Below are 55,225 nucleotides of genomic sequence, written 5' to 3'. Positions count from 1 at the left end.
AGCGCCGGCGCGGATCGGCTTTACGGGCAGGGCGGGAACGACAGCATCCTGGGCGGCGCGGGCAACGACACGATGTGGGGTGGCGCGAGCAGCGACGTCTTCGTCTTCGCGCCCGGCAGTGGCAACGACGTCGTGGTGGATTTCGACTGGACGACGGATGTCGTCTCGTTCGGCGCCTTCGGGTCCGTCACCGGCGCCGAGGTCGCCGCCGGCTACCTGTTCACCTTCGACGGCGGCGACAGCGTGCTGCTGCGCGGCGCCGGCCCGCCGCCGCTGAACATCCCGCTAGCTGACGGCAGGATTTCGCTTGGCAGCGTCCACGAGCCTCTGCCGCACCCAGGGCCGGACGGCGGCGTCCGGCTGGTCAGCGAACGGGACATCCTGCTGTCTGGCGGCACGATCAGCATCGGTGGCGGTACGCTGTTGCTCACGAGGGTCGGCACCCTGCCGGGCATCACCCTGACCGGCGACACCGTGCTGTAGCGACCGGTGTGCGCCTGCGGGCGGCGGCGGCCAAAGGCGCGGTCACATCCGGCGCTGGCGTGTCTCCACGCTGCGCCCGCGGATTGAACGCCCGTCTCGCATCTGCGAGGGTGCGGCTTCCGCGCCCGGGACACATTGCACATGAGCACAGGCCTCCTCGCCCTGCTGGATGACGTTGCCGCCATCGCCAAGGTGGCCGCGGCCTCGCTCGACGATGTCGCGCTGCAGGCCGGCAAGGCCGGCGCGAAGGCCGCCGGCGTCGTGATTGACGATGCCGCGGTCACGCCGCGCTACGTGGTCGGCTTCGACGCCAAGCGCGAATTGCCGATCATCGGCCGTATCGCGATGGGGTCGCTACGCAACAAGTTCCTGGTGCTGCTACCGGCCGCGCTGCTGCTGTCGGCCTTCGCGCCCTGGCTGATCACGCCGCTGCTGGTGCTGGGCGGCATCTACCTGTGCTTCGAAGGCAGCGAGAAGGTGGCGGAATGGATCCGCCCACATGCGCCCGAAGCGGCTGCCGACGCACCGCCCGTCGATGCCCTGCATCTCGAGAACGAGCGTGTCGCCGGCGCCATCAAGACCGACTTCATCCTGTCGGCCGAGATCATGGCGATCGCGCTCGCCACCATGCCGCAGTCGAACATCTGGACGCAGGCGGCGGTGCTGGCGCTGGTCGCGCTGGTCATCACCGTCGGCGTCTATGGCGTGGTCGCCATCATCGTGAAGGCTGACGACGTGGGCGCGGCGATGGTCCGGCGCGGCATTTCGGCCGGCGCGCTGCTGGTGCGCGGCATGCCGGTGGTGCTGAAGGTGCTGTCGGTCGTGGGCACCGCGGCCATGATCTGGGTCGGCGGCGGCATCATCCTGCACGGGCTCGAGGAATTCGGCCTGGGCGCGCTGCCGCACTGGGCGCATGGCGTCGCCGCCGCGGCGGGCCGTGCGGTGGGCGGCGGCGTGGTGGAATGGGTGGTGAACGCGGCGATCGCCGGCGTGGTGGGCCTGGCGGTCGGCTTCGCGGCGATGCCCGTGCTGGGGCGCCTGCTGCACAAGTAGCGTCAGGGGCGGCGGAGCACCGCGCGAACCACCTCCGCCAGGCCCTGGTGGCGCGGGCCTTCGTCCAGCGCCATCGTGCCCTCCAGTAGTTCCAGCACCTCGAGCCCCGCGAAATGTCGTTCGACCAGCGCGCGGGACCACAACAGCGACGTATCCTTCGGCCCACCGCTGCGGCGGCCTTCCTGCGCCGGCGTGAAGGCCTCCAGCAGCAGCAGCCCGCCAGGTGCGAGCGCGCGCATCGCCCCGTCGCAGGCCAGCGTGCGGTCTTCCGGCGGCAGGTGCACGAAGATCCAGGCAATCACGTCGAAGCCCGCCACGGGCCAGTCCCAGCGCGTGAGGTCGGCAGTGACGGTCTGCAGCGCAACCCCTCGGCGCGCGGCGAGCGCCCGCGCCTTCCCCAGGCCAACGTCCGACCAATCCACGCTGGTCGCTTCCAACCCCTGTTCGGCCAGCCAGACGCCATTGCGTCCCTCGCCATCGCCGACCGCCAGCGCGCGTATCCCCGGCTTCAGCCGATGCGCCTGCGACAGCAGAAACAGGTTCGGCGCCTCGCCGAACTGGAAGCCGCCGCCGGCATAGCGTTCATCCCAGGCGAGCGACGTGCTCATGCGCCCAGCACCACCGGCTGCGGATCCAGCCAAACCTGGTACCACGACAGGGAGAAATGCAGGTGCGGCCCGGTCACGCGCCCCGTCGCACCGGACAGCGCGATGCGTTCGCCCTTGGCCACCATCTGCCCCTCCCGAACATCGATGCGCGAGAGATGGGCATAGAGCGTGTTCACGCCATGCCCGTGGTCGATCACCACCAGATCGCCGAAGAAGTGGAAGCTGTCCGCCAGTGTCACACGACCCGCCGCGGCCGCGAGCATCGGCGTGCCGGTCGGCACCGCGAAATCCAGCCCGTAATGCGGCTGCCGCGGCTGGCCATTGAGCACGCGCCGGCTGCCGAAGACACCCGAGATGCGCCCCGTCGCCGGCGCGATGAAGCCCTGCGCGAAGCCGGTCAGCGCCGAGTCCGTCGCACGCGCGGCGCCAAGCCGCTCTCGCTCGCGCAGGATGCGCTGCAGCGTCTCCTCGTCCGGCGTCACCTGCGCCGGCGGCAGGCCGCTGATGCGCTGCTCCTGCCACTGCCGCCGCGCGATCGACAGGCGCCGCTCCTCCGCCCGCTGCCCCGGCTGCGTGACGGCGAGCACGGACGTCGTCCCATGATCGCGCCCGAAACCGAAGGCGAAGGCGCCATCCGCGGCCACGCGCACGGCACGCCCATCCAGCGCAAGCCGCGTGCCCGGCGCCGCCTGGCCGACCACGAACCCACCCTGCGTGAGGCCACGGTCGGGGAAGGTCACGGCGGCAGCGGGGCGGGCCAGCAGCAGGGCGGGGAGCGCGAGCAATGCGCGGCGGTGGAGCACGGAGGGGCTCTGCCCCTCCGGACCACCCCGCCAAGGGCCGAAAGGCCCTTCGATCCCGTCACTTTCATCGGGGATGTCGGGGAGGGGGCTCGCGGGCCCGCCAGCCGCCGCACGCGCAACCGCCCCCTCCCCGACATCCCGGATCAAATCCTGGTGTCCAGAGGCCCCTAGGCCTTTGGTGGGGAGGGGTCCGGGGAGGGGCAAAGCCCCGCCCCGCGCAACATCACCGTTCACAGCAAGCTTCCCTGCCCTTGCGCCGGCCCCTTCCGTCGCGGTGCCGCGCCGTCCGCCGTCGCGCGCGTCTCGCCGTCCGCGAAGCCCAGGCGCAAGGCTTGGCCTGGCGTGATGCTGCCGGCCGCCGTGATGGCGTGACCCTCGGCGTCGCGCACCAGGGCGAAGCCGCGCGCCAGGACGGATTGGTAGGAGGCGCTTTCGAGGCGTCCCGACAATCCCTCGAGCACGGCGCGTTTCTGGCGCAGCAGCGCCTGCACCGGCGCGGGGGAAAGCCTCGCGATGGCCGGTGCGCGGGCACGCGCGTCGCGCTGGCGCGCCCAGGCCGCGGACAGGCGCAGCGTCAGCCCCTGCACGGCGGCGCGGCGTGCCAGGATGCCCTCGCGCGGATGCGGCACGCGCAGCACCGCGATGGACTGGCGGCGCGCGCTCAGCAGCCCGGCCAGCGCGCGCGGCAGCCGGTCGCCGATGTCGTCCAAGCGCTGGCGCGATCGCGCGAGGCGTTCCGGCACGTCCGGCAGTCCGCGATCCGCGCGCAGCAGCCGCAGCCGCGCGCCGTTGAGCAGCCCGGCCGCCGCCTGCACCAGCCGTGCGCCGGTCTGCGACAGCGCGCCCTGCAATTCCACGCGCGCCGGCACGGCGAGTTCCGCCGCCGCCGTCGGCGTCGGCGCGCGGCGGTCGGAGGCGTAGTCGATCAGCGTCGTGTCGGTCTCGTGCCCCACCGCGCTGATCAGCGGGATGGAGCACATCGCCGCAGCGCGGATGACGATCTCCTCGTTGAAGGCCATCAGGTCTTCCAGCGACCCGCCGCCGCGCGCGACGATGATCACGTCGGGCCGAGGCACGCGCCCGCCCGGCATGATGGCATCGAAGCCGCGGATGGCGGCGGCGATCTGCTCCGCCGCGCCCTGGCCCTGCACCGGTACCGGCCACAGCAGGATATGGCGCGGGAAGCGCCGAGCGATCGTGGTGCGGATGTCCTGGATGACCGCACCCTTCTCCGACGTCACCACGCCGATCACCGCCGGTAGGCGCGGGATGGGCTGCTTGCGCGTGTCGTCGAACAGGCCCTCGGCGATCATGCGCTTGCGGAGTGCTTCGATGCGCGCGAGCAGCGCGCCCTCGCCGGCATATTCCAGGCGTTCGATGACCAGCTGGTACTTCGACCGGTCTGCATAGGTGGAGATGCGCCCGGTCGCGATCATCTCCACGCCGTTCTCGGGCATGGTGCCGATGTTGCGGATCGCGGTCTTCCAGATCACCGCCTCGATCTTCGCGTCCTGGTCCTTCAGCGAAAGATACACATGGCCGGACGGATAGCGCTTCATCTCGGTGATCTCGCCGCGCACGCGCACGCGGCCGAAGGCGCCTTCCAGCGTGCGGCGAATCGCGCCCGCCAGGTCCGAGACGCTGTAGTCGGGAATGTTGGTCGCGGGCGTGTCCATGACGCCACCCTATGCTAAGGCGCCCCCGTTGCGGAACGGGGTGGTCACATGCGGTGCGGAACGGGGGCTCCATGAAGGTCCTGGTGGTCGGCGGCGGCGGGCGGGAACACGCGCTGTGCTGGGCGATCGCGGCATCCCCGCTGCTCACGCGGCTGTGGTGCGCGCCGGGCAACGCCGGCATCGCCGAGGTCGCGGAGTGCGTGCCGATCGGGGCAGAGGACATTCCCGCCATCGTCGCCTTCGCGGTGGCGCAGCAGATCGACCTGGTCGTGGCGGGGCCGGAGGCGCCGCTCACGCTCGGCCTGGCGGATGCCTGCGCGGCGGCCGGCCTCAAGTGCTTCGGGCCATCCGCCGCAGCCGCGCAGCTCGAAGGCAGCAAGGCCTTCACGCGCGAGGTCGCGGACGCCGCCGGCGCGCCAGGCGCGCGCTGGCAACGCTTCACCGATCCCGGCGCTGCGCGCGCCTATATCCGTGCGCAGGGCGCGCCCATCGTGGTGAAGGCTGATGGGCTCGCGGCCGGCAAGGGCGTGGTCGTCGCCGCCACCGTGGACGAAGCGGAAGCCGCCATCGCCGATATCATGGAATCGCGCATCCACGGGACCGCCGGTGCGACCGTGCTCATCGAGGAATGCCTGGTCGGCCAGGAAGTCTCGTTCTTCGCGTTGTGCGACGGCACGGACGCCATCCCGCTCGGCGCCGCGCAGGACCACAAGCGCGTGGGCGATGGCGACACCGGCCCGAACACCGGCGGCATGGGCGCCTATTCCCCGCCGCCCGTCTTCACCGACGGCCTGCGCGACGACGTGATGGCGCGCATCGTGAAGCCCGTCCTGGCCGAGATGGCCCGCCGCGGCGCCCCCTTCCGCGGCGTTCTGTTTGCCGGGCTCATGATCACGCAGGACGGCCCGCGCCTGATCGAATTCAACGTCCGCTTCGGCGACCCCGAATGCCAGGCACTGATGGTGCGCCTGCGCAGCGATCTGCTTCCCGCGTTGCTCGCCGCCTGCGACGGCGAACTCGCCTCCTTCGACCTGCGCTGGGAACCGCTGCATTCGCTGGTCGTGGTCATGGCCGCACGCGGCTACCCGGGCAGCTACGACAAGGGCAGCGAAATCCGCGGCATCGAACGCGCCGCGCAGATCCCAGGCGTGCAGGTCTTCCACGCCGGCACCGCACGCCGCGAGGACGGTGCCCTGGTCGCCACCGGCGGCCGCGTGCTGGGTATCACGGCGACCGGCACGACGCTGGCGGAGGCCCAGGCCGCGGCCTACGTGGCCGTCGACACCATCGACTGGCCCGGCGGGTTCTGCCGGAGGGATATCGGCTGGCGGGCGCTGTGATGGGTGGGGCGCTCGGCGGGGAGGGCTTTGCCCTCCCCGGACCCCACCCACCAAGGGCTTAAGGCCCTTGGAACCCTCGACTTGATCGGGGAAATTGGGGAGGGGTATCGTCGGTGCCGCCGACGAGGCGGGTGCGCCATGCCCCTCCCCAATTCCCCCGATTGAAGACCCGCGGTCCAGGGGGCCGTAGCCCCCTGGTGGGGGGAGGTCCGGAGGGGGGCAAAGCCCCTCTCCGGTCGCGCCGCCCAACCCTCACGCCACCAGCCCGTCGATCCCCTTCGCCAGCCCCACGTCGCGTGCGCTGAGTCCGCCGGCGTCGTGGGTGCTCAGCGTAATCTCCACGCGGTTCCAGACGTTGAACCATTCGGGGTGGTGGTCGTGCTTCTCCGCCAGCAGGGCGACGCGGGCCATGAAGCCCCAGGCCTCGTTGAAGTCGGCGAAGCGGAAGCTGCGCGTGATGGCGTCGCGGCCTTCCAGCAACGTCCAGTGCGGCAGGTCGGTGGCCAGGCTTGCGCGGGCGGTGGCGTCCAGTGTCTCGACCATCGGCGGGTTCCCTTTGCTTGACGGCGGGCGGTCCTGCCGCGCATGACGCGCCATGCGTTTCTCGACCCCGCCCGGCCTCGATGACCTTGTGGAGATGGCCGAGCATGCGCTCGCGGCAATCCCTGCGCCGCTTCGCGACCTGGTGCGCGGCACCGCCATCCTGGTCGAGGACGTGCCGGATGACGAGACTCTGCGCGACATGGGCATCGAGAGCCCGTGGGAGCTCACCGGCTTGTACCAGGGTGTCCCGCTGACCGAGAAGTCGGTCGGCGACATCCCGCGCGAACCCGACCGCATCCTGTTGTACCGCGAGCCGATCCTGCTCGAATGGATCGAGACCGGGGAGGACCTGTTCCGCCTCGTCCGCAACGTGCTGATCCATGAGATCGGGCATCATTTCGGGTTGTCGGACGACGACATCGCGCGGCTCGAGGAAGGTGACTGACCGCGCCGGTCAGCCGCCCCGGCCCAGCACCTCCGCGTCGTGTTCGCCCAGTGCCGGCGCGCCGCGCGCTGGGCGTGGGCGCACCCCGTCGAAGCTGATCGGCAGGCCCACCACGCGCGGCCCACCGCCGGGCAGGGGCTGCACCATGTCCATGGCGGCGAATTGTTCGCTCGCCACCACCTCGCCGATATCGTTGACCGGCGAGCACGGCACGCCCGCGGCTTCCAGCGCGGCGATCCAGGCATCGCGCGGGCGCGTCAGCAGGACCTGCGCGATCATCGGGATCAGCTCTGCCTTGTTGCGCACGCGCGCGGGGCCTTTCGCGAAGCGTTCGTCCGCCGCCCATTCGGCATGGCCCAGGACCTGCGCGCAGCGTGCCCACAGCCTGTCGTTGCCAGCCGCGAGGCACAGCGGGCGGTCGGCGGTGTCGAACACCTGGTAGGGCACGATCACCGCGCCGCCGGTGCCGTGGCGCTTCGGCACGTCGCCTGTGGCCAGGTGGTTGTTCACCTGCCCTTCCACCCAATGCACCGCGGTCTCGAACAACGACGTATCCACCACGCCGCCGCGGCCCGTGACCTCGCGCCGACGCAGCAGCCCGAGCGCGCCGATCACGGTGAACATCCCGGTCGCCTTGTCGTTGATCGACGCACCGGCGAAGGTAGGCGGGTCCTGGGGCCGCCCGGTCACGCTCATCATGCCGCCATAGGCCTGCAGCAGCGGGTCGAAGCCCGGGCGCATGCGCATCGGCCCGGCGTTGCCGAAGGCCCAGATCGAGCAATAGACCAGACGCGGATGCCGCGCCGTCATGGCGGCGGGGCCGATGCCAATCTCCTCGACCACGCCGGCGCGCAGGTTCTGCACCAGGATGTCGGCGGACTCGCACAGGCGGTGCAATGCCTCGACATCCTCGGCACGCTTCAGGTCCAGCCGGATCGACCGCTTGTTGCGGTTCTGCCCGTGGAAATACAGCGAAGTCACGCCATCCGGGCCGAAGGGCGGTCCCCAGCCGCGTGCGTCGTCGCCGCCATCGGGCTTCTCCACCTTGATCACGTCGGCCCCCATGTCGGCCATGATCGCCCCGGCCAGCGGCCCGGCCAGCGCCTGGCCGACCTCGATCACCCGTATCCCCGCCAATGGCAGCATCGCCGCGTCCTCCTCGTAATTGCGCCCAGCATAGGCACGGCAGGCGTCGCGGCCAGGGGTGCGCGGCACGGCCGGCTCTGGTATCGGTCGCGCATGGCGACCCTTCCTCCGCCGCAGGCCGGCGGGCGCAAGCTCGTGTTCCTGCACCTGCCCAAGACCGGCGGCACCACGCTGCACCACCATTTCTCGGCCCATTTCGCGCCGGAGGAGATCTGCCCCGAGCGGTTCTCGAACCTGCATGACCTGCCGCGCGAACAGCTTGACCGCTACCGGTACTTCTGCGGCCACTTCAACTTCGACCAGGTGCGCCTGATCCCCGGCCCGCTGTTTCTCGTGACCGTGCTGCGCGACCCGGTCGAGCGCCTGATGTCGAGCTACCTGTACTGGAAGCGCCACACCGCCGAGGCGGTGGCGCGCCCGGGCATGGAGGGTCCGGCGCTGGCCCGCAGCGCGCCGCTCGCGGAATTCCTGCGCAACCCGCACCATCAGGTCCAGGATTCCGTGAACAACACCATGACCCGCTACCTGGCCGGGCAAGTGACGGTGAACGGCGACCTGACCTATCGCTACTTCGCCGGCGGCGCGGCCCTGCCGGTCACCGAGCTCGAGGTGCTGCACCGCGCGCTGGGCAATCTGCTCGCGATCGACGTGGTGGGCCTCACGTCCAACCTGCACGAGGTCTACGCCAGGGTGGCGCTGGCCTATGGCATGCCGCGCCTGCCGGCGCTGGCGCGGCTGAATGCGCGCACCGATGCCGCCCCCGGCCTCGGGCCCGTGGTCGAGGAACCCCCGGACGCGCAGGCGCGCGCCGAGATCGAACGATCGGTCTGGCTGGACCGCGTGGTGTTCCGCCTGGCGCGCGCGCATCTGCGCCAGTCGGCGCGCCCGCCCATGGCCGCGCCGGCCGCTTGACCCCGCCCCCGGCCTGCCGCAAGGACGCCTGATGCCGGTCAGCCGCGACGACATCCTGCACGCCCACCGCGCGCTGCTGGGCCGCGCACCGCGCGACGAGGCGGTGGTGACCGCACAGGAGAAGTCGCGCCACATCGGCGTCGTGATCGCCGAGATCCTGGCCTCGGAGGAATGGCGCAGCCTGCGCCGCCGCCACGCGGGCGACACACCGCCCTGGCTGGTGACGAACGAGGAAGTCGCCGCGATCTGGGGCATGCTGCTGGGTCGCGCGCCCGAGAACGACGCCCTGCCCAACCGCTTCCGCGCCGCGGGCATGAGCGCGGTCGACGTCATGGTCTTCGTGATGCGCAGCGGTGAATTCCGCAAGCGTGCCGGCGCGCGCTTCAGCCGCGCCTACGTCCCCGATGCCGAACCCGACGCGCCCGCGCCGGCCGGCCACGGCGCCATGCGCGCGCCCTTCGGCATCGAACCCCGGTTGCTGCCGCTGTACCACTTCCTGCACATCCCCAAGACCGCGGGCACCTCGGTCAGCCGCGTCTTCGACCGGATGTTCCGCTCCCTGGTGCTCTATGCCGGCGGGATCGACCTGGCGGCGGCGGTGCGCACGGACCCCGCCTTTTTCCACAACTACCTGCTGGTCACCGGCCATATCGACGTGAACAACCCGGCCGCGAAGGCCGAGGTGCGCGAGAACGTGTTCCTGTCGGTGTTCCGCGACCCTGCGCCCCGCGCCGCATCGCTGTATGACTACATCCGAGGCACGCCCAAGCACCCGCTGCATGCGCAACTGCAGGGCCTGACGCTGGCCGAGGCCTTCCGCAGCTTCGCCCCGTTCCGCCAGCAGGTGGTGAACGCGCAGCTGCGCATCGTGTTCGGCGCCACGAACCTGCAGCAGGTGCGCCACGCCCTGCAGACGCGCAGCTACGTGCTCGGGCGGTCCGATGCGCTGAACGACTTCCTGGATGCGGTCGCGCACTACACCGGCTTCCCGCGCCCGCCGGCGATTCCGCGGCTGAACGCCTCCGACCGGCGGGAGGGCGGCCCCGAGCCCGCCAGCGCCCAGCCCGGCCATGCCGAGGTGATGGCGGAAATCGCCGAGGCCTCGAAGATCGAATCCTCCTTCATCGAGCAATGGCTGTCGCTGCCGCTGTCCACCGTGGGCCGCCCGCGCGAGCCCGCGCGGCCCGAGACCTGAAGATCCATTCGCGCATGCCGGCACCGGCCCACGGCGCTGGCCGGCCACCCGGCGCACAACAGGCGCGCCACGCGCGCGACGACAACTTCGTGGATGGGTGGCCGGGTGGCGACTTGGGCGGGGGCGGCACTCCAGGATGCGCCGCACCGCGCCGTCTCGATCGGTGTCAGGCAGCGTGGCGGCGGCGTCGATGATCCGCGGCGCGCCGAACCGCTGGGCCGAACTCGCCATCCTCGCCGCCTCGCGCGCCGCGATGGGCGCGCAGTTCCAGGTGGTGGGCGCGCTGGGCCCGCTGCTGATCGGCACGCTGGCGGCCGACTGGACCGAACTGGGCACACTGATCGGCGCCTATTCGCTGGCCGGCATCCTGGTCGCGCTGCCGGCCGGCTGGGTGATGGCGCGCCTGGGCGACCGCGGCGTGCTGCTGGCGGGGGTCGCACTGATGGCGCTGGGCGGCATGGTGCTCGCGCTGGCCGGCGGCTTCGGCGTGGCGATGGCGGGGCGGCTGGTCTCGGGCATGGGCGGCGCGCTGCTCGCGATCGCCTGTGCGAAGATGGTGCTGGACCGCTTCTCGGGCGCCGCGCTGGCGCCGGCGCTGGGCCTGATGCTGATGGCATGGCCCTGTGGGATCGGCATCGCGCTGGTCGTCCTGCCGCTGCTGGGCACCGATTGGCGGGCGGGACTGTGGCTGTCGGCAGCCATCTGCGCGGCCTCCTTCCTGCCGCTGTGGTTCGCACTGCCGCGCGGGCAGGGGGCCGGCGCGGCGCCGGCGCGCGCGGGCGGACTGCTGCGCGGGGAATGGGCGCCGCTCCTCTCGGCGGCGAGCATCTGGGCCTTCTACAACGCCGCCTTCGTGGTCGCGCTCGGCTTTGCGCCGGCCTTCCTGGTGGCGCGCGGCTGGGGCGCGGACCAGGCGGGCGCGGCCACCTCGCTGGTCGGCTTCGCCATCCTTCCGCTGCTGCCGATGGGCGGCGCGGTGGCGGAACGGCTCGGCCGTCCGGTCGCGACGGTGGTGGCGTGCATGCTGGGCATGGCCGCCTGCCTGGCGGCGGTGGTGGCGGGGCTGAACGCCTGGCTGTTCCTCGGCCTGTTCGGGCTGCTGGCGGGCCCGCCCGCGAGCCTGGTCATGGCCATGGTCGGGCGGGCGCTGTCGCCGCCCTCGCGCGCCTTCGGCATGGGCGTGCACTACACCATCTTCTACGGTGCGCTGGCGCTGCTGCCGCCGCTGGCGGGCCTGGCGCGCGACATCACCGGCGTGCCGGCGGCACCGCTGCTGGCGGGGGTCGTTTTCCTGGCCGTCGCGCTGGCGATCCTGCCGCTGTATCTGCGCCTGGTGCCCCGGAGCCCCGCATGAGCACACCGCCCAGTCCCGACACGCTGTATCCGATCGCGGGCACCACGCGCACCGCTTTCCTGCGCCCGCTCCTCGCTCTCAGCCCGCAGGTCACGAACGTCACCGCGGGCGACTATTCCTACTACCACGACCACGAGGACCCCCGGCGGTTCCTCGAACTCTGCGTGCGCTACAATTTCGGCATCGGGCAGCTCACGATCGGGCGCTACTGCGCCATCGCGCATCGCGCCACCTTCCTGATGCCGGCGGCCAACCACGCCATGGCGGGGCCATCCACATATCCCTTCGCGATCATGGGCGGCGCCTTCGCCGATGCACTTCCGCTGACCGACTACCCCTGGCGCGGCGGCGGCGACATCACGGTGGGGCACGATGTCTGGCTGGGCACGGAATGCCTGGTGCTGCCGGGTGTCACCATCGGCCACGGCGCCGTGGTGGGCGCGCGCGCGGTGGTGACCGACGATGTGCCGCCCTATGGCGTGGTGGCCGGCAATCCGGCGCGGCTGGCGCATCGGCGTTTCGATGCCGGGACGGTGGAACGCCTGCTCGAGATCGCGTGGTGGGACTGGCCGGCCGATCGCGTGGCGCGCGCCATCCCGGCGCTGGTGCGCGGGGACGTCGCGGCGATCAGCCGCGCCTGAATCGATGCGCGGCGATCAGCCGCGCCTGATTCGAGTCGCGGCGGTCAGCGGCGCCCGAATCGAAACGCGGCGCTCAGCCGCGCGGGAAACGATGCGCAGCGTCCAGAAGCGCCTGACATGTCGCGCGGCGCCTACTCGCGCCGGAGCACGCCATCCACCAGCCGGTCGGCCCAGGGGGTGCTCCTGAACGACGCCCGCAGCGCGTCTTCCGAGTAATCCTCCCGCACCCAATCCAGGAAGGGCTTGCCGCCTTGCCGCTTCGTGAAGGCGGCATAGGACCGGAAGAACGCATCGAGGATGCCGGTGCGCGCCGCCGCCACATGCCCGAAGCGCAGCGAGAGCTGATCCAGCGCCTGGTCCACCGTGCCGCCGCGCGTCAGCAGCCAGATCCCGGCCGCAAGCCCCGTGCGGTCCGCGCCCGACTTGCAGTGGATCAGCGCGGGTCCGTTCATACGCGCAAAGATGCCGGCCAGGCGCAGCACGCGGTCCTTGTGCGGCGCGCCGCGCGATTCCAGCGGTGCGTCGATATGCTCAAGCCCCAGCGCCGCCGCCGCCTGGCGGCCCAGCGCATCCGACCCGCAGGCCTCGCGATGGCCGCGCAGGTTGATCACGGTGCGGATGCCGTACCGGCGCACCGCCTGTTCCAGCTGCCAGGGCGTGGGGTGGTTCGACCGGTACAGGTGGCCGCTTTCAACCACGCCCCAGTTGCGCCAACCCAGGCGCAGCAGCGCATGGTCGACGAACAGGGAATTCAGCCAGGCCGAGCGGCGGGCACCGGGCACTGAAAGGTCGCGGGCAAGCATCGGGGCTATATGGCGCGCAAAGGAAGGTTGGGGGAGAGAACTCCCCCAAACCCCCTCCTTTTTCTGTCCGTTGGCGTCGAGCTCAATCGGGCAGAAGGCGGGCGGGGGTTCGGGGGAGGTGTCGTCCCCCGCACGTCTATTCGACCCGCGCGCCGGAAATCCGCACCGCTTCCTGCCACATCGCGGCCTCGGAAGCAGCGCGCGCCACCATCTCCTCGGGCGAGGACCACACCGCCAGCGCGCCGACGCGCAGGAACCGGTCCTTCAGCGACTGTTCCGCCACGATGCTGCGCAGCGCGCCATTCACCCGCTGGATCACCGCCGGCGGCGTACCGGTCGGGAACACGAAGCCCTGCCAGGAGGACACCACGAAATTCGGCACGCCGGCCTCCGCCATGGTGGGCAGGTCCGGCAGGGTCGGCCAGCGTTCGGCGGAGGTCACCGCCAGCGCGCGCATCCGCCCCTCGGTGATGACCGGCACGTAGGACGCCAGGTTGTCGAGCGCGAAGTCGAGGTCGCCCGACAGCATCGCCGGGATGATCTGCGCCGCGCCGCGGAAGGGCACGTGCGTGCCCTCGGCGCCGATGCGCCCGGCGAACAGCCCACCCGAAAGATGCCCCGTGGTGCCCACGCCGGGCGAGCCATAGGTGAAGCCGCCGCGCTTCGCCTTCGCCCAGGCCACGAAATCCGCCAGCGTGCGCGACGGGTTGTGCTGCGAGGACACCACCGCGACGTTGGGCAGGTCCCACGCCACACCCACCGGCATCAGGTCGCGCGTCGGGTCATAGGGCAGGCGGGCATACAGGAAGCGGTTGATCACCAGGTGACCGACCGACGCGATGCCCATGGTGTAGCCGTCCGGCGCGGCTTTGGCGGTGGCGTCGATGCCGATGTTGCCGCCGGCGCCGGCACGGTTTTCGACCACGAAGGTCTGGCCCAGCGCCCCCTGCAACAGCTCGCAATAGATGCGCACCAGCACGTCGGTCGACCCGCCGGGCGGCCAGGGGACGATCACCCGCACGGTGCGGTTCGGCCATTCGCCCTGGGCCTGGACGGCGGGCGCGGCGAGCAGGCCGGCAGTGGCGGCAAGGATGGTGCGGCGGGTGGTCATGGACGGTGGCTCCCGGATTGGTGTTCCCACCGGGATATCGCGCCCTGTGCGCGAAGGCCAGCGGCAGCGCGGTGGGTCCGCGTAGCCCCGCGATAGCCACCGCCGGGCTACCGACCGATCGAAGATGACGGCACCGGCGAGCGCCACATCCGGCCAGCTATCCCCGGATACGGACGAGGATGGCCGGATGGAGGGACGGACCGGTGCCGCGCGTCAGGATGCGCCGGACGGCGCGTGCGCGGCCGGTCGGTCAGCCGTCGCGGCGCGCCTGCGCGTTCTTCCCGGCCTGGGAGATGCTGCCGATGTTGCGGGGGTCCATGCGCGTACGCCGCTTGCCGCTGGCCTTGGCGCGCATGCCCGCTGCGGCGGAGGCGCCGGCACCCGGGTGGTGGCGCCGCGCCGCCTGCTTGCGGGCCAGGGCCTCCTTCAGGGCGGCGGCATGGAAGGCGCGCCGCGCCTCGCCGTGCAGGGCCTCGATCCGGGCATTCACGCGCTTCAGCGCGGCGGCGAACACCTGCTTGCGGCGCAGCAGCGCCGGGTCGTGGCTCGCGGCCGCGCGCGGTTCGCCCTTGCCGCGGCGCGCGCGGCGGTTGCTGTGCACCATGCCGCGCAGGCGGTCGCGCTGTTCGCGCAGCAGGCGTGCAAGGGCCACCGCGTCCTCCGCCGACAGCGCCGCGAGGGCCGGATGATGGCTATTCGCGATCAGGGCGAAGTCGTCGCCAAGCAGGCGGCGCTCGGCGGCAATGCTGGTGGCCATGGTGTCTCCCGTAATGTTCTTTGCGCCAGGCGCGGTCGTGGCTTGTAGCCGCCAGCGCCCCGGCGACGAAAGGGGTATCGCTGTCCGCCGCGTCCCGCGACGGGTGTGAATCGTGCCACGGCGCGGCGGCCAGGCCGTGCCAGCCCCGCCGGCCGGTGCGATGATGCCCCGTGACCCGCCGCGCCCCCGACATCGATACCGCCCTGCTGCGCGCCTTCGTGCTGCTGGCCGAAACCCGGTCCTTCACGCGCACCGCGGAACGGCTCGGCCGCACGCAGCCGGCCGTCACGTTGCAGCTGCGCCGGCTCGAGGATGCCTTCGGTGCGCGGCTGCTGGCGCGCGACCGCCGCCGCGTGGCGCTCACGCCCGAGGGCGAGGCGCTGCTGCCGATGGCGCGCGAGATCCTGGGCCTGGTCGGCCAGGCGGCGGAACGCCTCTCCGGGCTCGATGCCGCCGGCGAGGTCCGCTTCGGCAGCCCCGAGGACTTCGCCACCGCCTTCCTGCCCGGCATCCTGGCCCGCTTCGTGGAAACCCACCCGGCGGTACACCTTTCGACCGCCTGCGAATTGACGCGCCGGCTGATCGAGGGGGTCGAGGCGGCGGCCTACGACCTGGCCGTCATCAAGCAGGCGCCGGGCCGGCTGCACCCGGGCGCACGGCCGGTCTGGCGGGAGGCGCTGGTCTGGGTGGCCGCGGAAGGCGCCCGCCCGCCGGCGCGCGACGCGCCGCTGCGGCTGGTGCTCAGCCCCGCCCCCTGCGTGTACCGCGAACGCGCGACCGAGGCACTGGCGGCCGCCGGGCGCGGCTTCGACGTGGTCTATACCAGCCCCAGCCTGGCCGGCGCGGCGGCGGCGGTGCGCGCGGGGCTCGGCATCACGGTGCTGCCGCGCACGCTGGTGCCGCCGGGCCTCGCGACCCTGCCTGTCCGTGCCGGGTTGCCGGCGCTGGAGGAGACGGTGATCTGCCTGCTGCTGCGCCCCGGCGCGCCGCCCGCGGCCGAGGCGCTGGCGCGCGCGGTCGAACAGGGAATCGCGCGCGCGACCGGTCTTTCATAGCTATTTCTTATAAGAACCGGCACGAAAACTCATTTCTCCTCATGTTTGCGCTTCGGCAGAACCGCCCCGACACGCAACGGGACCGATCGCGCCATGCCGGGCTTCGACCTTCTGCTCACCAACCTGCTCTCGCCCATCGTGCTGGCCTTCGCGCTCGGTGCCGTGGCGGGGTTCATCCGATCCGAACTGGAACTCCCGGACCCAGTCCTGAAGCTGATCTCGATCTACCTGCTGTTCTCGATCGGGCTGACAGGTGGGCGGGAACTGGCGCAGGTTTCGGTCGCTGAGGTCGCGCCGCTGTTCGGCCTGGCGGCGGCGCTGACCGTCGCCATCCCGGTCGCGACCTTCCTGGTGCTGCGGCGCCTGGCGGGGTTCGACGCGCAGAACGCGGCGGCCGTCGCGGCGCATTATGGGTCCGTCTCCTCGGTCACCTTCTTCGCCGCGATCGCCTTCGCCCGCGCCATGGACAAGCCGGCCGAGGGATACATGACCGCCGTCGTCGCCCTGATGGAATGGGGCGTCATCGTCTCCCTGCTCCTCGCGCGCGTCTCGATGGGCCGGGCGAAGGGGGGAATGTCGCTCGGGCAATTGGCGACGGACACGCTGCGCGGGCGGGGCATCCTGCTGCTGTCGGGCGGGATGCTGATCGGCGCGGTGTCCACCGATGCGCAGTGGCACCAGATCAGCCCGGTCTACGAGGGCCTGTTTCGCGGTGTGCTGATGATCTTCCTGCTCGAGATGGGCATGACCGCGGCACGCCAGGTACGGGACTTCGCGACGGTCGGACGGTTTCTCACGGTCTTCGCCATCGCCTCGCCCATCGTCTGGGGCGTGGTGGGCGTGGTCGCGGGGCACGCGATCGGACTGAGCCAGGGCGGCGCCTTCGTGCTCGGGGCGATCTGCGCCAGCGCGTCCTATATCGACGCGCCGGCCGCCTGCCGCGCGGCGCTGCCGGAGGCGAGCCCGGGCATCTACCTGACGGCGTCGCTCGGGGTGACCTTCCCGTTCAACCTGCTGCTGGGGCTGCCGCTGTATTGGCAGGTGGGGGCGTGGCTCTACGGCTGATCGCGCAGCACCGACGCCAGCGTCACCAGCATCGAGGCGGTCGCCCCCCAGATATAGTGGCGGTCATGCGGCCAGACCCAGAACTCGCGCAGGCGCCCGCGGAACTCCTGCGCGCGGCGTTCCGGCGCCGCGGGGTCGAGCAGCTGAGCCAGGGGATATTCGAAGGCTTCCTCCACCTCGCCCGGATCGTGCCGCAGGTCCAAAGGCGGGCGCAGCAGCGCAACCACCGGCGTCACGCAATACCCGGTGCCGGTCAGCAGCGTCGGCAACCGGCCGAGTAGTTGCGGCAGTCCCGGGTCGAGCCCGACCTCCTCCTGCGCCTCGCGCAGCGCGGTCTGTTCGGGCGTCTCGCCCGGTTCCATCCGCCCGCCGGGAAACGAGACCTGGCCGGCATGGGATTTGAGCCGCGCCGAGCGCAGCGTCAGCAGGATGGTGGGTTCCGGATGCAGCACCAGCGGCACCAGCACTGCCGCGGCGACCACCTGGCCGCCGGCGCGCGCGGCGCGGGCGAAATCATCCTCGGGCGACGGGCGGTCGCGCGGCAGGCGGTCCGGGTCCGCCAGGCGCGCGCGGAGCCAGGCTGCGTCGAGTCGCAGCGCCGCCGCGCTCACTCCGCCGCCAGGTCCAGCGCCGGGGCCTCGTCGATCGGGAAGAACACGCCCTCGCTCCAGACGCCCAGCACCTCGCGCCCCTCCACCGTCTCGGGCTGCGCCAGCGCCACCAGTTCGTAGAAGACCGCGCGGCTGATGCGCGCCTCGAGCCCCGGACGCACCAGGATATACGGCCGCGGTTCGCGCGAACGCGGATCGAGGTGCACGCGAATCGGGTGGTTGGGCCCGGCCGTGACCATCTCATCGAGGTTGGTGCGGAAGGTCAGGCACTGCTGCGGTTTTGCGCAGCCGCAGTCACAATCGCGCCAGAACAACTCGACCGCCATGAAGGGCGCGTCCTCGACCTCGATCCGCCCGCGCTCGGCCGGCGTCTCGAGCCAATAGTCGCCATCCTCCCCGCGCTTGAGCACCGAGGCGAACAGGCAGACCAGCGGCTTCCGGTTGATCGGGCTGCCCTTGTAGAGCCAGGTCCCGTCGCGGGCGATGCGGATCGCGTAGTTTCCGCACTCCATCCTGGCACGCGCCAACAGCGCTCCGGCCGGCGGCCCGCCGCAGCCCGGTTTTTGCATCGCCTGGGGCGTCTGCGTGTCCTGCAGCATCATTGCATTCCGTCGCCCTTGCACTCAGCGTGGCCGATGCGAGCTAATTCCACCAGGGGGTGCACCGGCCGGTGCGCCTCCGCTACCGTCATATAGGGAGCCGGACCCGCATGAGTGAAGTGGCCGACGCACAGGATCCCGCCGCCTTGGTCGCCGAGGTCGAGGCGCTAGGCACCCGCCTGGCCCGGGTGCGGGAAGCCGTCGGCCGCGTCATCTTCGGCCAGGACCTGGTGGTGGAACGCGTGCTCATCACGCTGCTCTCGGGCGGGCACGTGCTGCTGGTGGGCGTGCCGGGGCTGGGCAAGACCAAGCTGGTGGACACGCTCGGCACCGTGCTGGGGCTCGACCCGCGCCGCGTGCAGTTCACGCCGGACCTGATGCCCGCCGATATCCTGGGCTCCGAGGTGCTGGAGGAGGACGCGCACGGAAAACGCGCCTTCCGCTTCATCAAGGGCCCGATCTTCTGCCAGCTGCTGATGGCGGACGAGATCAACCGCGCCTCGCCGCGCACCCAATCCGCGCTGCTGCAGGCCATGCAGGAACATCGCGTGGCGATCGGCGGCGAGATCCACGCCCTGCCCACGCCCTTCCACGTGCTCGCCACCCAGAACCCGATCGAACAGGAAGGGACCTACCCGCTGCCCGAGGCGCAGCTCGACCGCTTCCTGCTGGAAATCGAGGTCGGCTACCCCGACGAAGCCGCAGAGCGCGCCATGCTGCTGGCCACCACCGGTGCCAAGGAAGCGCGGCCCGTCCAGGCCATGACCGGCGCGGAACTGATCGCCGCCCAGGCGCTGATCCGCCGCATCCCGGTCGGCGAACAGGTGCTCGACGCCATCCTGAAACTGGTCCGCGGCGCCCGCCCCGAAACCACCACGCTGGACAGCGTGCGCCAACACCTCGCCTGGGGCCCCGGCCCACGCGCGGCACAAGCCCTGATGCTCGCCACCCGCGCCCGCGCCCTGCTCGACGGGCGCCTGGCCCCAAGCGTGGACGACGTGCTGGCGCTGGCCGAACCGGTGCTGCGCCACCGCATGGCCCTGACCTTCGCGGCCCGCGCGGACGGCATCCACCTGCGCGAGGTCATCGACGCACTCAAGGAGAGCGTGGCGTAAGTGCGCATGTGTGGCGCCTTGGAGAGGGGCTCTGCCCCTCTCCAAACCTCTCCCCGCCAGGGGGCTACGGCCCCCTGGACCGTGGGGTTTGAATCGGGGGATCTGGGGAGGGGCATCGTCGGTGATGCCCAGCGCGCGGGGCGTGCCATGCCCCTCCCCAAATCCCCCGATCAAATCGAGGGTTCCAAGGGCCTTAAGCCCTTGGCGGGTGGGGTCTGGGGAGGGCAGAGCCCTCCCCAGGCGACCGCACCATGAGCACCTCCGTCACCGTCCCCTGGGCCGAGGCCCTCGGCGCGGCGCTGCCGCCGCTGGTCGTGCAGGCCGAGCGTGTCGCCGCCACCGTCATGCAGGGTGTGCACGGGCGTCGGCGGCCCGGGCAGGGCGATGCCTTCTGGCAGTTCCGGCCGTACACGCCTGGCGACGCCGCGGCGCGGGTCGATTGGCGTCAGTCCGCCAAGTCCGATCGGTTGTTCGTGCGCGAGACGGAGTGGGAGGCCGCGCAGACGGTCGCGGTCTGGTGCCAGGGTGGTGCCGGCATGGACTGGCGCAGCCACAAGGATTTGCCGGCCAAGCGGGTGCGGGCCGAGTTGCTGCTGCTGGCGCTGGCGGCGCTGCTGTTCCGGGGTGGGGAACGGGTGCGCCTGTTCGGCCTGCCGCGCGCCTTCAGCGGGCGCGGGGCGTTGAACGCGCTGGCGCAGAACCTGCCGCGCCAGGCGGAACACGCCGATGATGGCCGCATTCCGCGCCATGCGCGCGTGGTGCTGTTCAGTGATTTCCTGGCGCCGTTGGACCAGACGCGCAATCGCGTGGCCGCGCTGGCATCGCGGTCCATCCGGGGCCATCTGGTGCAGGTGCTCGACCCTGCGGAGGAAACCCTGCCCTTCACCGGCCGTGTCCGTTTCGAAGGCCCCGGCAATGCGGAGCACGCTCTGGTGCCGCGGGTCGAGGGCGTGCGCGCCCTGTACGAGGAACGGCTCGCACGGCACCGGGATGGGTTGCAGGCGCTGGCCGCGGCGTCTGGCTGGTCCTTCGCGACGCATCGCACGGACCAGCCGCCGGAAGCGGCGTTGCTGGCGCTGCATCGCCGGCTGGCGCCCGGCTGATGTGGCAGGTCGGTCCCCTCGCCTTCGCGGCGCCGTGGCTGTTGCTGGCGCTGCCGGCTTTGCCGGTGCTGTGGTGGCTGCTGCGCGTGAGCCCGCCGGCGCCGAAGACGCAGACCTTCCCGGCGCTGCGCCTGCTGCAGGACCTGCCGCCGACCGAGGAGACGCCGCATCGCACGCCGTGGTGGCTTCTGCTGCTGCGCCTGGTGGCGGCGGCGCTGCTCATCATCGGGCTGGCGCGGCCGGTCTGGCAGCCGCAGGCGGGCGGTGGCGGGACGGGTCCGCTGCTGGTCGCGATCGATGATGGCTGGGCGGCCGCGCCGGATTGGCCGGCGCGCGCCGCATCGGCCGTGGCGGCGCTGGAGGCCGCGGGGCGCGAGGGCCGGCGCGTGGCGCTGCTCTCGACCGCGCCGCCAGCGAGTGGTGAGCCGATCGCCGCCACAGCGCTGATGCCGGCCGAAGAAGCCCGCGCGCGGATCGCCGCGCTGCGGCCGCGGCCCTGGCCGTCAGACCACGCGGCCGCGCTGGCCGCCTTCGTGGCCTTCCGCGCGGCAAATCCGGGGGGCATCGCGACGCTCTGGATCGCCGACGGCGTGGAACACGCCCCGCAGGGCGACGCCGCCGGCGCCTTCGGGGCTGCGCTGGCCGAGGCCGGGCCGCTCACCCTGGCCCGTGCCGAGGGCCGCCCCGCACGCATCCTGCCCCCGCCGCGTGCCGAGGCCGACCGCCTGGTGGTGCGTGCGCTGCAGACTCCCGCCGCCGGGCCGACCGAGGCCACGGTGCTGGCGCGCACCAGCGATGGGCGCGCCATCGCTTCCGCCGTGCTGGCCTTCCCGGCTGGCGCGACCAGTGCGGACGCGTCGCTCGACCTGCCGATCGAAATCCGCAACCAGGTGGTGCGGCTCGACCTCGAGCCCGAGGCCGGGGCGGCCGGCACCGTGCTCCTGGACGAACGCTTCCGCCGCCGCCCGGTGGGGCTCTCCGCCGCCATCGAGACCAGCGCGGATGCGCCGTTGACCGGCGACCTGTTCTACCTGGAGCGCGCGCTGGCGCCTTACGCCGAGATCCGGCGCGGCACGCCCGAAGCGCTGCTGGGCCGCCGCCTCGCGGTCATGGTGCTGGCCGACCGCGAGGTGCCCGAGGGCCGCGAGCGCGCCGCGCTCACCCGCTGGGTCGAGGAAGGCGGGCTGCTGGTGCGCTTCGCCGGGCCGCGCCTGGCCGAACGCCCGGACCCGCTGCTGCCGGTGGCGCTGCGTGCCGGTGAACGGCAATTGGGCGGCGCGCTGTCCTGGGACCGGCCGCAGTCGCTCGCTCCCTTCCCGGAGGGATCGCCCTTCGCCGGCCTGGTGCCCCCGGCCGAGGTCACGGTGGAACGCCAGGTCCTGGCGGAACCCTCGCCGCGCCTGACCGAACGCTCCTGGGCGCGGCTGTCCGATGGCACGCCGCTGGTGACCAGCGTCGCGCGCGGGCGCGGGCGGATCGTGCTGTTCCATGTCACGGCCAATGCCGAATGGTCGAACCTGCCGCTGTCCGGCCTGTTCGTGGACATGCTGCGGCGGATGGTCGCGCTGTCCGCCGGCGTGCAGGGGGCAGAGGGCGAGGCGCCGCTGGCCCCGTTGGAAATCCTGGACGGCTTCGGCCGGCTGGGTCCGGCGCCGCCGGCGGCCGCGCCCATTCCGGCGAACCGAGTGGAGGAGACAGTGGCCTCGCCACGCCATCCGCCAGGCTGGTACGGCACGCCGGGGCAGGCGGAGGACGCCGCCTGGCGCCGCGCCCTGAACCTCTCGGCGCACCTGCCGCCGCCGCGCGCCGCTGCCGCGCCGCCGCCCGGTGCGCGCGCCGACACGATCGGCGGCGTGCCCGGCGAACGCGACCTCGGGCCCTGGCTGCTGGCGCTGGCGCTGCTGCTGCTGGCGGCGGACCTGGTGATCTCCCTGGTGCAGCGCGGGCTGGTCGGGCCGCAATGGTCGCGTCGCACGGGCATGGCGGCACTGCTGCTGGCGGCGGCCCTCGCGCTGCCCGCCCATGCCCAGGCGCCCGAACCCGAGGGCGCAGCCGCCACCGCGACGCGCCTCGCCTACATCGTCACCGGCGATACGCAGGTCGACGAGATCTCGCGCCTCGGCCTGGCGGGCCTGTCGGATTTCGTGAACCGCCGCACCGCGGCCGCGCTGGCCGAACCGCATGCCGTCGTGCCGGGGCGCGACGACCTGTCATTGTATCCGCTGATCTACTGGCCGGTGCTGGCGGAAGCGGCGCAGCCCGACGCCGCCGCGGCGGCCGCGCTCAACACCTTCATGCGCAATGGCGGGATCATCCTGCTAGACACGCGCGATGAAGGCTCGGGCGAGGGCATGAACCCCGGCGGGCGTGCCGCGCTGCGGCGCGTGACGCGGGACCTCGCGGTGCCGCCGCTGGCACCGGTGGCCGAGGACCACGTGCTGAAGCGCGCCTTCTATTTGCTGCAGGACCTGCCCGGGCGCTTCGCCGGCGGGCAGGTCTGGGTGGCGCGCGACCAGGACCGCGCGAATGACAGCGTGAGCCCTGTGATCATCGGCGGGCACGACTGGGCGGCAGCCTGGGCCATGGATGCGCGCGGTCAGAACCCCTACGCCACCATCCCCGGCGGCGCGCGGCAGCGCATCCTGGCCTACCGGTTCGGCGTGAACCTGGTCATGTACGCGCTGACCGGCAACTACAAGGGCGACCAGGTGCATGTGCCGGCCATCCTCGAACGCCTGGGGAACTGAGATGTTCGTTCGTCCCTCAGACGGCGGGCGGGCCGCGTCCATGTTCCCGTTCGCGTTGCGCAGCAACGCGACATGGGGCCCGTGCGCGGCCCTTGTCTTCGCGCCCCGGGCTGTCGTCCGCGGGGCAAACGATGGTGTGGGCGCGGTCGCGCTTCGCGCTCGCGGCCTGATGCAGGCATCGGGCCGAAGGCATGATGCCGTCGAGGTATGCCCATGACCCAAACCATCGCCGGCATCGACTTCGCGCCCGTGCTGCCGCTCTGGCTGCTGGGGATCGCCGCCGCGCTGGCCGTCCTGGCATTGGTGCCGGCCGTGCTGCGGCGCGCGCGCGGCATCGTCTGGCGCGGCGTGTCCTTCGCGCTGATCCTGCTGGCGCTGGCCAATCCCCGCCTGGTCGAGGAAACCCGCGAGACCCGCCCCGACATCGCGCTGCTGGTGGTCGACCAGACCGATTCCACCACGATCGCGACGCGCACCGCGCAGATCGACGCCGCGCGGCGAGAGGTCGAGGCCCGCGCAGCCCGCCTGCCCGAACTGGAACTGCGCACCATCGAGGTGCCGGAAGGCGGCAACCAGGGCACCCGCCTGTTCGCCGCGATCGAGCGTGCGCTGGCCGAGATCCCGCGTGCGCGCCTCGCCGGCGTGATCGCACTCACCGACGGCCAGGCGCACGACATCCCCGCCGCCGCGCCCTTCGACGCCCCCTTCCACGCCCTACTGCCCGGCCGCGCGGGGCAGACAGACCGTCGCCTGCGTATCATCGAGGCGCCCGGCTTCGGCATCGTCGGCCGCACGGTCGAGATCCGCGTCGCGGTCGACGACCTCGGCGTGCCCAATGCGCAGGGTGCCGCGCGCCTGACCATCCGCCGCGACGGCGAGGCCGCGCGCAGCGAGAGCGTGCCGGTCGGGCGCGACCACCGCATCACCGTGCCGATCCAGCGCGGCGGCCCCACCGTGGTCGAGATCGAGGCCGAGCCCCGTCCCGGCGAGGTGGCGCTACGCAACAACCGCCAGGTGGTGACCATCAACGGCGTGCGCGACCGGCTGCGCGTGCTGCTGGTGAGTGGTGAACCGCATGCCGGCGAACGCACCTGGCGCCGCCTGCTCAAGGCCGACCCGAATGTGGACCTGGTCCACTTCACGATTCTCCGCCCGCCGGAGAAGGACGACCTGACGCCACTGAACGAACTCGCGCTGATCGCCTTCCCGGTGCGCGAGCTGTTCCAGGTGAAGCTGCGCGAATTCGACCTGATCGTGTTCGACCGCTTCTCCAACCGCGGCATCCTGCCGGTGGCCTACCTGCGCAACATCGCCGATTACGTGCGCGGCGGCGGCGCGCTGCTGATGTCGACCGGGCCGGAGTATTCCGGGCCGGTCTCGCTGGCGCTGACGCCGCTCGGCCAGGTGCTGCCCGCGCGCCCGGCGGGGCGGCAGAACGCGGTGGCGGAACAGGCCTTCCGCCCGCGCGTCTCGGCGCTGGGCTTCCGCCACCCGGTCACCGAGGGTCTTGTCGGCGCCAATACCGAGCAGGCCGAGGCGCAATGGGGCCGCTGGTACCGCTGGCTGCGCACCGAGGCGCGGTCCGGCAGCACCGTCATGGAAGGCCCCGACGGCGCGCCGCTGCTGGTGCTGGACCGCGTCGGCGAGGGCCGCGTCGCGCTGCTGCTGTCCGACCACATCTGGTTGTGGTCGCGCGGGCATGATGGCGGCGGCCCGCAGCAGGAGGTGCTGCGCCGCGTCGCGCATTGGCTGATGCGCGAGACCGAATTGGAAGAAGAAGACCTGACCGCGCGCATCGAAGCCGGCCGCCTGACCGTCACGCGCCGCAGCCTCGATGCCGGCCCGCCACCCGAATTCAGCATCACGGCACCGGACGGCACCATCACCCGCGCGCGGCCCGAGGAAGCCGGCGGCGGCCGCGCGACGCTGAGCGTGCCCGCGACACAGCCCGGGGTGTGGCAGGCTGGCGACGGGCGGCGCACCGCTTTCGCGGCCTCGGCGGCGGCGAACCCGCTCGAGATCGCGGACCTGCGCGCCGACCCCGAACGCCTGCGCCCGCTGCTGGCAAGCACCGGCGGCGCGGCGCGTTTCATGGGCGATGCGGCGGCGCCGGCGATCCCGGAACTCCGCCGCGTGGCGGCCGGGCGCGATGCGGCGGGCGCGGGCTGGATCGGCCTGCGCCGCAACGGGGACCACACGGTTACCGGCATCAGCGCGCTGCCGTTGCTGCCCGCCTGGCTGGCGCTCGCGCTGGTACTGGGGGCCGCGGTGATGGCCTGGCGGCGTGAGGGACGGTAGCGCCCGCGCCCTGCGCCGGCTCGCGCGGCCGTTATTCCCGGCTGTCCTGCAGGTAGGCGTTGTTGACCGGCTCGAAGTTCGGGGGCGCGGACCCTTGGCCCTGCTGGACCGTGTGGGTCAGTTCATGCGCAAGCAACCCGCGGCCCAGCAACGTCTGGGTGTTGCTGCCGAAATGAACATCGACCCCGGTCGTGAAGGCATTGGCCGACAGGATATCGCCATGCTGCAGGGCCATGCCGGGCTCCGCCGGAACGCTGTTCAGCCGCCCGGTTTCGCCGTCGGGGCGATAGACACGGACCACGGACCCCAGCTCCGTATCGCGGGGCTGCGCACCGGCAAGGTGCGCATTGCCGAGCACCGGAGGAGACGATGACGAACCGGACATGGGCGTTCTCCTGAGCACATGCTGCGTCACAGTGAACGCTCAGACGATCCACTGACGCAAGAAATGCGCGAAGCGGCCCCCGGCAATCCAGTGTTTCCGCCTGGGGGCGAAGGGGGGTAGAAGGCGGCATGAGACGAATCCTTGCCCTGCTGCCCCTGCTCGGCGTGGTGCCGCTGCCGGGGCTTCCTTTCGGCCCCGCGCCGGCGCAGGCGCAGTTCACCGGCCCGCCGCCGGCCGCCCCCGCGGCGCGGCGCGCGCCGCCACCCGCCCTGCCGGGGCTCGCGGCACGCCGCGCACCGGAGCCCATCCCGGGCGACCCGAACGCCAACCTGGCGCCGACCGCCGCGCTGTTCGACGCGATCAACCGCGGCGACCTGGCCGCGGCGCGGGACGCCGTCACGCGCGGCGCGAGCCTCGAGGAACGCAACGTGCTCGGCCTGACCGCGGTGGATGCCGCGGTCGACCAGGGGCGCAACGACATCCTGTTCTTCCTGCTCGCCGCCCGGTCGACGGCGCGCGGCCCGGCCCCGCCGGCTGAGGCATCCCTCACCGCCGCGCAGCGCGCCGCGCGCGACCGTGCCCTGCAGGCCGAGGCGGCACGGGCTGCACAGGCAGCGGCGCGCGCGCAGGGTGCGGTGGGCGGGCGCGCGGCGCCGGCGCCATCGATGCGCCCGCGCCTGTTCGCCAATGATGGCGGCACGCCGCGGCCGGAGGCGGGGTTCCTTGGCTTCGATATCGGGCGCGGCGTGGCGGCGCCGCGCGCGGCGCGACGGGGCTGACCGCAGCGACCGGGCGGGTCGCGGCCGGCCATTCCTTCGATACGTCGCCTCGGTGAGGGCAGTCGTGCCGGCGTGCGCCGGGCAGGCTATTCGGCGGCGAGTGCCTGCGGGACCGCATCCGGGTTGCGCAGCTGCACCAGCGTGAAGATACCCGCCGGCGGGCAGGCTTCCATGCGCTCGACCGTCGTCACCTCGGGGTCGAGCAGGTCGCGCAGCGCGAAATCAGGGTGCCAGCCGAGCCGGCGCGACAGCGGCGCCATGGCACGCTCGATCCACCAGCGTGGGCCGCCCTCGGCGGCGAAGTGGTTCACGAACAACAGGTGGCCGCCCGGGCGCACCACGCGCGACATTTCGATGAACAGCTTCTTGGCGTCCGGCACGACGGAGGCGGTGAACATCGCCACTGCGATGTCGAAGGACCCGTCGGCGAAGGCCATGTGCTCGGCGTCCATCTCGAGCAGGCCGCGGACATTGGCCAGCTGCTCGGCCTCGACGCGCTGCTTGGCCTTCTCGAGCATCTCGCGCGAGAGGTCGATGCCGACCACCTGCAGGTCGCGCCGGTACAGCGGCAGCGCGAGGCCGGTGCCGACGCCCACTTCCAGAACGCGCGGACCCGCCAGGCGGTTCACCGCGGCGACGGCGCGGCGCCGCCCGAAGCCGGACACGCCGCCGAAGACGGTGTCGTACACGCCGGCCCAGCGCCGATATGCCTCACGCACGCTGTCGGCATCGAGCGCTGCGCGCGCGTGCCCGCGTTCCTCGGCCCCCTTGGCCATCCCGATGTCAGCCATCGAACCCCTCATGCGCGGCGCCGAATGGGCGGCCGCGAGGACGGCGCGCCCGGTCACGGGCCCGCAAGCCGCCTCGCTAGACCAGCGGCGCCCGCGGCGCAAGCGCCGGGACTGCGCGCAGCCATTTGCCTTCAGGGCGTGGCCTTGCGGGCGCGGTCGGGCAGCGCGACCAGCAGCCCGCCCACCGCAATGACGACCATGCCCAGCAGCGTGACCAGATCGGGGTAGTCGGCAAAGACCAGCATGCCGGCCAGCACCGCCCAGATCATCTGGGTATAGGACATGGGGGCGAGCAGGCTGACCGGCGCGCGGGCGAAGGCCAGCACCATCAGCCCATGCCCCACGCCGCCCAGCACGCCGAGCAGCACCAGCACGCCCCAGCCGCCGGCCGAGGGCCAGGACCAGGCACCGGGCAGGATCGCGGAGGTGACGATGGCTGCCGCCAGGCTGGTGTGCAGGATGGTGGTGCGCGGGTCGTCGATGGAGGCCAGTTTCCGCGTCAGGATCTGGTAGACGGCGAACAGCGCGGCGGTGCCGAGCGGCAGCAGCATGGCCCAGTGCACCGGTTCGCCCGCGAACAGGAAAGGCGGGCGCAGCAGCACCAGCACGCCGAGCAGCCCGACCACCACGCCGGTCCATCGCCGCCAGCCCACGCGTTCCTTCAGCCAGACGGCGGCCAGCGCCACCGTAAGCAGCGGGGAGGCGAAGCCCACTGCCGTCGCGTCGGCGAGCGGGATGTGCACCAGCGCCACGGTGAACAGGTAGTTGCAGGCGGCCAGGATCAGGCTGCGCAACGTCTGCAGCCCCGGCGCGCGCGACCGCCAGGGTACATGGCCCGTGGCAATGCGCAGCGCGATCGTCACGGTCAGGAAGCCGAACAGGAAGCGCGCCCACATCACCTGCGGCACGGCGAAATGCGCCGTCAGCAGCTTGATGATGGTGTCCATGACGACGAAGGTCGCCAGCGCCGCGAGTTGCAGCGCGACCCCGGCGAGGCGCGATTGCATGATGGGCGCAGCATCGCTGGGTTTCGCCGCGCGCGGAAGCCGTGATGTTCCTTGCACGGTCAGGTGCTGCGTGCGGAACCTCTACGCTCTTTTTTCCAACGCCGGCACGCGTCTCCGGGTGCTTGGCTTGCCGCCGCGTGCTGTCGCACCAAGCGCATCAGCGCAGGCGGCGACGGCAAGGGCCGCGGGTCGGGGCACTGCCCCGACGCCCACCCGACGTCTGAGGGCCGAAAAAACTACGCCGCGTCTTCGCGACGATCCCGCGGCTTCACATAGGCCAGCGCCGCGTGTTCCGTGCAATACGGCTTGCCGGCCATCGGGTCGGCACCGCAGAAGCGGAAGCCCTGGGTGCCCGGCTCACCGATCGGCCAGCAGCAAGACCGCGCGCCGATGCGCGGGCGCGCGCTCGGGAAGCTACGCACCACCGGCGCGGCGCTCGCTTGCGGCGGCGGGGCGGGCGGCGGCGCCTGGCGGATCGCCGTCGGCTGCACCAGGCGCTGCATCGGCACGGGTGCGGGCCGCGGTGCGCGGGGCGCGGGGGCCGGGCGTGGCATTGCGTCGCGGCGGATCGGGCTCGGCCGGGCCGACAGGTTCAGCCGGTGCGCCTTGCCGACCACGGCATTCTTCGAAATGCCCATGCGGCGCCCGATCTCGGCCGTCGAATGGCCCTCGGCCCAGAGCGCCTTCAGGCGCTCGATCGCCTCCGTCGTCCAGTCCATGGCTTGGTCCCCCTTCTGTCCCCCGACACAACATACGGTAGGCCAAACCGCGTCGCGGACACAAGTTCTGCGATGCCCCGCGCGTGCAGTTTCCTGTGGACAAGCCGGGGGCGAAGTTTGCTTGCATTGTGCAAGCTTCCGGCGCCTGATGCCGCGGCCCGCTCCAGGATCCCCATGCCCCGTATCGACTTCGCCCGCATGCGCTGCCCCGTCGCCCGTGCCATGGCTATCCTTGGCGAGCGCTGGACCATCCTGCTGCTGCGCGAGGCCTTCGCCGGCACCACCCGCTTCGATGCCTTCGAACGCAACCTCGGCATCGCGCCCAACATCCTGTCGGCGCGGCTGGCCGCGCTGGTGCGGCACGGGTTGCTGGAACGCCGGCCGGAGGGCGGGCGCCATGCTTACCACCTGACCGATCGCGGGCGGGATGCCTTCCCGCTGTATCTCGCGATCCGCGACTGGGGGGCGCGACATTTGTCGGGGCCCGAGGGCCCGCCGACCATCATGGTGGACCTCGCGACCGGCGCGCCGGTGCCCGCGCCGGCGCCGCGGCGCGCGGATGGGTCCGCGATCCGGCCCGAGGATGTGCGCATCCTGCCCGGCCCCGGTGCGAACGAGGCGATCCGCCGCCGCTTCGGGGAGGACGCCGCACATGGCTGAGACCATCGCCGCCGCTGCGCCGCCGCCCGGGCGCGTGCGGCGCATCCTGGCGCTGGCCGCGCCCACCACGCTGCTGGCGGCGACACAGGTCGCGGCCCTGCTGATCGAACCCTGGCTGGCGGCGGGGCAGGGCACGCTGGCCCTGGCCGGCTGGGCCGTCGTGCTGCCCTTCGCGCTGCTGCTGGGGCAGATGTCGGCCGGGGCGATGGGCGGCGGCGTGGTGTCCGCCATCGCGCGCGCGCTGGGTGCGGGCAAGCGGGACGAAGCGGCCGCGCTGGCCACCCATGCGCTGGTGATCGCCTGCGCCGGGGCGGCACTGTTCGCCATCCCGCTCGCGGTGTTTCCGCGCAGCATCCTGGGGCTGATCGGGGGCGCGGAGGCGGCCGGGGCGGCCGCGGCCTATTCCGCCTGGCTGTTCGGCGCGGGGGCATTGCCGGCCTGGCTGACCAATACCCTGGCGTCGATCCTGCGCGGCGGCGGGCGGCATGCGCTGGCGGCGCGGGGCGTGATCGGCGCCTGGCTGGCCTTCCCGCCGCTGGCGTGGGTGCTGATGGAACCGCTGGGCATGGGCCTGGCCGGGGCGGGGCTGGCCTTCGCCCTGACCATGACCGGGTCGGCCGCGGTGATGGCGGCCGTCGTGATGGCGGGCGGCGCGGGCTTCACGCCGAACCTGCGCACGCCGCTGCGGGCTGCGCTGTTCCATCGCATCCTGTCGGTCGGGCTGGTCGCCTGCGCCATGGCCACCATCGCGAACCTCGCGACCATTCTGGTGACGGCGCGCATCGCGCATCATGGGGCGGCGGCGGTGGCGGGGTACGGGATTTCGGCGCGGATCGAGTTCCTGATGATCCCGCTGGCCTTCGGCGTAGGGTCGGCGCTGACCGCGCTGGTCGGGCGCGCGGTGGGGGCGGGGGATTGGGCCGAGGCGCGGCGGATCGCCTGGACCGGCGGCGCGCTGGCGTTCGGCGTGACGTCCGCGATCGCCATCCCGGTAGCGATCTTTCCCGCCGCCACCGCGGCCGCCTTCACCGACGACCCCGCGGTGCGCGCCATCGCGACGCAGGCGCTGTCCATCATCGCCTGGGCCATGCCGGGCTTCGGGATCGGCATGGCGCTGTATTTCGCGGCCATGGGAGCGGGGCGGATGGCCTGGCCGGTGGCGGCGGGGCTGTCGCGCATCGCGCTCGCGGTCGGCGGCGGCTGGGTACTGGGGGATTGGATGGGCTTCGGGCTGACCGGGCAGTTCGTGGCGGTGGCGCTCGGCATCACCGCCTATGGCGGGGTGTGCGCGGCGGCGGTGCGGCCCGGGGTCTGGCCGGGCGGTGCGGCAGCCCGGGCGCCCGCGGTCCCCGGACGGCACCCCCAGAACGGGTGATGTCACGGCACCCCGGACTGGTCTAAGCCCGGCTGACGCTGTCCGAGGCCCATCATGCGCGCCCGCCTTGCCTGCCTGCTGCTCCTGCTGCTGGTGACCGCGCTGCCGGCGGCGGCGCAGGTCCGTCTGTTGCCTGCGCTCGACACCTCGAGCCCCTACGCGACGATCCAATCCTTCACCACAGAGACGCAGCGGCTGGCGGCGTTGTTCGCGGCCTATCGCGCCAACCCGAACCACGCGACCGGGCTCGTGCTGCGTGACGCGGTGCATCGCGCCTCCGACCAGTTGCTCGACCTGACAGACGTGCCGGCCGCGACACACCGCAAGGTGGGTGCGCGGGCCCTGGCGGAGCTGGCGGACATCCTCCTGCGCCTGCCCGAGATCGCGCCGGACAGCATCCCCGGCGCGCCCGGACAGCCCCGGGGCCCGCTGCCCACGCGCTGGACCCTGCCGGGGACCGAGATCCGCATCGAACGCGTCGGCGGCGCCGACGCCCCGCCGGACTACCGCTTCTCGCGCGCATCCATCGCGCGGCTGGCCGAATTCCACGCCCAGGTGATGGACCAGCCGCCGCTGCGTCCTGCCGCCATGACGAACTGGCGCGAGGCGCAGATCCAGATGGCCGGACCGCTGTTCTCGCCCGACCTGATCGCCGGGTTGCCGGCGCCGCTGCGGCGCACGGTGCTCGAGACCCCGGTGTGGAAGATCCTGGCCTCGGCCGCGCTGATCGCCACCTCGCTGCTGGTGCCGCTGGCCTGGGGCGGGCTGGTGCGGCGTTGGGCACGCCATGCCGCGCCGCTGCGCCGCGTGCTGCGCTGGCTCAGCGTGCCGCTGGTCCTGGCGCTGTCGGTGGCGCTCGCGCATGTGATCATCGATGGCGAGGTCAACCTCAGCGGCCCGCTGTCCGATGCCGAGACGCTGAGCGCCACCTTCCTGCTGCACATCGCCGGTGCCTGGGCGGCGATCCTGGCCTGCCGCCTGGTGGCGGAGGCCATCATCGCCTCGCCGCGCGTGCCGGACGACAACTACGACGCGCATCTGCTGCGGCTGCTGGCGCGCATCGGCGGGCTGATCGCGGCGGCGACCGTGTTGGTCTATGGCGCCAATGCCATCGGCATCCCGGCGCTGGGGCTGGTGGCGGGGCTGGGTGTCGGTGGCATCGCGGTCGCGCTGGCGTCCCAGTCCACCGTCGAGAACCTGTTCGGCGGCGTGTCGATCTTCGCCGACCGGCCATTCCGCGTGGGCGACACCATCCGCTTCCAGGCCGCCAACGGGCGCGTCGAATCCATCGGGCCGCGGTCGACGCGCATCCGCGGGCCCGACGGCACGCTGACCACGGTGCCGAATGCGGACATCGCCAAGGCCCATGTCACGAACCTGTCGGTACGCAGCCGCTTCCTGTTCGACCACCGTGTGACGCTGCCGCCATCGCTCAGCGAGGCAGAGGTCGCGCGCGTCCTCGCGGCGCTGCACGCATTGCTCATGGACCACCCGATGGTCGTGAAGGACGATCGCATCCCGCGCGTTCGACTGGTGGCGTTGACGCCCGAGACGATCGAGATCCAGGTCTATGCGCATGTCGATGCCGCCGACCAGGACCGCTTCCTGGAGGTGCAGGAAGCGCTGCTGCTGCGCATCATCGAGCGGAGGCGCACCGCACAGGCGCCGGGCACTGCCGCCGCGGGCGCGGGCACGGCGATCGCGGCCGGGTAAGTCGCGCGGACCACCGGCCCGGCATTGCCGCCTTCCGTGCGCACCGCCCCCCGCGCTATAGGGGCGCGTGAGCCCCGCCCCGCCCTTCTGGCGCGCCAAGACGCTCGACGCCATGACCCGCGCCGAATGGGAGAGCCTGTGCGATGGCTGCGGGCGCTGCTGCCTGCACAAGCTGCGCGACGACGAAACCGACCGGCTGGCCTTCACCAATGTCGCGTGCCGGCTGCTGGATGCGGAGTCCTGCCGCTGCAAGGACTACGCGAACCGCAAGCGCCGCGTGCCCGACTGCGTGAAGCTGACGCCCACGCGCATCGCGGGCATCGACTGGCTGCCGCCGACCTGCGCGTACCGCCTGGTGCGCGACGGGCAGGACCTGCCCTGGTGGCACCCGCTGGTCTCCGGCCGCGCCGAGACGGTGCACGAGGCCGGTGTCTCGGTGCGCGGTCGCGTGGTGGCCGAGCGCGCGGCCGGCGATTTCGAGGATCATGTCGTGACCTGGCCTGGCCGCTGGCCGGCAGGAGCACGTCCACAGGCGAAGACAAGGAAAGCAGGATGAAGAACGCGATCTATGGCGGCGTGAACGCCGCGGTGCTGAGCGCGATGGGCCCGGACCTCGCGCCGGACCTCGACCGCATGGCGGCCCATGCGCGCTGGCTGCTCGCCAATGGCTGCAACGGCCTCGGCGTGCTGGGGACGACGGGGGAGGCGAATTCCTTCGGCCTGCACGAACGCAAGCAGATCCTGGAAGGGCTGATTTCGCGCGGCATTCCGGCGGCGAAGATGATGCCCGGGACGGGCTGCGCCTCGCTGACCGATTCCGTGGAACTGACGAAGCATGCACGCGATGCCGGCTGCCCCGGCGTGCTGATGCTGCCGCCCTTCTACTACAAGGGCCCGTCCGATGACGGGCTGTTCGCCTGGTTCAGCGAGGTTGTGCAGCGCGTGGGCGGCGGCGTCGCGATCTACTTGTACCATTTCCCGCAGCAATCGGCGGTGCCCTTCAGCCTCGACCTGATCGGGCGGCTGCTGAAGGCATTTCCGGGCGTGATCAAGGGCGTGAAGGATTCCTCGGGCGACTACGCCAACATGGCCGCGATGGTGCGCGAATTCGCTGCCGAGGGGTTCGAGGTCTATTCGGGCAGCGACGAGTTCCTGCAGCAGATCCTGGCCGAGGGTGGCGCGGGCTGCATCACCGCGGCGTCCAACGCGAACAGCCATTGGGGCGGGATCGTCTATGCGCAGCGCACCGGGCCGGAGGCGGATGCCGCGCAGGCGACGCTGACGGCCACGCGCCGCGCGGCGACCTCGGTGCCGCTCATTCCCGGCCTGCGCGAGATCATCGCGCGCAGCACCGGCGATGCCGGCTGGCGCGTGATCCGCCCGCCGCACCTGCCGCTGACGGCCGAGCAGGCGGACAAGGTCTGGGCCGCGTGGTCGGCCGCGGGCGCGATCCCGCTGCCGGGCATGGCGGCTGCGAAGGCGGCGGCGGAATGACGGCGCCCGACAACCGCAGCGCCGAAGCGCTGGATCGGCCGCCGCAGGCCGGCAAACCGCTGCGCTGCCGCGAACCTGCCATCGCCACGGTCCAGGTGGACGACGACAACGTGCGCGTGACCCGGTGGGATTTCCCGCCGGGCTCCGAGACCGGCTGGCATCGCCACGGCATGGCCTATGTCGTCGTGCCCGTGAATGACGGCGAGATGCTGCTGGAACTGCCCGGCGGCCAGACGGCGTCGGCGCAGATCAAGGCAGGCGTCGCCTATGCGCGCGCCGCCGGCGTCGAGCACAACGTGGTGAACGCGGGCGCCACGGCCTTCTCCTTCGTGGAGACGGAGCTCAAGCACCTGATCGGGTGATGCGTCGCGCGGGCAGCGTCACCAGCGCCAGCCCCGCGAAGACCAGCGCCGCCGCCGGGATGGTCAGCCATCCCGGCCTCTCGCCGAACAGCGCCCAGCCCCAGACCAGACCCGTGAGCGTGACCACGTAGCCGGTCTGCGACGTGACCACGCCGCCATGCGCGGCGAGCGACCGGAAATAGATCATGAAGGCCAGCGCCGTCGCTGCGCCCTGCAGCGCGCTGACCGCCAGGCCATCCATCGGCGGCAGGCGCAGCTGACCCATCAGCGCGGCGAAGACCGCCGCCTGCACCGTGCCCGCGGCCAGCGTACCGGTGGCGAGTGCCAGCGGCGGCGCGCCACGCGGTGCCAGCTTCACTGCCAGCAGGTTCGATGCCGCGTAGCAGACCGGCGTGAGCGCGGCGAGCACTGCCCAGGGCAGCACGCGCGGATCGGGCAGCGCAGCACCGGGGCTCATGGCGAGCAGCACGCCCGACAGGCCGAGCGCGGTGCCGACCACGCGCCGGCGCGTCATCCCCTCCAGCCCCAGCAGCGCCGCGCCCAGCACGGTCAGCATCGGCGAGAGCGGCACCAGCAGCGAGAAGAACCCCGCCGGCACGTATTGCAGCGCCGTGAACCCGACCAGGTTCGCGAGCGCCAGGCCGAACAACCCCGACACCGCATAGTGCAACAGGTGTGCGCCCGTATGCGGTACGGCGATACCGCGCGCGCGACACACCGCGAACAGGATGATCGCGCTGATGCCGCCGGCGCAGGTCGCGATCAGCAGCGGCGGCCAGCCCGCACCGGCCAGGTGCTTCACGAAGGCGGGCGTGGCGCCCCAGATCGTGCCGAGCAGCAGCAGCGGCGGCAGCGGTCGCAGCGCAGGATGCATTCAGTCACACGTCATCGCGCGCGAGCCGCTGTCAAGCGGTTGAACGCTTCATCATCGCTGCGCCATGGTGTGCGCATGGAGCCTGTCGATTCGGAAACTGTCGTGCTGCGCCCGGGTGTGTTGGGATCGGAGGTGGATTGCCCGGTGCGCTGGTGCCGGTCCTCACGCGCGCGGCGCGTCAGCCTACGCATCGATGCACGCGCCGGCGCGGTGGTGGTCACGCTGCCGATGCGCACGGCGCGGCGCGCGGGCATGTCGCTGCTGGCAACGCACGCCGCCTGGGTGATGCAGCGCCTGGCGGCGCTGGCGCCGCCGCTGCCCTTCGCGCCGGGCGTCGAGATCCCGCTGGGGGGCCGCCCGCACGTGATCCGCCACGACCCCGCCGCGCGTGGTGGTGCCTTCCTCGATGGCGCGACCATCGTGGTGTCGGGCGCGGCGGAATTCCTGCCGCGGCGCGTGCGCGACTTCCTGCGCGCCGAGGCGAAGCGCCGCATCGCCCTGCTGGCGGAAGGACACGCCGCCACGCTCGGCGTGAAGATCGCCGCCATCCGGCTGAAGGACACCAACAGCCGCTGGGGGTCCTGCGCGCCGGACGGCACGCTGGCGTTTTCCTGGCGGCTGGTCATGGCGCCGGGAGACGTGCTGGACTACGTGGTGGCGCATGAAGTCGCGCATTTGCGCGAACTGAACCATTCCCCACGCTTCTGGGCACATGTCGAGCGCCTGACGCCGAACCGCGAGAAGGCGCAGGACTGGCTGCGCGACAACGGCCCCGCCCTGCTGCGCATCGGCTGAGGCGGCGCTATATCCTCCGCATCCACGGAGGATTCCCATGAAGGCGATCGGCTTCACCAAATGCCACCCGGCCGACCACCCGGAGGCGTTGCTCGACCTCGATGTGCCCGATCCCGCGGCACCCGACGGACACGACCTGCTGGTCGAGGTGCGCGCCGTGTCGGTGAACCCCGTCGACACCAAGCGGCGGCGCAGCGAGGAACCACAGGGTGGCCCGCGCATCCTGGGCTTCGACGCCGCCGGCGTGGTGCGCGCGGTGGGGCCCGCCTGCACGCTGTTCGCCCCGGGGGAGGAGGTCTTCTACGCCGGCGTCGTCACGCGCACGGGCAGCAATGCGCAGTTGCAGCTGGTCGATGAGCGCATCGTCGGGCGCAAGCCGCGCAGCCTGACCTTCGCTGAGGCGGCGTCGCTGCCGCTGACCACCATCACGGCCTGGGAAGGGCTGTTCGACCGCATGGGCCTGCAGGAGGGCGGCGGCGCCGGCGATGCGCTGCTGGTGCTTGGCGGTGCGGGCGGCGTGGGGTCGATGGTGACGCAGCTGGCACGCCAGCGCACCGGGCTCGTGGTGGTCGCGACCGCGTCGCGGCCCGAGACGGCCGCCTGGTGCCGCGACATGGGCGCGCATCACGTGGTGGACCACCATGGCGACATCGCCGCGCAGATGAAGGCGCTGGGGCTGAAGGGCGCGCGCTATGTGTTCTCGACCAACACCACGGCGCGCAACTGGGGGCAGTTGGTCGAGGCGGTCGCGCCACAGGGGAAGATCGTGCTGATCGAATCCCAGGCGCCGATCGATGCGCGCGACCTGATGCGCAAGTCGGTGTCGCTGCATTGGGAACTGATGTTCACGCGCCCGATGTTCGGCACGCCGGACATGGTCGAACAGCACCGGCTGCTGGATGCGGTGGCGGAGCTGGTGGATCATGGGCGCATCCGCCACACCATGACGCGCAACCTCGGCCCGATGACCGCGGCACGACTGCGCGAGGCTCATGCACTGGTGGAAAGCGGCACCATGATCGGCAAGGTGGTGCTTGAAGCGATCTAGGCGCGCACTGCTCGCCGCCGGCGGCGCGCTGGCGCTGCCGGGGTGCTCGCCCGCGCGCATCGCCGCGGCGCTCACGCCGTCCGGCGGATATGTCGTGCGGCGCGACATCGCCTATGGCCCGCTGCCGCGGCACCGCGTGGATGTCTACACGCCCGAGGCCGCGGCCGCCGATACGCCCGTGGTCGTGTTCCTCCATGGCGGCGCATGGCGCAACGGATCGAAGGACACCTACGGCTTCCTGGGCGAGGCCTTCGCGTCGCGCGGGATCGCGACAGCAGTACCGAACTACCGGCTCTACCCGCAGGTGCGCTTCCCGACCTTTGTCGAGGATTGCGCGCTCGCGATGAGCTGGGCGGCAGGCGCACCCGACCTGCCAAGCGGTGCGCGCGTGCTGGCGGGACATTCGGCCGGCGCGCATATCGCCATGCTGCTCGCGCTCGACCCGCGCTGGGGCGTGGCGGCGCCGGCGGGCGTGGTGGGCATCGCCGGACCCTACGACTTCCTGCCGCTGCGGGCAGGCGGCTTCCTGGCGGACCTGTTCGGCGGCACCAACCGTGCCGAGACCCAGCCCATCACCTTCGCCGATCGTCCCGGCCCGCCGATGCTGTTGCTGCACGGTCTGGCCGACCGGACAGTGCTGCCGGAACAGAGCGAGCGCCTCGCCACCCGCCGACGCGCCGCGGGATACAGGGCGCAGGTCATCACCTATGGCGATGTGGGGCACATCGACATCATCGGATCTCTGCTGGCGCCGCTGCGGCCGGTGGCGCCGCCGGTGCTGGCGGATATCGCGGAGTTCGTCCGCAGCATGGCGGGGGATTGAGGCATGGCGCAGGGCATCGCATCGCTGCGACGCATCGTCCTGGGGTTCTGGGCGGTATCGGTTGCGACGGTCGCAGGCGCCGTGTGGCTGTCGGCGGCGACCGGGGACTGGATGTGGCTGGCGCGGTCGGGTGCGATCCTGACCGCGCTCGGCCTTCTTCTGGCGTCGCGCAAGATCCTGATCGCGCGCAACGACCTGCTGGCGCTGCTGCACGACATGGAACGCGCGGATGGTGCCGAGCGCACCGCGCGCCTGGCGTCCTTCAAGCAGCTGCAGAAGGATATCGACCGGCAGGTGCTGGAGAAGGCGGGCTTCGCGCTGCTGATCATAGGCACGCTGATCTGGGGCTTCGGCGACCTGGTCGGCCGGCTGTAGTCAGCCGGTCGCGACACCAGCGGCGCGCGCCTTGTCGACCAGGTACGCCCGGGCGGCCTGCATGTCGTCGAGCGTGCCGAAGGCGTTGGTGTAGGCGCCGCGATAGCCGCGCGATTCCAGCAGCGCGAACATGGCGCCGAAGTCGAAGTCGCCCTGGCCGGGAACCAGGTGCTCCTCGAAGCCGTTGCGCCAGCAATCGGCCAGGCGGACCTCCTTCACGCGATCCAGCGGGACGGCATCGACGAAGCCCTGCACGCCCGGCGGCAGCAGATGCGCATGGTTGGCGGTGAAGGACAGCGCGAAGGATGGCGAGTGGATCGCGTCGTAGCAGTAGCGCCATTCGTCAATGCTGCAGGCGAGGTAGTGGACCTCGGCATTGTCGGGTTCGCGGTTGAGGTTCTCGAGCAGCAGCAGCGCGCCGTGCTGCTCGGCGTGCTTGACCATGCGTGCAAGGCGGTCGCGCCCGGCTTCCATGCGCATCGGCACGTCGGCGGTGAAGTGGTAGCCGGCATGGACCACGATCCACTGCGCATCGAGCTTCGGCGCGACCTCGATATAGGCGCGCAGGTAGGCGTCGACCGCCTCGCTCAGGAAGGGCGAGTATTCGGCGACGTTCACGGCCGAGAGCGTGTGCAGCGCGATATGCACGCCATTCGCCTTCGCACGCGCGCGGATGTCGCGGCAGCGCGCATCATCGAACAGCGTCACGGCGTTGGCGCCGGTGTCGAGCTGGATATCGATGTGGCGTACCTGGTTGCGCGCGGCCCAGTCGATCGCGTCCTCAAGCTTCAGCTTGCGCCCGACATCGACGCCGATGCGGTCGATCAATGACATGGCTTCCTCCGTTCATTCTTGATGCCGGTTTACATCTCCGGGGGGCGATGGCAACGTTTCAGCGTCCAAGACCGTAGCGTATCCGCCGCGACCGTCGAAGGCGGCCGGCACCATCGCAGTTGGGAGGAAGCCGGATGTTCCTGATCGACAGGCGACAGATGCTCGCGCTCGCGGCGTGGTCCGCAGCAGCGAGCAAGGCCTACGCGCAAGCGCCCATGCACCCGCAGGAACGCGAGCTCTATGAAGCCGCGAAGCGCGAGGGCGAGATCACCTGGTACACCGGCCAGTACAGCGCCGATGCCTCCGAGGCCGCCGGGCGCGCCTTCAACGAACGCTATCCGGGCGTGCGCTGCAACGTGGTGCGCAGCACGTCACAGGTGGCCTTCCAGCGGCTGTCGCAGGACTTCCGCGCCGGCGTCGGGCAGTGCGATGTGTTCTCCTCGACCAATGGCGGGCACTACATCCAGCTGAAGCGGCAGAACCGCCTGGTGCGATTCCGCCCGGTGAATGCTGATGGGCTGCTGCCCATCCTGCGCACGCCCGACCCGGACAATTTCTTCCAGTCCTCCTTCCTCGGCATCTACCTGATGGGCCACAACACCAACCTGGTGTCGGAGGCCGAGGCGCCGAAATCCTGGACCGACGTGCTGGATCCGAAGTGGAAGGACAAGCTCGCGGTCGGGCATCCGGGCTTCAGCGGCGCGATCGGGCTCTGGGCGCTTCAGATGCGCACCATGTTCGGCCCCGACTACCTCCGCCGGTTCGAACGCAACAAGCCGCAGGTGGGGCGTTCGTCGATCGACCCTGTCACCATGATGACGGCGGGCGAGCGGTCGGTCGGCGTGGCGGTGCCCTCGGCGTCCACGTTGTTCGCGGCGTCGCGCGGCAATCCGCTGAAGCTGATCTACCCGACCGAGGGCGTCATCGCCGCGCTGTCGCCGTCGGCGATCCCGACCAATGCGCCGCACCCCAACGCGGCGAAGCTGTTCCAGGAATTCCAGACCGGCCCGGCGCTGTCCACCGCCGTTCGCCTGCTGTTCAACGAAAGCATCCGCCCCGACGTGCCGCCGCCGGAGGGCTCGCGTCCGCTCGACCAGGTGACGATGCTCGCGCCCACGCTGGAGCAGGCCGAGCGCGGCGTGCCGGAGGTGCGCGAGCAATGGCGCGAGATCTTCGGCGTCTGACGTGAGCGCATCGGCGCGGCCGGCGCGCTTCCGGCTGCTCGAACCTGTCATGCTGTTGTGGGTCGCGCTGGTCGCGGCGCTGCTGGTGCTGGTGGCCGCGCCGCTGGTGAAGATGCTGCTCATCTCCTTCGAGATGCAGGACACCGGCGAATTCACCTTCGAGAACTACCTCACCGCCTATGGCCGGCAGCGCTACATCGACGCGCTGCGCAATTCGCTGATGCTCGGCGCCCTGTCGGCCGCCATTTCCACGGTGATCGCGGTGCCGATGGCCTGGGCCGTATCGCGCACAGATATGCCGGGCAAGGGCTTCACCTGGGCGATGGTGCTGGCGGCCTTCATCATGCCGCCGTACCTCGGTGCGATCGGCTGGATCCTGCTGGCGGGGCCGAATTCCGGCTGGATCAACGTGACCTGGCGCGCACTGACCGGCGCCACCGACCCGCTGGTGAATGTCTACACCTTCACCGGCATGGCCTTCGTCATCGCGCTGCATTCCTTCCCGCTGGTGTTCATCTTCGTGAAGTCGGCTCTCGACCTGATCTCGTCGGAGATGGAGGACGCCGCGAACATCCTGGGCGGCGGCACCTGGACCACCATGCGGCGCGTCACGCTGCCGCTGGTCTGGCCGTCCATCCTGGGTGGGTTCATCCTGATCTTCCTCGAGACCATCGCGCTGTTCGGCACGCCCGCCATCATCGGCATCCCGGCGCGCATCAACGTGGTGACCACGCAGCTCTGGCAGTTCTTCGAGGACCCGGTACGGGTTGAGGTCGCGGCCGCCTATGCCATCCCGCTGCTGCTGATCACGGTGGCGATGATCGGCGTGCAGAAGCTGCTGCTGTCGCGCAAGGGCTTCGTCTCGCAGACCGGCAAGGGCGGGGAACGCCGCCAGGTGAAGCTCGGTCCCTGGCGCTGGGTGCTGTTCGGCTGGTGCCTGCTGGTGGGGCTGCTGGCGGTCATCAAGCCGCTGACGGTGCTGCTGCAGGCCTCCTTCGCGAAGGCCTGGGGGCGTGGCTTCTCGCTGGATAACCTGACGCTGCGCAACTACCGCTTCCTGTTATTCGAGCACGACGTGGCCCCGCAGGCGACGTGGAACACGGTCTGGTTCTCGGCGGCTTCGGCCACCATGGCGATCGTGCTGGCGCTGCTGGTCGCCTACATCGTGGTACGCCGTCTGATGCGCTTCGCGGATGTGCTGGGCTTCATCGCCATGGCGCCCTTCGTCATCCCGGGCATCGTCATGGCGATCGGCTTCTACGCCGCCTATGCCGGGCCGCCGCTGTCGCTGTACGGCTCGGCGCTGCTCATCATCCTGGCCTTCACCGCGCGCTTCCTGCCGATTGCCTACGCCAATTCCCAGGCGGCGATCCGCGCGGTGCATCCGGAGATGGAGGAAGCCGCGCGCATCCTTGGTTCCGGCCGCTTGCATGCCATCCTGCGCATCACCGCGCCGCTGCTGAAGACGTCACTGCTGGGTGGCTGGCTGGTCGTGTTCATCGTCGCCTCGCGCGAACTCTCGGCGGCGATCTTCCTGGTCGGGCCGCGGACGCGCACCATGTCGGTGCTGCTGTACGACCTCAGCGAGCAGGGCAATTTCGAGGTCGTCTCCGCTTTCGGCGGCATCCTGCTGGTCATCACCATGGTCATCGTCGGCATCGGCATGAAGCTGGTCGGCCGCGACTTCATGCTGCGGAGGGAATAGCGTGCCGCGCCTCACGCTGACCGGCCTCACCAAGGCCTATGGCAAGCTGACCGTCGTCGATCGCGTGGACCTCACGCTGCAGGAAGGCGAGTTCGTCTCACTGCTCGGCCCCTCGGGCTGCGGCAAGACCACCACGCTGCGCATGATCGCGGGGTTCGTGGATCCGACCGGCGGTTCGATATCCGTCGATGGCACCGTACTGTCGGCACCCGGCGCGGTGGTGCCGCCGGAACGCCGCGGCATGTCGATGATCTTCCAGTCCTACGCGATATGGCCGAACATGACGGTCGAGCAGAACGTCGCCTTCGGGCTGGAACTGCGGAAGCTGCCGCGCGAGGAGGTGAAACGCCGCGTCGGCGAAATCTTAGAGATCGTGCAACTCGGCAAGCTCGCGCATCGCTACCCCGCCGAATTGTCGGGCGGGCAGCAGCAGCGCGTGGCACTGGCGCGCGCCATCGTGGTGAAGCCCTCGGTCCTGCTGCTCGACGAACCGCTGTCCAATCTCGACGCCAATCTGCGCGAGGAGATGCGCTTCGAGATCCGCCGCCTGCACGACGAATTCCGCATCACCACCGTCTATGTCACGCACGACCAGGCCGAGGCGATGGCCACATCGGACCGGATCGCGGTGATGAATGCGGGGCGCATTGAACAGGTCGATGCACCGCACCTGCTCTACACGCGCCCACGCACGCGCTTCGTGGCCGGCTTCGTCGGCCGCACCAACATGCTGGAGGCGCGCATCGAGGGCGGCGACCTGCTGCTGGACGGCGTCAACCTCGGCGCCGCCGCGCGCGCCGGCATCGCGCCGGATGTCACGGGCGCCGTGCTGGTCTCGCTGCGCCCGCAAGCCATGGCGATCCTGGCCGAGGAACCGCCTGCCGATGACGGGCTGCTGCTGCGCGCGACCATCGCCGAGCGGACCTACCTGGGCGAGGCCTGGGACTACGTGCTGGCGCCCGAGGGCACCGCGCTGCGCCTGCGCGCCGCCGCACCGCCGCTGGAGGCACATGATGTCGGCGCGCGGGTCTGGCTGCGCATCGACCCACGCCAGGTGGCGGTGGTCGAGTAGCAGCACCACGCGACACGAAAGCGCGATAGCATCGTGCCGCGCGGCCCTCGCATGCCGCGCGACATCGGAGACCGCGTGCCGCTTCTCGCCCTCGCCTTCCTCGCCTTCGTGGGCCTCGGCCTGCCGGATCCGTTGCCGGGCACGCTCTGGCCGGAGCTGCGGCCGCACTACGCGCAACCGCATGGCGCGCTCGGCCTGGTGCTGGCGGCGATGGCGACGGGCTACCTCACGGCCAGCATCCTCGCCGGGCGCGCCATGCAGGCGCTGGGCATCGGCGCGCTACTGGCCGCGAGCATCGCCGCCACCGCGGCCGCCGCGCTGGGCCAGGCATTCGCCCCGCCGTGGCTGGCCTTCGTCGCGCTGGCGATGCTGGCGGGGTTCGGCAGCGGCGCGGTGGATGCGGCGCTCAACACCTTCGCCGCGCTGCGCTTCGCGCCGCGCCACCTGAACTGGCTGCATGCGTGCTGGGGGCTCGGCGCCACGCTGGGGCCGGGGCTGGCGACGGCGCTGCTCGCGATCGGCGCCGGCTGGCAGGCAGGCTATGCGGCGGTGGGCGTGGTGCTGGCGGTGCTGGCGGTTGCCTTCGCCGCCACGCGCGCACGCTGGCAGGACGGCGCCGGCGCGGATGCACCGCCGCTGCCGGCGCTGTCGGCGTTGCGGCAGCCGATGGTGCGGCGGCTGATCGTGGTGTTCTTTCTGCTGGCGGGCGTGGAGGCCAGCGCAGGGCAGTGGGCCGCGACGGTGCTCGTGGAATCGCGCGGCGCCACGCCCGCGATCGCCGCGGGGGCCTCGACGCTGTTCTGGGCGGCGCTGGCGCTCGGGCGGGTGGCGATGGGGGTGGTGGTGGACCGCATCGGCGCGGACCGCCTGGTGCGCATCGCGGCACCGGTCGCGGCGGTCGCGGCGCTGGGCTTCGCGCTGGCGCCGCGTGGCCTCGACCTGGTGGCGCTGGCGGTGTTGGCGGTCGCACTCTCGCCGCTGTTCCCGACGCTGGTCGCACGCACGCCGGCGCGGCTTGGCGCAGCCACCGCCATGCACGCGGTGGGTTTCCAGGTGGCGGCGGCGACGGTCGGCGTGGCGGTGCTGCCAGGCGTGATCGGTTTGGCGGTGCAGGCCTTCGGCGCAGGCGTGGCGCCGCTGCTGGTCGCGGCGCTGACGGCCGTGCTGGCGGTGCAGGTGCGGCGACTGGCGTAGGACGCGGCGGACGGCGCGGCCGGACGCGCGCGTGTCGTACGCTCCCGTAAAGAGGCGTCCGACCGGCGATGGCTCTAGGTGGTCCCGACCGACCCTGATCGCGGCTGCGACCCGCAGGCCCGCAACCAGCCGGTCGCGCGCCGTCAGTGCATCGGCAGCGCCAGGGGCGAGATCTCGTCCCCGCTGCGGCCGCGATAGTCGCGCCCACGCGCATCGCGCAGCATCTTTGCCTGGCTTTCGGCCAGGATGCCCGCGGCCTCGGCCACGTTGAGCCGCGTCGGCTTGCCGTTCGCGAAGACCGTCTCGCCGCCGACCAGCACGCGCTTCACGGCGCGGTCGGCGGCGTGGAACAGCAGCGCGCGCAGCGGATCGCGCGGCGGGTTCATCAGCGGATGCGCCAGGTCCACCAGCACGACATCCGCCGCCGCGCCCTTCTCGATGCGGCCGAGGTCGGGCCGGCCGAGTGCAGCCGCCCCACCCGCCGTCGCGGCATGGAAGACGCTGCCGGTATCCGCCGCCGCCACGTCCCGAACCGCGTTGCGCGCCAGGATGATGGCGAGGCGCATCTCCTCGATCAAATTGTGCGGCGCGCAGTCGGTGCCGAAGCCCATGTTCACGCCGCGCGCGCGGTACTTGCCGAAGTGCTTCAGATGCTCGCCATAGCGCGCGAAGGGGGTTGGGCAGTGCGCGACGGTGGCGCCGCTGTCGGCCACAAGGCCGATATCCTTCGCGGTATGCCAGCCGATCGACGCATGCTCGTCCACGAAGATCGCGTGGCCCAGGATGGAGCGCGGCGTCAGCAACCCGATCGATTCCGCCCATTGGATCGGCGTGGTGCCGTGGCGGCGGATCATCTCGCGCACCTCGACCACGGCCTGCGCGATGTGGGTGGTGAAGCCGCGGCCGGTCTCCCCGGCATAGGCGATGGCTTCGCGCAGCATGTCTTCCTCGACCGTGTCGATCTGGGCGGGGAAGACGATGCCGTGCAGCCTCCCGGAATTGTCGGCATCAGCCTCCTTCATCACCTGCTTGGCGGCGTCGAATTGGGTGCGGGCGTTCTCGCGGTTCCACATGTACGTGACCGTCTGCGGCGCCGACATGCCCCAATGCGCGGCGGCGAAGCCGGGTCCGGCCCAGACGCGCAGGCCGCTCTCGCGCATGATGGGCAGCCAGTCGGGAAACGGCGGGGAGAGATCGACCACGCTGGTCACGCCGGCCGACATCAGTTCAGCATAAGCCAGCCGCATCGCCGCCGCCTGGCCGGCCTGGTCGATGCGGAAGGCCTGCAGGCGTTCGAACAACCCGGTCATCTGCTGTTCGGGCACGCCATGATCCTCGCGCACACCACGCGAAGCCGGTTCGGTCGTCGGGTGGGTATGGATGTTCACCAGCCCCGGCATGACCAGCAGGCGCGTGCCATCCACCACCTCCGCAGCCGGTGGCGGAGGCGCGTCGGGATCGTGCCGCGCGATGGCGGCGATGCGCCCACCCTCGATCAGCACGTCCATGCCGCGCGCATAGGCGTGGCGCTTGGCGGGCGCGTCCCACACCACCGCCCAGGCGGCGTCGCGGATCAGCACAGGTGCAGTCATGGCGTGGCGTCCTTCAACGCGAGCGGTTCGCGTAGTCCCAGGTGGAAAACGAAAAATCCTGCTGCGCGCGCGCCTGCAGGTGGCAGGTGAAGCAGGCGTTCAGCGGGCGTTCGGCGCGTGCGCCGGTCCGCGGGTCGAACACGGCGTATTCCCATTCGCCGTTGCGCTGGTCGGGGCCGTAGCCCTCGCCCCAGCCGCGTTCCTTCTGCTGCGCGGCGATCGCGATGAAGGCGGGTTCGGGGATCAGGCGTCCGTTGCCGTCGCGCAGCACCTCGCCCGCCGCATCCACGCGCGCGCGCTGGTCGGCCATGACGGCCAGCGTGCCATAGGGCAGCGGCTGGCCGGCCTGCAGCGCGGCGAAGGCCTCCGGGTTCACGTACATGTTGCGGATGATCTTGCGGTCCGGCCGGTCGACCGTGGTGTAGCGGATGAAGCGCGCCTGCCAGTCCGCCGGCAGCGCGATGTTGTGCGCGCCTGGCGCATAGGGCTGCGTCTGCGCCAGCGCAGCGGTGCCGAGCGCGGTCGCCACCGCGAAGGCCGCAAGGAATGCGGGACGTGTCATCGACCGTTCTCCCAGTCCGAGGCGCCATCCCGCCCCGTCCGCGCGCGCAGCGCAAGGGGCAGGGCCAGGCGCAAGCATGACCGGCACCCCGATCCGCGGCTATCCTGGCATCCGGGAAGGGACCGCCACCGCATGACCGCCGATATCCTGCTCGCCCTGGACCAGGGCACGACCAGCACGCGCGCCATGGCCTTCGAGGCCACGCTGGTGCCGATCGCCACCGCGCAGGAGGAACTGCCGCAGCATTTCCCCAGCCCCGGCTGGGTCGAGCACGAGCCCGAGGACATCTGGCGCGGCGCACTGACTACCCTGCGCGGCGCGCTGGCGCAGGCTGGCGGCGACGCGCGCCGCGTGGCGGGGATCGGCATCACCAACCAGCGCGAGACCACGCTGCTGTGGGACCGCGCGACGGGCCGCTGCCTGCACCGCGCCATCGTCTGGCAGGACCGCCGCACCGCGGACCACTGCGCGCGCCTGCGCGCGGAGGGCCTGGAACCGCTGCTGGTCGAGCGCAGCGGGCTGCTGGCCGACCCGTATTTCTCCGCCACCAAGCTGGCCTGGCTGCTCGACAACGTGGCGGGCGCGCGGGCAGCGGCGGAGCGCGGCGACCTCGCCTTCGGCACGGTGGATGCGTTCGTGCTGTGGCGCCTGACCGGCGGCCGGGTGCACGCAACCGATGCGACCAACGCCGCGCGCACCATGCTGTTCGACATCCGCAGCGGCGCCTGGGACGACGACCTGCTGCGCATCTTCCGCATCCCGCGCGCCGTGCTACCCGAGGTGACGAATTGCGCGACCGAATTTGGCACCACCGACGCGGCACTGCTGGGAGCGGCGGTGCCGGTGCGCGGCATCGCCGGCGACCAGCACGCCGCCACCATCGGCCAGGGCTGCTTCGCGCCGGGCATGGTGAAGTCCACCTATGGCACGGGCTGCTTCGCCATGCTGAACACCGGCGCCGATCCGGTCGCCTCACGCAACCGGCTGCTGACCACCATCGCCTATCAGCTCGATGGCGTGCGCACCTATGCGCTCGAGGGCGCCATCTTCGTCGCGGGTGCGGCGGTGCAGTGGCTGCGCGACGGGCTTGGCATCATCCGCGATGCCACCGAGGCCGGCGTGCTCGCGGCACGGGCGGACCCGGCGCAGCAGGTGGTGATGGTGCCGGCCTTCACCGGCCTTGGCGCGCCGCACTGGGACGCCGGGGCGCGCGCGGCGATCTTCGGCCTGACGCGTGGCAGCGGTCGTGCCGAGCTGTGCCGCGCCGCGCTCGAATCCGTGGCGTTCCAGACGCGCGACCTGGTCGATGCCATGCTGGCGGACTGGCCGGCGGCGGGGGATACGGTGCTGCGCGTGGATGGCGGCATGGTCGCATCGGACTGGACCATGCAGTTCCTGGCGGATGTACTCGGCGCGCCGGTCGATCGCCCGGTGGTGCGCGAGACCACCGCGCTCGGCGCGGCCTATCTTGCGGGGTTGCAGGCAGGGTTGCTGCCGCCGCCAGGGCCGGGCGGGGCATCGCACTGGCGGCTCGACCGCCGCTTCACCCCCGCCATGCCGCAGGCCGAGGCCGCGCGCCGCCACGCGCTGTGGCAGGATGCGGTGCGCCGCACGCTGAGCGCGTGATCCGTGATGGTCGAACACGCTGGTGCCTTGATCGGGGCGACTGATTCACCGCTTCGGCGATTCCGCTATCGCGGTTCGGTCGCCGGCGCGCTGAGGGGAGCGGGATGACCGAAGCCTGGCTGCTGCTGGAACTCGCGGGCGAGGCCGCGCTGCTGCTGTGGGGCCTGCACATGGTGCAGAGCGGCGTGATGCGCGCCTATGGTAGCCGGCTGCGCCAGCGGCTGGGCAGCGGGCTGTCGAACCGCCGGCGCGGCTTCGCGGCGGGGCTGGTGGTGACCGCGCTGCTCCAGAGCAGCACCGCCACAGCCTTCATGGTCGCGTCCTTCTGCGCCGGCGGCGCGGTGGCACTGGTGCCCGGGCTGGCGGCGATGTTGGGGGCGAATGTCGGCACCGCGCTGATCGTGCAGCTGGTGTCGTTCAACATGGATGCCTTGGCGCCGCTGCTGATCCTGGCCGGCGTGGTCGCCTTCCGCAGCGCGACACGCACGCGCCAGCGCGACCTGGGGCGTGCCAGCATCGGCCTGGGGCTGATGCTGCTCTCGTTGCATCTGATGGGCAGCACCATGGCGCCGGTCGAGAATTCGCCGGCGCTGCGCGCGGTGCTGCGCGCGCTGGCCGACCAGCCCTTCCCCAACCTGGTCATCGCCGCGGTCATCGCCTGGGCGATGCATTCGTCGATCGCCGGGGTGATCTTCGTCGCGTCGTTGCACGCTGCCGGGGTGGTGCCGGCGGAAGCCGCCATCGCCATGGTGGTAGGGGCGAATCTCGGCAGCGCGCTGAACCCGGTGCTGGAAGGGGACCGCAGCGAATGGGCGCGGATGCGCGTGCCGATCGGCAACCTGGCGAACCGCGTGCTCGGCGCGGTGCTGGCGCTGGCGCTGCTGCCCTGGTGCGTCGCGGCGATGCAGTGGATCGACCCGGGGCCGGCGCGGTTGGTGGCGAATACACACCTGGCGTTCAACCTGGCCCTGGCGCTGCTGATGCTGCCGTTGCTGCCGGGTGTCGCCCGGCTGCTCAAGCGCGCCCTGCCCGAACGCCCGCTGGCCGACGACCAAGCCACGCCGCGCTACCTGGACGATGCCGCGCTGCGCACGCCGCCGGTCGCGCTGGCCAATGCCGAGCGCGAGGCACTGCGCCAGGCCGATGCGCTCGAGGAGATCCTGCGCGCCATCGCCACCGGCTTCCGCACCGAGGACCGCGACCTCACGCGTCGCGTCGCCCGGCTGAACGAGGTGGTGGACCGGCTCAACCGCGCCGTGCAGGGCTACCTGGCGGCGCTCAACACCGAACTTCTGGGCGAGGAGGACCGCCGGCGCATCGCCGAGATCAGCACCTTCGCCATCAACCTCGACAGTGCGGGGGATGTGTTGGAGCGCAGCCTTGCGCGCGTCGCCGCGAAATGGGCGCGCGATGGCATGCCGCTGGACGATGCGATGATGGAATCGATCCAGGCGGTGCACCTGCGCGGGATCGAGCAGCTGCAGCTCGCCGTCGCCGCCTTCATGCGCGAGGATCTCTCGGCCGCGCGCCGCCTGATCGAGGAGAAGGAGCGCATGCGCCTGGAGGAGGCCGACACGGCGCAGCGCTTCGCGCTGGCGGTGGAGCCCGCCGCCATCGCGGCGACCGGGCTGCTGCTGGAGGTGGTGCGCGACCTCAAGCGCGTGGGCGGGCACCTGGCGGCGACCGCGCATCCGCTGCTGGAACGCGTGGGCGCGCTGCGCGCCTCGCGCCTGGCGGACAGCGCGGCATGACCCCGCGCCGCATCATCAACGCCTATGGCACCAACACGCGCCTGTCCGGCGGGATGATGGCGCCCGAGGTGGTGGCGGCGATGGCCGCGGCCGCGCAGGCCTGCTTCGAGATGCCGGATGTGCAGGCCGCGGCGTCGCGTGCCATCAGCGAGGCCACCGGCGCGCAGGCAGGTATCGTGACGGCGGGCGCCGCGGCGGCGCTGATGCTGGGCGCTGCCGCCTGCATGGCGCGGCTCGATCCGGCGGCGATGAACCGGCTGCCGGACACCGACGGGCTGCCCAACGAATTCATCGTCAGTCGCAGCCAACGCAACATGTACGACCGTGCGCTGCGCGTCGCCGGCGGACGCATCGTCGAGGTCGGCATTCCCGACCGGCTATCGGGTCCCGGCGTGCGCGACGCGAGCGCCGGCGAGATCGCCGACGCCATCACGCCGCGCACCGCGGCGGTGTTCCACCTGGCCGGCACGGATGCCGAACCGTCGCTGCCCGACCTGGTGCGCGTGGCGCATGCGCGCGGCGTGCCCGTGCTGGTGGATGCCGCCGCACAACTGCCGCCCGCGGAGAACCTGCGCCGCTTCATCGACCAGGGCGCGGACCTGGTGTGTTTCTCCGGCGGCAAGGCGATCGGCGGGCCGCAGGCCTCCGGCATCCTGGCCGGGCGGGCCGAACTGGTGAGCAGCGCGCTGGCGCAGATGCTCGACCTCGACCTGCCCGAGGCGCAGTTCGTGGCGCCGCCCGAATTCGCCGCGCTGAACCAGCTGCGCTTCCTGCCGCATCACGGCATCGGGCGCGTGGCGAAGGTGGGCAAGGAGGAGGTCGCGGGGCTGGTCGCCGCCTTACGCCGCTTCGCCGCGGAGGATCCCGCCGCACGCAGCGCGCGCTGGACGGCGCGGCTGGCAGCGCTGGACGTGCCGGGCGCCGTGCTGGTGCCCGATGGCGCCAAGCCCGGCCTGCCGCTGCTGGAACTGCGCTTCGCGGATCGCGCGGCGGCCGAACGCGCCGAGGCCGCGCTGCGCGCGCGCGACCCCGCGGTGCATGTGGATGCGTCGCGCATCCGCCGCGGCGTGCTGGCGGTGAACCCGATCGCGCTGGACGACGCCGACCTGCCGCTGCTGGCCGAGGCGCTGCGGGACGTCGTCTAGCCCCCTACCACGCCCTGCGTGTTGAAGTAGCAGGCATACAGCGACTGCGCCGCCGCCATGAACAGCCGGTTGCGGTGGCGCCCGCCGAACGCCACGTTCGCGCAGCGCTCCGGCAGGTGGATATGCCCGATCGGCGCGCCGGCGGCGTTGATCACGCGCACGCCGTCGAATTCCGCCGTCATGCCCCAGCCGCACCACAGGTTGCCGTCCACGTCCACGCGGAAGCCGTCCGGCGTCTCGCCGGGCTGGCAGGCGACGAACACACGGCGGTTGCGCAGCCGCGCGCCGTCCACGTCGTAGGCCAGGATGTTGCGCGGTTCGCTGCGGCTTTCGATGACATACAGCAGCGATTCATCCGGGCTGAACGCCAGCCCGTTCGGGTGGTCCACGTCGTCGGCCACCAGCGTGATCTCGCCGGTCGCGCCATCGACGCGATAGACGTTGGTGTGCGGCAGTTCCGCCGCCTGCTTCTCGCCCTCGTAGAAGGCCGCGAGGCCGAAGGGCGGGTCGGTGAACCACACCGACCCATCCGACTTCACCACCACGTCGTTCGGGCTGTTCAGCCGCTTGCCCTGGTAGTGGCTGGCCAGCACGGTGATGGCGCCGTCGTATTCGAAGCGCACGACGCGCCGCCCGCCATGTTCGCAGGCGATGATGCGGCCTTGCCGGTCGCGCGTGTGGCCGTTGGCGTTGTTCGACGGCTTGCGCCAGGCGGAGACGGCGCCGGTTTCCTCATCCCACTTCAGCACGCGGTTGTTCGGGATGTCGGACCACAGCAGGCAGCGCGCATCGCCGAGCCAGACCGGTCCCTCGCCCCAGCGCGTGCCGTGATGCAGCCGCTCTACCGCCGAGAGCGCCAAATGGTAGCGCTTGAAGGACGGGTCGAGCGCCACGATGCACGGATCAGGGTAGCGCTGGCTGGGCTGCCAGCGCGGGTCGTCGGTCATGGCGTTGTCTCCCCAAGGCGTTCGGGCGGCAGCATGGCCGCCGCCCGGCCGCGCATCAACCGCCCGCCACGCCCTGCGTGTTGACGTACAGGCTGTAGAGAGCGTGCGACGCCGTCATGAACAGCCGGTTGCGGTGCCGCCCGCCGAAGGCGAGGTTGGCGCAGCGTTCCGGCAGCCGGATATGGCCGATGCTGGCCCCCGCGGCGTTGATGATGCGCACCCCGTCGAGCTCCGCCGTGCCCATGCCCCAGCCGCACCAGAGGTTGCCGTCCACGTCCACGCGGAAGCCGTCCGGCGTCTCGCCCTCGCGGCACTGGAAGAAGATGCGGTTGTTCGCCAGCCGCGTCTGCGCGCCCTCCCCGCTCACGTCGAAGGCGCGGATCACGCGCGGCGTGGCGGCGGCTTCCACCACGTACAGGATGCGTTCGTCCGGGCTGAAGGCCAGGCCATTCGGGCGGCCCACGTCGCCGGTCATCACCTGGATCGCGCCGGTCTGGCCATCGACGCGGTACAGGTTGGTGGGCAGTTCGGGTGTCGCGGTCTCGCCCTCGTAGAAACCGAGGATGCCGAAGGGCGGGTCGGTGAACCAGATCGACCCGTCGCGCTTCACCACCACGTCGTTCGGGCTGTTCAGCGGCTTGTTGTCGAAGCGCGCTGCGATGACGGTGATGGACCCGTCGGGTTCGGTGCGCGTGACGCGCCGCGTCAGGTGCTCGCAGGTGATCAGGCGCCCCTGGCGGTCGCGCGTATTGCCGTTGGAATTGTTGGACGGGCTGCGAAACACGTCGGTGCGCCCGGTGGTCTCGTGCCAGCGCAGCATCCGGTTGTTCGGGATGTCGGACCAGATCAGGGCGCGCTGGTCGCCCATCCAGACCGGGCCTTCGGACCACCGCGCGCCGTTGTACAGGCGCTCGACCCCGGCCAGGACCAGGCGATAGCGGTTGAAGGACGGGTCGAGCACCTGGACGGCGGGGTCCGGGTAGCGTTCGCTCGGCTGCCACTGGGCGAAGGCAGGTGTCGCGGCAAGCGCGACGGCGCTGCCGGCGGCGCCCAGCAGGGCGCGGCGTTGGACGTGCATGGGGGCGTTTCCTTCCTCGCGCGGTCCTCTGCGGGGCCGCGGCGGCAGGCTATCACGCGGACGCAACGGGGGGCGCGAATTCCGGGCCGCTGAAATGCTCCGGCACGTCGATGTGCCCGGCCGCCAGTTCGCCCGCGAGAGCCGCGAGGCGCGCGGCCAGGTCCGGCGCGACGTCGGGTGCCAGCGCCAGCCGCACCGCATCGGGCTGTTCCGCGCCCACCCGCGCGTCGCGCCAGTCGTCGCGCAGATGCGCCGCCAGCGCCGCGGCGATGCACCAGCCATTGTCGGCGATGGCGCTGGCCAGGAAGCAGGGGTCCTCGGCGGTCCAGTCGTGCACGTTGCCGATGGCGCGCGCGCCGTGGCGCCGCAGCGCCGCCATCGCACCGGGGCGCCCGCCATCGAGCATGGCGAATTGCAGCACCGCGCCCGCCCCGCATTGCGCCTCGGTCCAGTGCTCGGCCAGCGCGGGGTCGTGCTGGTTGCCGCAGAACCCGGTTAGCAGCGGCGTGCCGGGCGCCGCATGCCGCAGGCCCGCCGCGAAGGCAGCGCGCCCGCGCAACCCGGGCGGCACCGGTTCGCCCGAGAGGTGCGCAACCGGCTGCCCCCCGGCCCACCACCCCGCCAGCGCACCGGCGAGGAAGGCGGAGTGTTCCTGCAGCACCTCGAAGCAGGCGATGTTCGGTCCCGCGATGCGCCCCTGCGTGACGGCGAAGCGCGTGCGCGGGACCTCCGGCGCCACGGCGGCGACGGGTGCCTCGCCCTGTCCGCCATGGGCGATGACCAGCGCGGCGCCGGCCGCCGCGTCGCGCAGCACGTCGATGCGCCGCGCGGGGTCGGGCGCCCAGATCGTCTCGACCGCCACGCCGAGGCGCGCCGCCGCGCGCGCCAGGCCCGCCACCCCCGCCGCGTTGAAGGCCCCCGCGCCCGGCCGCCCGAAGAAGACGGCGCGGATGGTCGTCATTGGGCGGTGATGCCGAGCGATCGCACCAGGCCGCCGATCACCTGCACGTCGTTCGCCACGAAGGCCGTGAATTCCACCGGCGTCATCGGACGATGGGCGATGCCGTGCTCGACCAGGCGCTGGCGCACGGCGTCGGTCTGCATCGCGGCATTGGTCTCGGCGTTGAGGCGCGCCACGATGGCAGGCGGCAGCCCGGCCGGGCCGGACAAGCCGAGCCAGTTCTCCACCAGCAGGTCGGGCAGGCCGGCCTCGGCGGTGGTGGGCACCTCGGGCGCCATGGGTTCGCGCGCGCGGGCGGTCACCGCGAAGGCGCGCAGGCGGCCCTCGCGGATGTGGTCGATGTTCTGCGGCAGCGTGTCGAAGGCGATGGGGATGTTGCCGCCCAGCAGGTCCGCCTGCATGGGCGCGCTGCCGCGATAGGGCACATGCGCCAGCGCGACGCCGGTCTGGCGTTCGAACAGCGTGCCGGCGATATGCGCGACAGACCCAGCGCCGGAACTGCCGAAGCCCGGCGGCGTGCGCTGCGCGCGCGCCCATTCGATCAAGGACCGCAGGTCGGTGGCCGGCACCAGCGCGCGGTTCGCCACCACCACCAGCGGGGTCGCGCCGATATAGGCGATGTGCGTGAAGCCCTGCACGGGGTCGTAGGTGGCGCTCGGGTAGATCGGCGGCGAGGAGGTGATCGGCGCGGTGTTCGACAGCATGAGCGTGTAGCCATCGGCTGGCTGCTGCGCGACATGGATGGCGCCGAGCGTGCCGCCGGCGCCCGGGCGGTTGTCGACCACCACGCGCCCGTTCAGGCGCGTGGAGAGCGCATCGGCCAGCACGCGGGCCACGATGTCGGACGACCCGCCGGGCGGGAAGACCACGACGATGCGCACCGGTCGCGTGGGCCAGGCCTGGGCCTCGGC

General features: G+C 72.0%; 54 protein-coding genes (2 of these 54 cut by a window edge). 32 read left to right on the top strand and 22 right to left on the bottom strand.

The features are described from left to right. Together MWM08_RS26385 and MWM08_RS01355 are read left to right on the top strand one after the other, a co-directional pair. Window positions 1–483, top strand: the 3' end of a protein-coding gene (locus MWM08_RS26385; RefSeq protein ID WP_279323224.1) for a PQQ-dependent sugar dehydrogenase. It extends 1,953 nt beyond the left edge of the window; the window shows 483 of its 2,436 coding nt (coding positions 1,954–2,436); its start codon lies off the left edge, out of view; its stop codon occupies window positions 481–483. Window positions 484–624: 141 nt separating this feature from the next. Next, window positions 625–1,536: a DUF808 family protein gene (locus tag MWM08_RS01355; RefSeq protein ID WP_244457680.1), complete on the top strand. Its 912-nt coding sequence runs from the start codon at window positions 625–627 to the stop codon at window positions 1,534–1,536. A 2-nt stretch (window positions 1,537–1,538) separates the two neighbouring features. Here the strand turns inward: MWM08_RS01355 and MWM08_RS01350 are convergent, their stop codons facing one another. The 3 genes from MWM08_RS01350 to xseA form a co-directional block, all read right to left on the bottom strand. Then, on the bottom strand, window positions 1,539–2,144 hold the full coding sequence (locus tag MWM08_RS01350; protein ID WP_244457679.1) for a class I SAM-dependent methyltransferase: 606 nt from the start codon (window positions 2,142–2,144) through the stop codon (window positions 1,539–1,541). Further along, window positions 2,141–2,947 (bottom strand): M23 family metallopeptidase, encoded by an 807-nt coding sequence (locus MWM08_RS01345; protein WP_244457678.1) that lies wholly within the window; start codon window positions 2,945–2,947, stop codon window positions 2,141–2,143. The genes MWM08_RS01350 and MWM08_RS01345 overlap by 4 nt, the downstream gene beginning before the upstream one ends. A 230-nt stretch (window positions 2,948–3,177) precedes the next feature. Beyond that, complete coding sequence (gene xseA / locus MWM08_RS01340; RefSeq protein ID WP_244457677.1) at window positions 3,178–4,623, bottom strand: exodeoxyribonuclease VII large subunit; 1,446 nt, start codon at window positions 4,621–4,623, stop codon at window positions 3,178–3,180. 71 nt (window positions 4,624–4,694) lie between these two features. On the opposite strand from xseA, the gene purD reads away from it, so the two are divergent. Next, window positions 4,695–5,963 (top strand): phosphoribosylamine--glycine ligase, encoded by a 1,269-nt coding sequence (gene purD / locus MWM08_RS01335; protein WP_244457676.1) that lies wholly within the window; start codon window positions 4,695–4,697, stop codon window positions 5,961–5,963. 252 nt (window positions 5,964–6,215) lie between these two features. On the opposite strand, the gene MWM08_RS01330 is transcribed toward purD, so the two are convergent. Beyond that, window positions 6,216–6,506: a 4a-hydroxytetrahydrobiopterin dehydratase gene (locus tag MWM08_RS01330; protein ID WP_244457675.1), complete on the bottom strand. Its 291-nt coding sequence runs from the start codon at window positions 6,504–6,506 to the stop codon at window positions 6,216–6,218. Window positions 6,507–6,558: 52 nt separating this feature from the next. On the opposite strand from MWM08_RS01330, the gene MWM08_RS01325 reads away from it, so the two are divergent. Further along, window positions 6,559–6,951, top strand: coding sequence for a metallopeptidase family protein (locus tag MWM08_RS01325; protein ID WP_244457674.1), 393 nt, complete (start codon window positions 6,559–6,561; stop codon window positions 6,949–6,951). 9 nt (window positions 6,952–6,960) lie between these two features. Here MWM08_RS01325 and MWM08_RS01320 read toward each other — a convergent pair whose 3' ends face one another. Beyond that, window positions 6,961–8,166, bottom strand: coding sequence for a CaiB/BaiF CoA transferase family protein (locus MWM08_RS01320; RefSeq protein ID WP_244457673.1), 1,206 nt, complete (start codon window positions 8,164–8,166; stop codon window positions 6,961–6,963). Between the two features lie 24 nt (window positions 8,167–8,190). Between MWM08_RS01320 and MWM08_RS01315 the strand changes: the two genes are divergently transcribed. The 4 genes from MWM08_RS01315 to MWM08_RS01300 all read left to right on the top strand — a co-directional run bounded on the left by MWM08_RS01315 (window position 8,191) and on the right by MWM08_RS01300 (window position 12,199). Then, the gene (locus tag MWM08_RS01315) at window positions 8,191–9,009 is read left to right on the top strand and encodes a sulfotransferase family 2 domain-containing protein (RefSeq protein ID WP_244457672.1); all 819 of its coding nucleotides are present in this window, start codon (window positions 8,191–8,193) and stop codon (window positions 9,007–9,009) included. Between the two features lie 31 nt (window positions 9,010–9,040). Continuing rightward, window positions 9,041–10,204 carry a hypothetical protein gene (locus MWM08_RS01310; protein WP_244457671.1) on the top strand — a complete coding sequence of 388 codons (1,164 nt, stop codon included), beginning with the start codon at window positions 9,041–9,043 and terminating at the stop codon, window positions 10,202–10,204. 136 nt (window positions 10,205–10,340) lie between these two features. Further along, window positions 10,341–11,558, top strand: coding sequence for an MFS transporter (locus tag MWM08_RS01305; RefSeq protein ID WP_244457670.1), 1,218 nt, complete (start codon window positions 10,341–10,343; stop codon window positions 11,556–11,558). Continuing rightward, complete coding sequence (locus tag MWM08_RS01300) at window positions 11,555–12,199, top strand: CatB-related O-acetyltransferase (protein WP_244457669.1); 645 nt, start codon at window positions 11,555–11,557, stop codon at window positions 12,197–12,199. Before MWM08_RS01305 ends, MWM08_RS01300 begins: the two co-directional genes overlap by 4 nt. A gap of 131 nt (window positions 12,200–12,330) precedes the next feature. Here the strand turns inward: MWM08_RS01300 and MWM08_RS01295 are convergent, their stop codons facing one another. From MWM08_RS01295 to MWM08_RS01285, 3 genes are all read right to left on the bottom strand, one after another. Next, window positions 12,331–13,002: a dual specificity protein phosphatase family protein gene (locus MWM08_RS01295; protein WP_244457668.1), complete on the bottom strand. Its 672-nt coding sequence runs from the start codon at window positions 13,000–13,002 to the stop codon at window positions 12,331–12,333. A 136-nt stretch (window positions 13,003–13,138) separates the two neighbouring features. Then, window positions 13,139–14,113 (bottom strand): Bug family tripartite tricarboxylate transporter substrate binding protein, encoded by a 975-nt coding sequence (locus tag MWM08_RS01290; RefSeq protein ID WP_244457667.1) that lies wholly within the window; start codon window positions 14,111–14,113, stop codon window positions 13,139–13,141. 250 nt (window positions 14,114–14,363) lie between these two features. After that, window positions 14,364–14,870 carry a hypothetical protein gene (locus tag MWM08_RS01285; RefSeq protein ID WP_244457666.1) on the bottom strand — a complete coding sequence of 169 codons (507 nt, stop codon included), beginning with the start codon at window positions 14,868–14,870 and terminating at the stop codon, window positions 14,364–14,366. Between the two features lie 170 nt (window positions 14,871–15,040). Here MWM08_RS01285 and MWM08_RS01280 point away from each other — a divergent pair, with 170 nt between their 5' ends. Further along, window positions 15,041–15,925, top strand: coding sequence for a LysR family transcriptional regulator (locus MWM08_RS01280; RefSeq protein ID WP_244457665.1), 885 nt, complete (start codon window positions 15,041–15,043; stop codon window positions 15,923–15,925). Window positions 15,926–16,018: 93 nt separating this feature from the next. After that, window positions 16,019–16,990: a sodium-dependent bicarbonate transport family permease gene (locus MWM08_RS01275; protein WP_244457664.1), complete on the top strand. Its 972-nt coding sequence runs from the start codon at window positions 16,019–16,021 to the stop codon at window positions 16,988–16,990. On the opposite strand, the gene MWM08_RS01270 is transcribed toward MWM08_RS01275, so the two are convergent. Together MWM08_RS01270 and MWM08_RS01265 are read right to left on the bottom strand one after the other, a co-directional pair. Beyond that, window positions 16,981–17,601, bottom strand: a complete 621-nt coding sequence (locus tag MWM08_RS01270; RefSeq protein WP_244457663.1) for a CoA pyrophosphatase — start codon at window positions 17,599–17,601, stop codon at window positions 16,981–16,983. The two genes, MWM08_RS01275 and MWM08_RS01270, sit on opposite strands and share 10 nt — an antisense overlap. Then, on the bottom strand, window positions 17,598–18,128 hold the full coding sequence (locus MWM08_RS01265; protein WP_341482849.1) for a DUF1285 domain-containing protein: 531 nt from the start codon (window positions 18,126–18,128) through the stop codon (window positions 17,598–17,600). The genes MWM08_RS01270 and MWM08_RS01265 overlap by 4 nt, the downstream gene beginning before the upstream one ends. A 182-nt stretch (window positions 18,129–18,310) precedes the next feature. Between MWM08_RS01265 and MWM08_RS01260 the strand changes: the two genes are divergently transcribed. From MWM08_RS01260 to MWM08_RS01245, 4 genes are all read left to right on the top strand, one after another. Then, the gene (locus tag MWM08_RS01260) at window positions 18,311–19,315 is read left to right on the top strand and encodes an AAA family ATPase (RefSeq protein ID WP_244457662.1); all 1,005 of its coding nucleotides are present in this window, start codon (window positions 18,311–18,313) and stop codon (window positions 19,313–19,315) included. Between the two features lie 251 nt (window positions 19,316–19,566). Then, the gene (locus tag MWM08_RS01255; RefSeq protein ID WP_244457661.1) at window positions 19,567–20,418 is read left to right on the top strand and encodes a DUF58 domain-containing protein; all 852 of its coding nucleotides are present in this window, start codon (window positions 19,567–19,569) and stop codon (window positions 20,416–20,418) included. Continuing rightward, window positions 20,418–23,165, top strand: a complete 2,748-nt coding sequence (locus tag MWM08_RS01250; protein ID WP_244457660.1) for a DUF4159 domain-containing protein — start codon at window positions 20,418–20,420, stop codon at window positions 23,163–23,165. Before MWM08_RS01255 ends, MWM08_RS01250 begins: the two co-directional genes overlap by 1 nt. 213 nt (window positions 23,166–23,378) lie before the next feature. Next, the gene (locus tag MWM08_RS01245) at window positions 23,379–25,463 is read left to right on the top strand and encodes a hypothetical protein (RefSeq protein WP_244457659.1); all 2,085 of its coding nucleotides are present in this window, start codon (window positions 23,379–23,381) and stop codon (window positions 25,461–25,463) included. A 31-nt stretch (window positions 25,464–25,494) separates the two neighbouring features. Here the strand turns inward: MWM08_RS01245 and MWM08_RS01240 are convergent, their stop codons facing one another. Next, window positions 25,495–25,848, bottom strand: coding sequence for an eCIS core domain-containing protein (locus MWM08_RS01240; RefSeq protein ID WP_244457658.1), 354 nt, complete (start codon window positions 25,846–25,848; stop codon window positions 25,495–25,497). 128 nt (window positions 25,849–25,976) lie between these two features. Here MWM08_RS01240 and MWM08_RS01235 point away from each other — a divergent pair, with 128 nt between their 5' ends. Continuing rightward, the gene (locus MWM08_RS01235) at window positions 25,977–26,627 is read left to right on the top strand and encodes a hypothetical protein (RefSeq protein WP_244457657.1); all 651 of its coding nucleotides are present in this window, start codon (window positions 25,977–25,979) and stop codon (window positions 26,625–26,627) included. Window positions 26,628–26,713: 86 nt separating this feature from the next. Here MWM08_RS01235 and MWM08_RS01230 read toward each other — a convergent pair whose 3' ends face one another. From MWM08_RS01230 to MWM08_RS01220, 3 genes are all read right to left on the bottom strand, one after another. Continuing rightward, window positions 26,714–27,418: a class I SAM-dependent methyltransferase gene (locus MWM08_RS01230; protein ID WP_244457656.1), complete on the bottom strand. Its 705-nt coding sequence runs from the start codon at window positions 27,416–27,418 to the stop codon at window positions 26,714–26,716. Between the two features lie 131 nt (window positions 27,419–27,549). Beyond that, the gene (locus MWM08_RS01225; RefSeq protein WP_244457655.1) at window positions 27,550–28,425 is read right to left on the bottom strand and encodes a DMT family transporter; all 876 of its coding nucleotides are present in this window, start codon (window positions 28,423–28,425) and stop codon (window positions 27,550–27,552) included. Window positions 28,426–28,661: 236 nt separating this feature from the next. Beyond that, complete coding sequence (locus MWM08_RS01220; protein ID WP_244457654.1) at window positions 28,662–29,144, bottom strand: GcrA family cell cycle regulator; 483 nt, start codon at window positions 29,142–29,144, stop codon at window positions 28,662–28,664. Window positions 29,145–29,318: 174 nt separating this feature from the next. On the opposite strand from MWM08_RS01220, the gene MWM08_RS01215 reads away from it, so the two are divergent. The 6 genes from MWM08_RS01215 to MWM08_RS01190 all read left to right on the top strand — a co-directional run bounded on the left by MWM08_RS01215 (window position 29,319) and on the right by MWM08_RS01190 (window position 34,748). Next, window positions 29,319–29,804 (top strand): winged helix-turn-helix transcriptional regulator, encoded by a 486-nt coding sequence (locus tag MWM08_RS01215; protein ID WP_244457653.1) that lies wholly within the window; start codon window positions 29,319–29,321, stop codon window positions 29,802–29,804. Further along, a complete protein-coding gene (locus MWM08_RS01210; RefSeq protein WP_244457652.1) occupies window positions 29,797–31,179 on the top strand; it encodes an MATE family efflux transporter in 1,383 nt (460 codons plus the stop codon). Before MWM08_RS01215 ends, MWM08_RS01210 begins: the two co-directional genes overlap by 8 nt. Before the next feature lie 54 nt (window positions 31,180–31,233). Then, the gene (locus MWM08_RS01205; RefSeq protein ID WP_244457651.1) at window positions 31,234–32,892 is read left to right on the top strand and encodes a mechanosensitive ion channel family protein; all 1,659 of its coding nucleotides are present in this window, start codon (window positions 31,234–31,236) and stop codon (window positions 32,890–32,892) included. 67 nt (window positions 32,893–32,959) lie between these two features. Continuing rightward, on the top strand, window positions 32,960–33,448 hold the full coding sequence (locus MWM08_RS01200) for a YcgN family cysteine cluster protein (protein WP_244457650.1): 489 nt from the start codon (window positions 32,960–32,962) through the stop codon (window positions 33,446–33,448). Next, window positions 33,445–34,386: a dihydrodipicolinate synthase family protein gene (locus MWM08_RS01195; protein ID WP_244457649.1), complete on the top strand. Its 942-nt coding sequence runs from the start codon at window positions 33,445–33,447 to the stop codon at window positions 34,384–34,386. The genes MWM08_RS01200 and MWM08_RS01195 overlap by 4 nt, the downstream gene beginning before the upstream one ends. Further along, a complete protein-coding gene (locus MWM08_RS01190) occupies window positions 34,383–34,748 on the top strand; it encodes a cupin domain-containing protein (RefSeq protein WP_244457648.1) in 366 nt (121 codons plus the stop codon). The genes MWM08_RS01195 and MWM08_RS01190 overlap by 4 nt, the downstream gene beginning before the upstream one ends. Here the strand turns inward: MWM08_RS01190 and MWM08_RS01185 are convergent. Beyond that, entirely contained in the window at window positions 34,729–35,622 is an 894-nt protein-coding gene (locus tag MWM08_RS01185; RefSeq protein WP_244457647.1) for a DMT family transporter, read from the bottom strand. The genes MWM08_RS01190 and MWM08_RS01185 overlap by 20 nt on opposite strands. 75 nt (window positions 35,623–35,697) lie before the next feature. On the opposite strand from MWM08_RS01185, the gene MWM08_RS01180 reads away from it, so the two are divergent. Genes MWM08_RS01180 through MWM08_RS01165 form a run of 4 tightly spaced genes read left to right on the top strand, consistent with a single transcriptional unit; the run spans window position 35,698 to window position 38,663 of the window. Further along, on the top strand, window positions 35,698–36,417 hold the full coding sequence (locus tag MWM08_RS01180) for a M48 family metallopeptidase (protein ID WP_244457646.1): 720 nt from the start codon (window positions 35,698–35,700) through the stop codon (window positions 36,415–36,417). Window positions 36,418–36,454: 37 nt separating this feature from the next. Next, window positions 36,455–37,465: a zinc-binding alcohol dehydrogenase family protein gene (locus MWM08_RS01175; protein WP_244457645.1), complete on the top strand. Its 1,011-nt coding sequence runs from the start codon at window positions 36,455–36,457 to the stop codon at window positions 37,463–37,465. Further along, the gene (locus MWM08_RS01170; protein ID WP_244457644.1) at window positions 37,452–38,288 is read left to right on the top strand and encodes an alpha/beta hydrolase; all 837 of its coding nucleotides are present in this window, start codon (window positions 37,452–37,454) and stop codon (window positions 38,286–38,288) included. Before MWM08_RS01175 ends, MWM08_RS01170 begins: the two co-directional genes overlap by 14 nt. A 3-nt stretch (window positions 38,289–38,291) precedes the next feature. After that, a complete protein-coding gene (locus tag MWM08_RS01165) occupies window positions 38,292–38,663 on the top strand; it encodes a hypothetical protein (protein WP_244457643.1) in 372 nt (123 codons plus the stop codon). Here MWM08_RS01165 and MWM08_RS01160 read toward each other — a convergent pair whose 3' ends face one another. After that, window positions 38,664–39,497: a sugar phosphate isomerase/epimerase family protein gene (locus MWM08_RS01160; RefSeq protein ID WP_244457642.1), complete on the bottom strand. Its 834-nt coding sequence runs from the start codon at window positions 39,495–39,497 to the stop codon at window positions 38,664–38,666. It lies immediately after the preceding gene. 134 nt (window positions 39,498–39,631) lie between these two features. Here MWM08_RS01160 and MWM08_RS01155 point away from each other — a divergent pair, with 134 nt between their 5' ends. From MWM08_RS01155 to MWM08_RS01140, 4 genes are all read left to right on the top strand, one after another. Then, window positions 39,632–40,681, top strand: coding sequence for an ABC transporter substrate-binding protein (locus MWM08_RS01155; protein WP_244457641.1), 1,050 nt, complete (start codon window positions 39,632–39,634; stop codon window positions 40,679–40,681). 1 nt (window position 40,682) lies between these two features. Further along, a complete protein-coding gene (locus MWM08_RS01150) occupies window positions 40,683–42,386 on the top strand; it encodes an ABC transporter permease (RefSeq protein WP_244457640.1) in 1,704 nt (567 codons plus the stop codon). A gap of 1 nt (window position 42,387) precedes the next feature. Next, entirely contained in the window at window positions 42,388–43,458 is a 1,071-nt protein-coding gene (locus tag MWM08_RS01145) for an ABC transporter ATP-binding protein (protein WP_244457639.1), read from the top strand. Between the two features lie 75 nt (window positions 43,459–43,533). Further along, window positions 43,534–44,652 (top strand): MFS transporter, encoded by a 1,119-nt coding sequence (locus MWM08_RS01140; RefSeq protein WP_244457638.1) that lies wholly within the window; start codon window positions 43,534–43,536, stop codon window positions 44,650–44,652. Between the two features lie 143 nt (window positions 44,653–44,795). Here MWM08_RS01140 and MWM08_RS01135 read toward each other — a convergent pair whose 3' ends face one another. Beyond that, a complete protein-coding gene (locus MWM08_RS01135) occupies window positions 44,796–46,244 on the bottom strand; it encodes an amidohydrolase family protein (protein WP_244457637.1) in 1,449 nt (482 codons plus the stop codon). Window positions 46,245–46,257: 13 nt separating this feature from the next. Further along, complete coding sequence (locus tag MWM08_RS01130; RefSeq protein WP_244457636.1) at window positions 46,258–46,806, bottom strand: cytochrome P460 family protein; 549 nt, start codon at window positions 46,804–46,806, stop codon at window positions 46,258–46,260. A gap of 132 nt (window positions 46,807–46,938) precedes the next feature. On the opposite strand from MWM08_RS01130, the gene glpK reads away from it, so the two are divergent. From glpK to MWM08_RS01115, 3 genes are all read left to right on the top strand, one after another. After that, window positions 46,939–48,432, top strand: a complete 1,494-nt coding sequence (glpK, locus tag MWM08_RS01125; protein ID WP_244457635.1) for a glycerol kinase GlpK — start codon at window positions 46,939–46,941, stop codon at window positions 48,430–48,432. Between the two features lie 104 nt (window positions 48,433–48,536). Next, the gene (locus MWM08_RS01120; protein ID WP_244457634.1) at window positions 48,537–50,183 is read left to right on the top strand and encodes a Na/Pi cotransporter family protein; all 1,647 of its coding nucleotides are present in this window, start codon (window positions 48,537–48,539) and stop codon (window positions 50,181–50,183) included. Beyond that, a complete protein-coding gene (locus MWM08_RS01115) occupies window positions 50,180–51,328 on the top strand; it encodes a PLP-dependent transferase (RefSeq protein ID WP_244457633.1) in 1,149 nt (382 codons plus the stop codon). The genes MWM08_RS01120 and MWM08_RS01115 overlap by 4 nt, the downstream gene beginning before the upstream one ends. On the opposite strand, the gene MWM08_RS01110 is transcribed toward MWM08_RS01115, so the two are convergent. The 4 genes in view from MWM08_RS01110 to MWM08_RS01095 are tightly spaced (at most 55 nt apart) and all read right to left on the bottom strand, a layout consistent with a single transcriptional unit that may run on beyond the window. Continuing rightward, entirely contained in the window at window positions 51,325–52,275 is a 951-nt protein-coding gene (locus MWM08_RS01110) for an SMP-30/gluconolactonase/LRE family protein (protein WP_244457632.1), read from the bottom strand. The genes MWM08_RS01115 and MWM08_RS01110 overlap by 4 nt on opposite strands. Window positions 52,276–52,330: 55 nt before the next feature. Further along, window positions 52,331–53,353: an SMP-30/gluconolactonase/LRE family protein gene (locus MWM08_RS01105; RefSeq protein ID WP_244457631.1), complete on the bottom strand. Its 1,023-nt coding sequence runs from the start codon at window positions 53,351–53,353 to the stop codon at window positions 52,331–52,333. Between the two features lie 52 nt (window positions 53,354–53,405). Then, complete coding sequence (locus MWM08_RS01100) at window positions 53,406–54,314, bottom strand: BMP family ABC transporter substrate-binding protein (RefSeq protein ID WP_244457630.1); 909 nt, start codon at window positions 54,312–54,314, stop codon at window positions 53,406–53,408. Beyond that, window positions 54,311–55,225: the 3' portion of a Bug family tripartite tricarboxylate transporter substrate binding protein gene (locus MWM08_RS01095; protein WP_244457629.1), read on the bottom strand. It continues 60 nt past the right edge of the window; the window shows 915 of its 975 coding nt (coding positions 61–975); the start codon falls outside the window, past its right edge — the gene reads right to left on this strand; its stop codon occupies window positions 54,311–54,313. Before MWM08_RS01095 ends, MWM08_RS01100 begins: the two co-directional genes overlap by 4 nt.

Origin of the sequence: Roseomonas fluvialis (genome assembly GCF_022846615.1) — a bacterium.
GTDB classification, from domain to species: domain Bacteria; phylum Pseudomonadota; class Alphaproteobacteria; order Acetobacterales; family Acetobacteraceae; genus Neoroseomonas; species Neoroseomonas fluvialis.
Note: the sequence above shows the minus strand (reverse complement) of the source record. Positions and strands in the feature narration are given on the sequence as shown.

Excerpts from the sequence above, each read along its gene's own strand:
- MWM08_RS01355 (WP_244457680.1), top strand. The coding sequence starts at position 625 with ATGAGCACAGGCCTCCTCGCCCTGCTGGATGACGTTGCCGCCATCGCC.
- MWM08_RS01350 (WP_244457679.1), bottom strand. The coding sequence starts at position 2,144 with ATGAGCACGTCGCTCGCCTGGGATGAACGCTATGCCGGCGGCGGCTTC.
- xseA (WP_244457677.1), bottom strand. The coding sequence starts at position 4,623 with ATGGACACGCCCGCGACCAACATTCCCGACTACAGCGTCTCGGACCTG.
- purD (WP_244457676.1), top strand. The coding sequence starts at position 4,695 with ATGAAGGTCCTGGTGGTCGGCGGCGGCGGGCGGGAACACGCGCTGTGC.
- MWM08_RS01330 (WP_244457675.1), bottom strand. The coding sequence starts at position 6,506 with ATGGTCGAGACACTGGACGCCACCGCCCGCGCAAGCCTGGCCACCGAC.
- MWM08_RS01325 (WP_244457674.1), top strand. The coding sequence starts at position 6,559 with ATGCGTTTCTCGACCCCGCCCGGCCTCGATGACCTTGTGGAGATGGCC.
- MWM08_RS01315 (WP_244457672.1), top strand. The coding sequence starts at position 8,191 with ATGGCGACCCTTCCTCCGCCGCAGGCCGGCGGGCGCAAGCTCGTGTTC.
- MWM08_RS01310 (WP_244457671.1), top strand. The coding sequence starts at position 9,041 with ATGCCGGTCAGCCGCGACGACATCCTGCACGCCCACCGCGCGCTGCTG.
- MWM08_RS01305 (WP_244457670.1), top strand. The coding sequence starts at position 10,341 with ATGCGCCGCACCGCGCCGTCTCGATCGGTGTCAGGCAGCGTGGCGGCG.
- MWM08_RS01300 (WP_244457669.1), top strand. The coding sequence starts at position 11,555 with ATGAGCACACCGCCCAGTCCCGACACGCTGTATCCGATCGCGGGCACC.
- MWM08_RS01295 (WP_244457668.1), bottom strand. The coding sequence starts at position 13,002 with ATGCTTGCCCGCGACCTTTCAGTGCCCGGTGCCCGCCGCTCGGCCTGG.
- MWM08_RS01290 (WP_244457667.1), bottom strand. The coding sequence starts at position 14,113 with ATGACCACCCGCCGCACCATCCTTGCCGCCACTGCCGGCCTGCTCGCC.
- MWM08_RS01285 (WP_244457666.1), bottom strand. The coding sequence starts at position 14,870 with ATGGCCACCAGCATTGCCGCCGAGCGCCGCCTGCTTGGCGACGACTTC.
- MWM08_RS01275 (WP_244457664.1), top strand. The coding sequence starts at position 16,019 with ATGCCGGGCTTCGACCTTCTGCTCACCAACCTGCTCTCGCCCATCGTG.
- MWM08_RS01260 (WP_244457662.1), top strand. The coding sequence starts at position 18,311 with ATGAGTGAAGTGGCCGACGCACAGGATCCCGCCGCCTTGGTCGCCGAG.
- MWM08_RS01255 (WP_244457661.1), top strand. The coding sequence starts at position 19,567 with ATGAGCACCTCCGTCACCGTCCCCTGGGCCGAGGCCCTCGGCGCGGCG.
- MWM08_RS01250 (WP_244457660.1), top strand. The coding sequence starts at position 20,418 with ATGTGGCAGGTCGGTCCCCTCGCCTTCGCGGCGCCGTGGCTGTTGCTG.
- MWM08_RS01245 (WP_244457659.1), top strand. The coding sequence starts at position 23,379 with ATGACCCAAACCATCGCCGGCATCGACTTCGCGCCCGTGCTGCCGCTC.
- MWM08_RS01240 (WP_244457658.1), bottom strand. The coding sequence starts at position 25,848 with ATGTCCGGTTCGTCATCGTCTCCTCCGGTGCTCGGCAATGCGCACCTT.
- MWM08_RS01235 (WP_244457657.1), top strand. The coding sequence starts at position 25,977 with ATGAGACGAATCCTTGCCCTGCTGCCCCTGCTCGGCGTGGTGCCGCTG.
- MWM08_RS01230 (WP_244457656.1), bottom strand. The coding sequence starts at position 27,418 with ATGGCTGACATCGGGATGGCCAAGGGGGCCGAGGAACGCGGGCACGCG.
- MWM08_RS01225 (WP_244457655.1), bottom strand. The coding sequence starts at position 28,425 with ATGCAATCGCGCCTCGCCGGGGTCGCGCTGCAACTCGCGGCGCTGGCG.
- MWM08_RS01220 (WP_244457654.1), bottom strand. The coding sequence starts at position 29,144 with ATGGACTGGACGACGGAGGCGATCGAGCGCCTGAAGGCGCTCTGGGCC.
- MWM08_RS01215 (WP_244457653.1), top strand. The coding sequence starts at position 29,319 with ATGCCCCGTATCGACTTCGCCCGCATGCGCTGCCCCGTCGCCCGTGCC.
- MWM08_RS01210 (WP_244457652.1), top strand. The coding sequence starts at position 29,797 with ATGGCTGAGACCATCGCCGCCGCTGCGCCGCCGCCCGGGCGCGTGCGG.
- MWM08_RS01205 (WP_244457651.1), top strand. The coding sequence starts at position 31,234 with ATGCGCGCCCGCCTTGCCTGCCTGCTGCTCCTGCTGCTGGTGACCGCG.
- MWM08_RS01195 (WP_244457649.1), top strand. The coding sequence starts at position 33,445 with ATGAAGAACGCGATCTATGGCGGCGTGAACGCCGCGGTGCTGAGCGCG.
- MWM08_RS01190 (WP_244457648.1), top strand. The coding sequence starts at position 34,383 with ATGACGGCGCCCGACAACCGCAGCGCCGAAGCGCTGGATCGGCCGCCG.
- MWM08_RS01185 (WP_244457647.1), bottom strand. The coding sequence starts at position 35,622 with ATGCATCCTGCGCTGCGACCGCTGCCGCCGCTGCTGCTGCTCGGCACG.
- MWM08_RS01180 (WP_244457646.1), top strand. The coding sequence starts at position 35,698 with ATGGAGCCTGTCGATTCGGAAACTGTCGTGCTGCGCCCGGGTGTGTTG.
- MWM08_RS01175 (WP_244457645.1), top strand. The coding sequence starts at position 36,455 with ATGAAGGCGATCGGCTTCACCAAATGCCACCCGGCCGACCACCCGGAG.
- MWM08_RS01165 (WP_244457643.1), top strand. The coding sequence starts at position 38,292 with ATGGCGCAGGGCATCGCATCGCTGCGACGCATCGTCCTGGGGTTCTGG.
- MWM08_RS01160 (WP_244457642.1), bottom strand. The coding sequence starts at position 39,497 with ATGTCATTGATCGACCGCATCGGCGTCGATGTCGGGCGCAAGCTGAAG.
- MWM08_RS01155 (WP_244457641.1), top strand. The coding sequence starts at position 39,632 with ATGTTCCTGATCGACAGGCGACAGATGCTCGCGCTCGCGGCGTGGTCC.
- MWM08_RS01135 (WP_244457637.1), bottom strand. The coding sequence starts at position 46,244 with ATGACTGCACCTGTGCTGATCCGCGACGCCGCCTGGGCGGTGGTGTGG.
- MWM08_RS01130 (WP_244457636.1), bottom strand. The coding sequence starts at position 46,806 with ATGACACGTCCCGCATTCCTTGCGGCCTTCGCGGTGGCGACCGCGCTC.
- glpK (WP_244457635.1), top strand. The coding sequence starts at position 46,939 with ATGACCGCCGATATCCTGCTCGCCCTGGACCAGGGCACGACCAGCACG.
- MWM08_RS01120 (WP_244457634.1), top strand. The coding sequence starts at position 48,537 with ATGACCGAAGCCTGGCTGCTGCTGGAACTCGCGGGCGAGGCCGCGCTG.
- MWM08_RS01115 (WP_244457633.1), top strand. The coding sequence starts at position 50,180 with ATGACCCCGCGCCGCATCATCAACGCCTATGGCACCAACACGCGCCTG.
- MWM08_RS01110 (WP_244457632.1), bottom strand. The coding sequence starts at position 52,275 with ATGACCGACGACCCGCGCTGGCAGCCCAGCCAGCGCTACCCTGATCCG.
- MWM08_RS01105 (WP_244457631.1), bottom strand. The coding sequence starts at position 53,353 with ATGCACGTCCAACGCCGCGCCCTGCTGGGCGCCGCCGGCAGCGCCGTC.
- MWM08_RS01100 (WP_244457630.1), bottom strand. The coding sequence starts at position 54,314 with ATGACGACCATCCGCGCCGTCTTCTTCGGGCGGCCGGGCGCGGGGGCC.